The sequence below is a fragment of the Streptomyces sp. NPDC060366 genome, assembly GCF_042725135.1.
Classification (GTDB): Bacteria; Actinomycetota; Actinomycetes; order Streptomycetales; family Streptomycetaceae; genus Streptomyces.
Genome location: NZ_JBHXDC010000001.1, coordinates 57,672 through 114,261, shown reverse-complemented (window position 1 = coordinate 114,261; position 56,590 = coordinate 57,672). Strand labels below are relative to the sequence as shown.

Genomic DNA, 56,590 nt, shown 5'->3' with positions numbered 1-56,590 from the left:
AAGGCGTACGCGGCCAGGATCCGGCGCCGTACGGGAATCCCCGCCAGCCGCGCGGCGTCCGGGCTCGACCCGATCGCGTACAGCTCACGTCCACTGCGATACGTACGCAGGAAGTAGCCGGTCGCGGCGAGCACGGCGGCGGAGATCAGCGGCAGATAGGGAATGCCGAGGACGCTGCCGGAGCCGAGGGCGAGCACCCCGTCGGGGACGTTGACGGCGTTGATCTGCTCGCCGTGCGCCCACGCGTGGTCGATGCCCTGGATGATGTAGAGCATGCCGAGCGTCACGACGAGCGCGGGCACCCGGCCGAAGCTGACGAGCGCGCCGCTGACCAGTCCGCAGAGGGTGCCGAGCGCGATGCCCAGCAGGACGACCGTCGGCGCGCTGTGGTCGGTGCCGGAGACGAAATGGCCGCAGGCGAAGGCGGTGAGACCCACGACGGAGCCGACCGACAGGTCGATGTTGCGGGTGATCACGACGACGGACTGACCGACGGCGAGCAGTACCAGGATCGAGGAGTTGAGAAGCAGGTCCTTGATGCCCTGGTCGTCGAGGAAACCGGGGTTGGCGATCCAGGTACCGAGGACGAGCAGCGCGAGCGCCCCGCCGATCGCGATCTCCCGGGCGCGGAAGACGGCGTCGACGAGCGACCGGGCCGACCGGCCTTCCTCGGCCGCGGCCTCCGGGGTGGGCTCCGGGGTGGGCTTGTCGAGCGTGGTGGTCATGGGGTCGGCTCCTTTGCCGCCGTGCCTCCGGCCGCCGAACGCCCGGTGGCCGCGGCCATCACGGTCTCCTCCGTCGCCCGCTCACGGGGTATCTCGGCGGTGAGCCGTCCCTCGTGCATCACGAGGATCCGGTCGGCCATGCGCAGCACCTCGGGGAGATCGGACGAAACCATCAGGACGGCGAGTCCGTCCGCGGCCAGGGACGAGAGCAGGCGGTGGACCTCGGCCTTCGTACCGACGTCGATGCCGCGGGTGGGCTCGTCGACGATGAGTACGGCCGGGTCGGTCGCCAGCCACTTCGCGAGGACGACCTTCTGCTGGTTGCCGCCGGACAGGACGGACACCGGATCGGTCAGCTTGCTGTACTTGAGCTGGAGCTTCACCGCCCAGTCGGCGGCGCGCCCGTGTTCGAGCGCCCGGCTGACCAGTCCCCGGCGGCGCACACCGCGCAGTCCGGTCAGACCGATGTTCCGCTCGATGGACATCTCCATGACCAGTCCGCGCAGCCGCCGGTCCTCGGGGACGAGCGCGAGCCCGGCGTCCATCGCGGCGGTCGGTGAACCGGCGGGCAGGACACGGCCGTCGACCTTCACCTCGCCCGCGTCCGCGCGGTCCACACCGAAGACGGCCTGCGCCACCTCGCTGCGCCCCGCGCCGACCAGTCCGGCCAGCGCGACGATCTCACCGCGCCGTACCTCGAACGAGACGTCCCTGAAGACACCTTCGCGGGTCAGCCGGCTCACGGACAGCACCGTCGAACCGGGCTCGCCCGCCTGCTTGGGATACAGGTCGTCCAGATCCCGGCCGACCATCCGGCGTACGAGATCGTCCTCGGTGAGCCCGTCGAGCGGTTCGGAGGCGACATGGCGGCCGTCGCGCAGTGTGGTGACGTGCGAGCAGAGGCCGAAGATCTCCTCCAGCCGGTGCGAGATGAACAGCACCGCGGCGCCCTCCGCCCGCAGCGTCCGTACGACGGAGAACAGCCGGGCGGTCTCGCTGCCGGTGAGCGCGGCCGTGGGCTCGTCCATGATCAGGACGCGCGCGTCGAAGGAGAGCGCCTTGGCGATCTCCACGATCTGCTGGTCCGCGATGGACAGTCCGCGCGCGGGGCGCTGCGGATCGAGCGCGACCCCGAGCCTGCTCATCAGCTCGGCCGTCGCGCGGTGTACGGCCTTGCGGTCGATGCGCCCGGCGGAGCGCCGGGGCTGGCGGCCCATGAAGATGTTCTCGGCGATGGAGAGGTCGGGAAAGAGCGTCGGCTCCTGGTAGATGACGGCGATTCCGGCGTTCCGGGCGTCGGCGGGGCCGTGGAAGACGACGGGCGCGCCGGCGAGCAGGATGTCCCCCTCGTCGGGTCGGTGGACTCCGGCGAGGGTCTTGATGAGGGTGGACTTGCCCGCACCGTTCTCGCCGGCCAGGGCGTGGATCTCACCTGGCCGCAGATCCAGCGAGACGTCGTGCAGGGCCCGTACGGCTCCGAAGGATTTGGAGACTCCCCTCAACGCCAGGACAGGGGCCGGGCCCTTGTCGGGCTTTTCCATGGCGGGCTCCTCGGCGGGGCTGGGTGTTCGGTGGTGTCGGCGACTCACTCATGAAAGGATTCAACTTTCCCGGAAGCTAGACGGGTCGAGCGGTTCGCGTCAATGGGCGTGCACCGGAAACCCTCGCCTTTTCGGTGTGAAGAGGCGGCAGCTCCACCGTGGGTGGATCGGGGCCTTGACAGGCTGGTTGGCCCAGCTCATCATCGCCCTTGATGAATCGATTCATGGTCTGCCGAATGGAGCGTTGAGAGATGACGAGCCGATCCGACATCTCCGCCGTGCGGGCGGCCCTCGCGACTCAGGCCGTCGAGACGCCGTCCTGGGCGTACGGCAACAGCGGTACCCGGTTCAAGGTCTTCGCCCGGCCCGGTGTCCCCCGTACCCCCGAGGAGAAGCTGGACGACGCGGCCCGCGTCCACGCCCACACCGGCGTCGCGCCCACCGTCGCGCTCCACATCCCCTGGGACAAGGTCGACGACTACGGCGCACTGGGCGCGTACGCCCGCGAGCGCGGCGTGCGGCTCGGCACGGTGAACGCCAATGTGTTCCAGGACGACGACTACAAACTCGGCAGCGTCTGCCACCCGGACGCGGCGGTGCGCCGCAAGGCACTCGGGCATCTCATGGAGTGCGTCGACATCATGGACGCGACGGGGTCACGGGACCTCAAGCTCTGGTTCTCCGACGGCACCAACTACCCGGGCCAGGACGACATCCGGGCTCGCCAGGACCGTCTCTCCGAGGCGCTGGCGGCCGTGTACGAACGGCTCGGCGACGACCAGCGGATGCTGCTGGAGTACAAACTCTTCGAGCCCGCGTTCTACGCCACCGACGTCCCCGACTGGGGGACGGCCTACGCGCACTGTCTGCGCCTCGGCGAGAAGGCACAGGTCGTCGTGGACACCGGGCACCACGCTCCTGGCACGAACATCGAGTTCATCGTCGCGATCCTGCTGCGGGAAGGGAAGCTCGGCGGCTTCGACTTCAACTCCCGCTTCTACGCGGACGACGACCTGATGGCCGGCGCCGCCGACCCGTTCCAGCTGTTCCGGATCATGTACGAGGTGATCCGGGGCGGCGGCTTCACGCCGGACATCGCCTTCATGCTCGACCAGTGCCACAACATCGAGGAGAAGGTCCCCGCGGTCATCCGCTCGGTGATGAACGTCCAGGAGGCCACGGCGAAGGCGCTGTTGGTGGACGCGGAGGCCCTGGCCGCCGCCCAGCGGGACGGCGACGTCCTGGCGGCGAACGCGGCGCTGATGGACGCCTACAACACGGACGTACGCCCGCTGGTGGCCGAGGTGCGCGCCGAACTGGGCGCGGACGCGGACCCGGTGGCGGCCTACCACGCGTCGGGCTACGGGAAGAAGATCGTGGGGGAGCGGGTGGGCGGCGAACAGGCGGGGTGGGGCGCGTAGGCCCTGTCCGGCGGACAGGACCCGGGCGCCCTGGCCCGACTCCCCGGCGGGACCGCCGTCACTCACGATCGGGTGGCGGTTCCGCACTCCTCGTCGTCGGCCTCCATGCGCGCGTCCATCGACGTGCCGCGGTCGTAGGGGTCCACCGCGGGGCCCTCCCCCGAACCCTTGGCCGCCCGTTCGGCGGTGAAGTCGGGAACGAAGTAGCCCGAGAAGTTGTCGCAACCGCCGTTGGTGGCGTCCACCTTGTAGGAGAGGAGGGAGAACGTGCCCGCCTCGGTGATCACCTTCGCCGGGTCGTCCCAGCTCATCACCGTCTCGCGGCGCGCGATCGTGCGCGCGACTTCGTCGCCGCCCGTCCCGGCGCGGACCACCGGGTAGACATAGGTGACGTCGCTGGTCACCTCGACCGCGCCCCGCTTGCCCTCACGGAACGTGAGCTGTCCCCGCGTCCTGACCACATCACCCACCAGCCGCACCTTCGTCTGCGTGAAACGGCTGAACAGCAGCAGAGGGTCGTTCTCCTGACTGGGCTCGCTGAACGCGGCCGCCAGGTAGTCCTGGACATCGCGCTGATGCGGATTGATCAGCGCGATCGCCTCTTTCGGGCGCTCCCCGCGCAGCACATCGGGATCCAGGCTGGACGCGGCGAGGAAACCCAGGGTCCTGTCGAGCGCCTGCGCGACCTGTTCCTTCGTCATCCAACCGGTCGCCCGCGCCTCGGGCACGCTGATCCCGGCCGTCCCGTCGAACCAGTCCGCCGCCGGCGATCCCCTGAAAGGCTGCTCCGGCGTGGGCAGTTGGGATGCCGACTCCACGGCGGGCGACGTACTTCCGCGGTCCCCGAACCATCCGACGACCCGCCCCGGATCCAGCGCCAAGGCCAACAGACCGACCGCGAGCAGCAGTCCGACCACGTGCCACGCCTTGCGCCGTCCGCGCCTGGGTGGTTGGTGAGTCCGCCATCCCGGGGGAGGTCCTGTCTCCTCCCGCAGCCGCCGCCCGACCATCCGGGCCCGCGCCGACGGCTCCACGGGCGCGCTCCGCGTACCGGCCTCGGCATCCCGCAGGAAGCGCTCCCATTCCTCGTCCGGTATGGACGGTCCATCCTTGGACATGACGTTCTCCCACCCCTTTTGCCGCGCGACCGGTTCCTCCCCAGGACCAAGTCGCGATCCGAATATCATCCCACGGCTGATCCACGGGGGCGGCGGCGGTTTATCGCTCCGGGAAGACGTCATGACCGTCACCCGAGCCCAAGACCCCTCCGATGTCTGAGAGTTCATCGCACCCCCTACCGGCATGGAACTCCCCGCCTCCGCCATGAGCAGCGGGACCGGCTCCGCTATGTCCTGGGCCGCATGTGCGACACCGACTGGGCTGCCGTACGCGCCGGGGCCCGCGCTCCCGCACCCGTACCGCCCCCGTAGCCTCGGCCGTATGTCCGACGGCCACCACGACCTGCGCGTACTGATCCTCGGCGGCACCACCGAGGCCCGGCGCCTCGCCGACGTGCTCGCCGCCGAAGCCCCGCACGTGCGCGTCACCACCTCACTCGCCGGGCGCGTCACGAACCCGAGCACCCCCGCCGGGGACGTCCGCGTCGGTGGCTTCGGCGGGCCCGACGCGCTCGCCGCGTGGCTCCGTGGGCACCGTATCGACGTACTCGTGGACGCCACACACCCCTTCGCCGCCACCATCAGCGCCCATGCCGCCCAGGCGGCAGCAGCCTCCGGCACCGAACTGTTCGCGCTGCGCAGGCCCGGCTGGCCGGCCAACCCGCGCGACCGTCGCCACCCCGTCCGCTCCCTCGCGGACGCTGCCGCGCTGCTCCCGGCCCTCGGCGCGCGCCGCGTCTTCGTCACCACCGGCCGTCAGGGTCTCGCCGCCTTCGCGGGTCCCGAACTGGACGGGCTGCACTTCCTCGTACGCACCGTGGAACCGCCCGAGCCGCCCCTGCCCCGCAGCACCCACATCCTGCTCGACCGGGGCCCTTACACCCTCGAAGGCGAGACCGCGCTCCTGCTGGAACACCGCGTGGATGCCCTGGTCACCAAGGACAGCGGCGGACCGGCCACCGCCGCGAAACTCACCGCCGCCCGCGAACTCGGCCTGTCCGTGGTGATGGTCGAACGGCCGCCCGCGCCCGAGGGCGTACCGGAAGTCCCCGACGTACGAGCCGCACTCACCCGGCTCGGGCTCAGTCCCGGGGCGTGTCCCGCCGCAGCAGATACGTGTCCATGATCCAGCCCTTGCGGGCGCGGGCCTCCGCCCGTAGCTCCACGATCCGGTCCGCGACCTCGGACAGCCGCCCCGACACCAGGATCTCGTCCGCCGTCCCGACGTACGCGCCCCAGTGGATGACCGGGTCCTCCGCCAGGTAGTGGCGGAACGACTGGTGCCCGTCCAGCATCACCACCACGTCGTCCACCCCCTCCGGCCACGCCTCAGCCAGCCGCCGGCCCGTGGTGATCTGCACCGGGCGCGCCACCCGGTTCAGCCCCGTGCGGTGCTTGGCCAGCAGCGCCGAGACGCTGCTGATGCCGGGGATCACCTCGTGCTCGAAGCCGACCGTGCCGCGCGCCAGGATCTCGTCCAGGATGCCGAGCGTGGAGTCGTACAGCGCGGGATCGCCCCACACCAGGAACGCCCCGACCTGGTCCTCGCCCAGCTCGTCGGCGATCATCCGCTCGTAGATGTCGGCCCTGCGGCTGCGCCAGTCGCCGACGGCGGGGGAGTAGTCGGCGCCGCCCGCCGTCCGGTTCCGCTCCGGGTCACGCGCCTCGACCAGCCGGTACTCCCGGCCCTCGGCGATGTGCTCGGCGAGGATGCCGTGCCGCAGCCCGATCAGGTCCGCTTTCGCCTCGCCCTTGTCGAGGAGGAAGAACACGTCCACCCGGTTCAGCGCCTTGACCGCCTGGAGGGTCAGCTGGTCCGGGTCGCCCGCGCCGATGCCGATCACATAGATCTGTCTCACCGGGCCGAGTCTGCCTCATGACACGGGAAGCTCCACCGCCCGCGTAGATACATCGGATGACTGCGCGGGTCTTACGTTCGCCGCAGGTCACCGCATATGCTCCGGCCATGCGTGTCGCCCTCTTCGTCACCTGCGTCAACGACGCGGTGTATCCGTCCACCGGGATCGCGACCGTGCGGCTCCTCGAACGCCTCGGAGTGGAGGTCGATTTCCCCGAGGCGCAGACCTGTTGCGGGCAGCCCCAGTTCAACACCGGCTACCGCGCGCAGACCGAGCCGCTCGTGCGCCGCACGGCCGCCGCCTTCGAGGGGTACGAGTATGTCGTCACCCCCTCCGGATCCTGTGCCGCCATGGTCCGGCAGCACTATCCGAAGATCGGCGACGCCTCCGCCGCCTCCCTAGCCTCCCGCACCTACGAGCTGACCGAATTCCTCGTCGACGTCCTGCAAGTGACCGACGTCGGCGCCTACTTCCCGCACACGGTGACCTACCACCCGTCCTGCCACGGTCTGCGCCTCCTCGGCCTCGGGGACAGACCACGCCGCCTCCTGGAAGCCGTCGACGGACTGGAGCTGCGCGAACTGCCCGGCGCCGACGAATGCTGCGGATTCGGCGGCACCTTCGCCCTCAAGAACTCCGATGTATCGACCGCCATGGGCCAGGACAAGGTCAGCAACGCCGTCTCCACCGGCGCCGACGTCCTGTGCGGCGCCGACAACTCCTGCCTGATGCACATCGGGGGCGTCCTGCGCCGGGAAGAAGCTCCGCTGCGCGCCCTGCATCTCGCCGACATCCTGGCGAGCACCCGAGAGGAGCCCCTCGTATGAGCGGGACGTTCGTCGGTATGCCGTCCTTCCCGCGGGCGGCCAAGGAGGCCGTGCACAACAAGACCCTGCGCGGCAATCTGCGCCACGCCACCCACACCATCCGCGACAAGCGCGCCAAGGCGGTGGCCGAACTCGACGACTGGGCCGAGCTGCGCGAGGCCGGGAAGCAGATCAAGGACCACACGCTGCGCCATCTCGACCGCTATCTGGTCCAGTTGGAGACTCAGGTCACCGCGGCGGGCGGCACCGTCCACTGGGCCGCCGACGCCGACGAGGCCAACCGGATCGTCGCCGACCTCGTCAAGGCCACCGGTGAGCGCGAGGTCGTCAAGGTCAAGTCGATGGCCACCCAGGAGATCGGCCTCAACGAGGCCCTGGAGGCCGAAGGTATCGCGGCGTACGAGACCGATCTCGCCGAACTGATCGTCCAACTCGGCGACGACCGGCCCTCCCACATCCTCGTCCCCGCCATCCACCGCAACCGCGGCGAGATCCGCGACATCTTCCGCGAGAAGATGGCCGACTGGGGGCGCGCCGCACCCCACGGGCTCTCCGACACCCCGGCGGACCTCGCCGAGGCCGCACGGCTCCATCTCCGGGAGAAGTTCCTGCGGGCGAAGGTCGGCATCTCCGGCGCCAACTTCATGGTCGCCGAGACCGGCACGCTCGTCGTATTCGAGTCCGAGGGCAACGGCCGGATGTGTCTCACCCTGCCCGAGACGCTGATCTCCGTGGTCGGCATCGAGAAAGTGGTGCCGACCTGGCGCGATCTGGAGGTGTTCCTCCAGACGCTGCCGCGCTCGTCGACGGCCGAGCGGATGAACCCGTACACCTCGACCTGGACGGGCACCGCCGACGGTGACGGGCCGCGTACCTTCCACCTCGTCCTCCTCGACAACGGCCGCACCGACACCCTCGCCGACGAGGTCGGCCGCCAGGCGCTGCGCTGCATCCGCTGCTCGGCGTGTCTCAACGTCTGCCCGGTGTACGAGCGGGCCGGCGGGCACGCGTACGGCTCCGTCTATCCCGGGCCGATCGGCGCGATCCTCAGCCCCCAACTCCGGGGCACGCAGAGCGAGATCGACGCCTCACTGCCGTACGCCTCGTCGCTCTGCGGCGCCTGTTACGAGGTGTGTCCCGTCGCGATCGACATCCCCGAGGTACTGGTCCATCTGCGCGAGCGGGTCGCCGACCAGGGCGGCAAGGGCCACCGGCTCGAAAAGGCCGCGATGAAGGCGGCGGGTTGGGTGCTCGACCATCCCGGCGTACTGGGGACGGGGGAGCGGGTCGCGTCCAAGACCCGCAAGCTGCACCCGTCGAAGCTGCCAGGTGCGGGCGCGTGGACGCGGACCAGGGAACTGCCGGAGATGCCGGCGGAGCCGTTCCGGGACTGGTGGAAGAAGAACCGGAAGCCGAAGACGGACGGGAAGAAGCCGTAATGACCACCGATCCGGCAACCGACCCGTCAGCCGCTCCGGGAAACAGTTCGCGCGAGCGGATTCTGGCCCGGATCCGCGCCGCCGTCGCCGACGCGCCCGACGCCCCCGAGGTCACGCGCGACTACCTCGACACGCACACCCCCGACTCCGCCATGGTCGACCTGCTGGCCGAGAACCTCGCCGACTACCGCGCCGTCGTCCACCGCACCGACTCGGCCGGGCTCGCGGAGCTGCTGATGCGCCTGCTGGCCGAGCACGGTTCCCGTACGGTCCTGGTGCCGCCGGGCCTGCCACCGTCGTGGCTCGCCTCCGCCGATCCGACCCGGATCCATGACCGGGAGGCGTCCACCGCCCAGGAGTTGGACGAGGTCGACAGCGTCGTCACGGCCTGCGCCGTGGCCATCGCGGAGACCGGCACGATCGTCCTGGACGGCAGCCCCGACCAGGGCCGGCGCCGTATCTCACTCGTACCGGACCACCACATCTGCGTGGTACGGGCGCCGGAGCAGGTCGTCGCCTCCGTACCGCAGGCGATGCCGCGGCTCGACCCGACCCGCCCGCTGACCTGGATCTCGGGTCCTTCGGCCACCAGTGACATCGAACTCGACCGGGTCGAGGGTGTGCACGGCCCCCGCACGCTGGAGGTCGTCCTGGTCGAGGACTGACCGAACGGAAACGCGGTCAGCTCCTCCGCCCCGGGGTGAACGGGCCCTGGAGGAAGGGGAATCGCACACCGGCGCCCCGGCCGCCCGGGGCGCCGTGCGGCACCCCGGGCGGCGGCCTGCGCCGTGTGTGACCACTCAGCGCACTCACGGGAAGTTCACCCACCGCCCATCGGCCGCGTCAGGCGCGGCGCTTCGGTGGCCGCGTCCACCGGGGCGTCCTCGATCCGTGCCGCCAGATCGCCGGCCCACGAGGTCAGTCCCGGGACATCGATCCCGTACGGCGCCTCGTACCCCGAGATCCGCTCGGCTCCCCGCAGCAGCAGCCGCGCCCCGCCCGTCAGATTGCCCCGGGCGGCATGCGTCAGCCCCACCGCGAGCTGCGCCATCCCGCGCCACAGCGCCTCCTCCTCGGCGGGGCCCGACTTCCACGCGTCCTCGAACACCTCGTGCGCGTGGAACGGCATCCCCGAGTCGAGCAGCCGCTGAGCCTCCCGCAACGTCTCGTCGGGCCCCCGCACCACCCCCTCGGGCTGACGCTCGACCCCGGGCTCCCCGTACGGCAACGGCCGCCCCAGCCCATCCCGCGGCCGCGCGTTCCGCGCCCGCCCTTCGACGTCCCGATCCCGCCGCTTCTCCGTCATGCCCCGATTGTCTCCCCATCCCGCCTCCGGCCCGTCGTCCACCCCACGTGGGGTAAAGTTCTCGACTGTGGCCGCCGGGAGATCTTCCGGGCGGCAGAACAGCGGGACGTGGCGCAGCTTGGTAGCGCACTTGACTGGGGGTCAAGGGGTCGCAGGTTCAAATCCTGTCGTCCCGACTCGAGAGAGTCGCAGATCAGGGCCGGTTTCGGAGAAATCCGAGACCGGCCCTTGATCTTTTTTGGGGACCAGGTGGGGACCAGTCGCGATCGACGGCACCGTTGGTGATCATTCGTACCGGGAGGTGCCCGAGAGCGGGGACGACGCGCTGCCACCATCCTGAGAGGTAGGGGCCGCGCGTCGTCAGTCCGTCAGCTGTCGTGCCGCGCCCGGCGACGGCGTACGACGAGGACGGTGCCCGCGCCCGCGACGACCGCTGCGGCGGCCGCGCCCGCGATCGGGAGTGTGGCGGAGGAGCCGGTCGCCGCGAGGTTGCCGCCGGTCGTGGCCGTACCGGCACCGCCGGCCGACGACGGCCCGCCCGTCGAGCCCGTCGAGCCGGTGGACCCGCCGCTTGACCCGCCGGTCGAGCCGGAGCCACCGTTCGGGCCGCCGGTCGTACTGCCCGACGTACCGCCCGTCGCGCCTGGCTCCCCGCCGGTGACCTCCAGCGTGATGGGGGCAGTGTCGTTGGCCTTGTCGGGGTCGAACGGCAGCTTCCTGTTGCTCAACGCCACCGAGCCCTTGGCGCCCGCCACCTTTTTGTCGATCTTCAACTTGAAGGTGAAGGTCGCCGTCTCGAGGTGTTCCTGCGGGCGGGTCGTGAGGCCGCAGTCGTACACCTTGGCCTTGGCCTTGCAGTAGAAGTCGGGCTTGACGACCGACGTTCCCGCGGGAAGCGTGACCAGGACGGAGGTCCACGGAGTCCCCGGCTTCGACCAGACCCAGCCAGGGCCGGTGTTGGTGAAAGTCGCCTTCATCGTCACCGTGTCGCCGGGCTTCCCCCGCAACGCCGCGCCCGTCACCTCGTAGTCGGCGGTGTTGACCGACGTGACGGGCACCGTGATCCGGTCCGTGGACCCCGTACCCCCGGTCGGCGACTCGATCAGTTCGATCTCCGGTGCGGTGCCCGGAAACGGATCGCTGTTCTCATCCGGTGACGGCTCGTAGTCCGTGACGGTCACCCGTATCTCGTCGTCGAAGGCGTGCTTCTCCGCCTTGACGGCGAACGGCTTCTGGGGCGTGTAGGCGACGCCCGGCTTCACCGCCTCGTCGAACGCGCATATCGCGATCCACCGCTCGGGCATCTCGTCGTACGCACCGACGTACTGCTTCTGGCAGTTGGAGGGAACCTCGGGGAAGGCGAGACCCCGGGTGGCGGTGTACTTGATCCACAGCTTCTCGACGGTCGTGGCGCCGTTGTTCACCACGGTGACCGGCAGATCGACCGGGCTCCCCGGTTTCACTCCCGTGATCGGCTTGATGTCTCCGAGGGCCAGGGAGGGCGGCGCCTCGTCGCCCACGGCAGCGGGAGCGGCGCCCAGCGCGACAAGCCCGGCGGCACCGAGGGTGGCGACGGCGGAACGGGAGACGCGGCGTCGGTACGGCGGGGTCGGCATTGACGGAATCCTCTGTCGGGACATCGCTGAACGGAAGGCGTCTTTCAGCAGAACGACAACCTGTAACCCTTAGACACATACCGGCCCCGAACAGTTGCACGTGTCGTGCCGACTGCTCGACATAGCCCGCGCCCCGGCCGTGATCCTGACGCGCTGTGCCGCAACCGGGAGTCGGCGGCAGCGTTCTCCGAGGCCGTCCACCAGCAGCAGGCGCGGGCCCGCCGGGACACCACCGAGGGCCGCAGAAGCCTCGAAGCCGGCATCCATGCCGGATGTAAGGCCGGTCGGCCCGCGCGGGCCTCGCGGCTCTGGCGCTGCGGGCGGCGGAAGAAGACGCACGGCGCCACGGAGCGAACGGGTTCAGGCCCGGCGGCAGACTCTCTCGACGAGGGTCTGCCAGCTGTCCCCGAGCGGGCGGGCGCGCCGCTCGAAGGCGGCGTCGGCCTCGGCGCTCGGCTCGGGCCCGGTCCCCGGCAGCGCCAGGAAGATCATGAAAGGGCCTTCGAGGGCGCTGGTGAGCTGGACGGTCAGGCTGTCCAGGTCGGCGACGCCGGTTCCCGCCTGGCCGAGCAGCATGCGGATATGGGCCTGGGTGAAGGCGCTGCCACCCTCGGCGGGGACAGCCCGGTGGTGGTCCAGGGCGGAGCGGACGATCGTGATGTGGCCAGTGAGGAAGGCGATGCGGGCCCGGCCGTAGGCGACAAGTCGCTGCAAGGGGCTCGCGCCGGGGCCGAGCGGAGGCGGGCCGGCCAGGACCTCGCGCTGGAAGGCGTGCTCGTCGTCGTCGAGCAGGGCGTGGAAGATGCCGGCGCGGGTGCCGAAGCGGCGGTAGACGGTGCCTTTGCCCAGACCGGCGCCTTCGGCGAGGCCGTCCATGGTGACCTTGTCCGCCCCCAGCTCGGTAACCATCTCGCGGGCCACCGCCAGGAGCTGCTCCCGGTTGCGGGCGGCGTCGGCGCGCTCGGCGCGGGGCCGTCCAAGAGGCAGGGGCGTTCGATCCATGCGGCAAATCTATCCCCGCTCCGCGGTCTGTCCGGGCGACCGGAATATAACCGGGGTGAAGTCCGCTTATGCTGTCCGAGGCTTCGCCACCGGCTCCTCGCCCCGGGCTCTGCACCCTTCATCGCAGCGCTCGGTACGCGGCGGCCCGCGCCGGGCCACGTCCCCTCCCGTCGAACGAAATCGGACTCCGACATGAATGTCTTCCTCTGGATCCTGCAGGCCCTGCTCGCCGCCGCGATGCTCGCCGCCGGCGGCGGCAAGCTCGCCCAGCCCTACGAGAAGACCGCCGAGTCGATGGCCTGGGCGAGGAGCTTCAGCGCGGGCCAGGTCAAGACCATCGCCGCACTGGAGGTGGTGGCCGCGTTCGGCCTGATCCTCCCGGCCGCGACCGGCATCGCGACCGTGCTCACGCCGCTCGCGGCCGTCGGCGTCGCACTGATCATGATCGGTGCGGTGATCACCCACGCCCGCCGCGGCGAATGGCCGAGCGTCGGCATCAACATCGTCCTGCTCGCTGTCGCGATCGTGATCGCCTGGGGCCGCTTCGGCCCGTACGCCTGGTAAGCCGCCCGAAGGCCTCCCCCTGCCCAGTTCCACCCCCTACCCAGTTCCTCCTCCGAAACGGAGCCCGCCATGTCCGCCGTCACGCTCGACGTCCTCTTCGGCCTCGACACCTTCGGCGACGTCCCCCAGGACGACCAGGGCCGTCCCGTGTCCTACGCCCGCGCGATCCGGCAGGTTGTGGACGAGGCCGTGCTCGCCGACTCCATCGGGGTCGACGCGCTCGCGCTCGGCGAGCACCACCGGCCCGAGTACGCCGTCTCCACGCCCGAGACGGTGCTGGCGGGCATCGCCACCCGTACCGAACGGATCCGGCTCGCCTCCGGTGTCACCGTGCTCAGCTCGGACGATCCGGTCCGCGTCCACCAGCGGTTCTCGACCCTGGACGCGCTCTCGAACGGCCGCGCCGAGGTCATCCTGGGCCGGGGCTCGTTCACCGAGTCGTTCCCGCTGTTCGGCTACGACATGGCCGACTACGACGTGCTCTTCGAGGAGAAGCTGAACCTGTTCGTCCAGCTGCTGGAGGAGAAGCCGGTCACGTGGGAGGGCACCCAGCGTGCCGCGCTGCGGAACGCGGACGTCTTCCCCAAGACCGAGTCGGGGCGCCTGTCCACCTGGGTCGGGGTCGGCGGCTCCCCGCAGTCGGTGATCCGCACCGCGCGCTACGGGCTGCCGCTCATGCTCGCGATCATCGGTGGCGACCCGTCCCGCTTCACCCGCTACATCGACCTCTACCGGCGCGCCGCCGAGCAGTTCGGGACCACCGCGCACCCGGTCGGGATGCACTCCCCGGGGTTCATCGCCGACACCGACGAAGAGGCCCGTGCCCTGCACTGGCCGCACTACAAGATCGTCCGTGACACGATCGGGGCCCTGCGCGGCTGGCCGCCGGTCACCCGGAGCGAGTACGAGGCGGAGATCGAGCACGGCTCGATGTACGTCGGCTCCCCTCAGACCGTCGCCCGAAAGATGGCCGCCGCCATCAAGCGACTCGGCGTCGGCCGGTTCGACCTCGTCTACACCAGCGGCGCCCAGCCGGTCAGCGCCCGGCTGCGGGCGGTCGAGCTGTACGGCACCGAGGTCATCCCGATGGTCCGCGAACTGCTGGCCGACTGAACGCGGTTGACCGCGGCAAAGGAGTACGCAATGAGCACTCGCCCCCTTGAGACGATCGGCATCCTGGGCGCGGGCAAGGTCGGCACGGTGCTGGCCCGCCTCGCCGTCGCGACCGGCTACCAGGTCAGGATCGCGGGCTCGGGCGTACCGGAGCGCATCGCCCTCACCGTGGAGGTTCTCGCCCCGGGCGCCGAGCCCGTCACCGCCGAACGGGCCGCCGCCGAGGCGGACCTCGTCATCCTCGCCCTGCCCCTCGGCAAATACCGCAGCGTCCCGGTGGAGGCACTGTGCGGCAAGGTCGTCGTCGACGCGATGAACTACTGGTGGGAGGTGGACGGATTCCGCGACGACCTCACCGACCCGAGCACCTCCTCCAGCGAGCTCGTCCAAGCCCACCTGCCCGGCTCCCGCGTCGTGAAAGCCTTCAACCACATGGGCTACCACGACCTGGAGGACGGCGCCCGCCCCGATCTCGCCACGGGGGCGCCCGGCCGCCGCGCCATCGCCGTCGCGGGAGACGCCCCCCGGGCCGTGGCCACCGTCACCGCGCTGGTGGATGCCCTCGGCTTCGACCCGGTCGAGGCCGGAGCGCTCGCCGAAGGTGTACGCATGGAGCCCGGCACCCCGGTCTTCGGCGCGAACACCCCGGCACCGCAACTGCGCGAACTGCTAGGGCAGTTCCCGGACTCCAAGCGCGGCCGGGCGCTGGCGACCTCTCGTACCACCGCTGCCTGACCGAGTTGGAGGGCGCTGAGCCCTTGACCGATCCGGGCCAAGGACCCAGCGCCCTTCGCGCGTTGCCGCGAGGCCCGCCCCCACAGACCCAGGACGATCGAGCAGACCGCCCGCGCGGATCGAGGCGTCGGAAGCGTTTGGGTAGGCGGAAGTGGCAAGGTCGGTCACCATTGCGGCTATGACAGGTGAGGATCAACGGGCGGGTGACTGCTTCGTCTGCCGGAAGCACGGGGATTCCACACTGATGCCTGGAGGGCCGGTCCACGAGGACGATCTCGTGGTGGTCTCGCACGTGTCTCCGCGGGCTCCTGGACAGTCGGGCGAGGTCTACCTGGGACACCTGCTGGTGGAACCACGTCGGCACGCAGCCGGGCTTGCCGATCTCACTGATGAGGAAGCCGGGCACGTGGGGCGTTGGAATTCAGCGGCCGCCCGGGCCCTACGAGACGTCGCGGGTGCTGAGCACGTCTACGCAGCTGTGATCGGGGATCAGGTGCCTCATCTGCATGTTCACCTCCTGCCGCGCTACCCCGGCACTCCCCGGCAATATTGGTGGACACGTGTTGACGAGTGGCCAGAGGCTCCGCGGGGCGGTGAGGAAGCTGCCGGCCAACTCGTTGAGCGTCTGAGAGCCGGCCTGTAGCCGACCACCACGGACGCCAGCGCCCGGTACGGAGGAGCTGGGGCGGGTCCCTGGGCGTCCTGGGCGACGCGTTCGTCATCGCCCAGCCGCTTCCCGACCCGCCGGGCGCCCGTGTGCTGGGCTGCATCCTGCGGCTGTTTTCAGCCCCGCCTGAGAGACGGTTCAGCTCTCCTTGGGGGGAAGGACCATGACGAGCCCAAGGGCCGTCGACCGGAGCAAGAGGCGGAGCCTCGGGGCGAAGTCCAGGGCTACGTGCCCCCACTCCGGTACCTCCTCATAGAGGGCGGCGAGCGTGGGTGTCGGGTGGGAGACCTGCCAGAAGCTGCCGGCGAAGGAGAGTGCCGCGGCGACGAGAGCGCGAAGCTGCTCGGCCGTCAGGCTGCTTGCGACCTCCAAGGCGGCGACGAGTGTGTCGTGAGCCGCGAAGGAACGGGTCTTGTACTGGCGCGCGCGTTCCTTGGGGACGTCCCCTTCGAGGCTCAGCGTCACATGCGTCAAAAGGTCACAGAAGACGGGCTGCTCGGCAAGGGTGTCGGCGAGCAGGGCACCCGTTTCCTCCGGCGCCAGGCCGGTGCGGCCCATGGTCCGCGACCGGACTGTCTCGCTCCAGCGGCGCCAGCCGTCCTCGGCCAGGGCGAGGAGGAGCTCCTCCTTGCTCGCGTAGTAACGCCGTACGCCCGTGCGGTGCAGTCCCGCCCGCTCAGTAACAGCCGCCAACGTGACAAAGCGCACGCCGCCGCGCTCGCGCGCCACGGCCTCCGCAGATGCCAGGAGCTCCTCCGAGCGGCGCGCCTTGTCCTCGACCGACCGGGCTCTTTGCTGCATGGGACAAGCCTAACGCACCCCATGATGCGCTATTCGGCAAGGCGTGTTAGCGTCGAGTTAACGCATCGTGGGGTGCGTTAAATATTGATCTTCGAAGGAGTGAAGTGATGAAGGCCGTACAAGCCACCGGCTTCGGTGCCCCGTCCGTGCTCACCGTCACCGAGATGCCCGACCCCGCGCCGGGGCCAGATCAGCTGACGATCGACGTGACGCACGCGGCGGTCGGGCTCATCGACGTCTTCCTGCGGCAAGGGCTCTACAAGGATCAGCCCGGGATGCCGCAGGCACCCTTCGTGCCGGGCCTGGAGGTCGTCGGCACCATCCGCGAACTCGGCCAAGGGGTGACCGGCTTCGCGGCGGGGGAGCGGGTCGTTTCGATGTCCGCCTCCGGCGGCACCGGCGGATACGCGGGGGTGTACCTCACGGACCCGACCTCCGTCGTCTCGCTCGAGGGCTACGACATCGACTCCGCGCTCGCCGTCTCGGTGCTCCCCAACGCGGCGATGGCCCACGTCGCCCTCACCCGCGTCGCCCACCTCGCGAAAGGAGAGAGCGTCCTCGTCCACGGTGCACTCGGCGGCTTCTCCGCGGCCTTCCCGGGCATCGCCAAGCAACTCGGCGCCGCACGCGTCGTCGGCTCGGTGCGCGCGGGCAAACTGGAGGCGGCAGGGCGCAGCCGGCTGCCGTACGACCGTGTAGTCGATTCCGCCGAGCTGGGCGACGCGCTCTCCGGGGAGAGCTTCGACATCGTCATCGACCCGGTGGGCGGAAACGTGCGTACGGAGAGCCTGAACCTGATGGCACCGGGCGGGCGCCTGCTCGTCTGCGGGAATGCCGGCGGCGACTGGGCCCATTCGATCGGCAGCAACGACCTGTGGCTGCGCAGCGTTACCGTGTCCGGTTTCAACGCCGGCGCGTACCTGCCCACCCACTCCGATGCGATCCGCCCCGGCCTCGAGGCGGCCCGGACGGCGCTCGCCGCGGGTCTCGGTGAAACGGAGGTCGAGGTCCTGCCCTTCTCCGAGGCGGTCACCGCTCACGAACGAATGGAAAGCCGCGCAGTGAACGGCCGCCTCGCCCTCGCTCCGGATGCGCGGCCATGACAGTACGGCCGGTCGTTCGGCACCCCGTCACCGTCGGGAAGGCACCGCATCTGGCATCGCCAGGGGGGGGCACTGGGGCCGGCGCACCTGCTCGGTGCCGATGAGCCCGGCGAGTTCCTGGAAGATCCTTGCGAGAGCTGCTTATCGACCCTGGATGGCGTCGAGTGCTTGGGTGAAGTAGACGGCGAGGGGCCGGTCGGCGCCGGCTCGGGACCAGGCTTCGCCGGCGGTGTCCAGGCACGTGATCATGCATGCCACGATGGCTGCGGCACGCAGGTCGGCCGTATCCTCCGGCCCACCGAGCCGTCGGCGCACCTCAGGGACGAGGTCTGCCTGCCACCGGAGATGCTTTTCGATGCTGCGGGCCCGTAGGGACGGGCTGCCGTACATCATCCGTGCGACCGCGAGCGTGCGCTCCTCGTCCGCTTCCGAGTCTCCGACGGCCAGGATCGCGGAGCGCAGCGCTGTCCAGAGGTCCTCTTCGTCGGGGTGCTTGGCGAGTTCGACGCTCACCCGCGCGCCCTCGTCGGCGAGACCACCGAGGACGATGTCCTCTTTCGTTCCGAAGTAGCGGAAGAAGGAACGCCGGGACACGCCCGCGGCCGCGACGATCTCGTCAATCGTGGTCTGTTCGAACCCCTTGCGGAGGAACAGGTCCATGGCAACTTGAGTGATCTCGGCATAGACCGAACGCCGGGACCGGTCCCACAGCCGCTCCACAGAACCTGCCCTCTCCGTCATGGGGTCAGCATAGTCACGCGTCACCGGTGCCTCGGATGGTCATTAACTCCCTGACATGGCGCGGGTCATCACGCGTCCGATGGTTCGTGTCATCCGACGGCGTCCCAGGAGGCGCGAGACGCCGGCCGTGACCCGGTTACCGCCCCCGACGATGACACTCGGCTGCGAATCGCGGCGGTCGAGCGCGGCCAGCGCGGTGCGGACGACCTCCGACGCGGGCATCCGCCGCGTGCCGCCGCTCGCGCTCTCACCTGCCACGTCAAAGAACTCCGTCTGCGTAGCACCTGGCGAGACAGCGAAGACTTTGACTCCTGAACCTCGTTCCTCGTACCAGAGCGCTTCGGTGAAGCTGAGCACGAACGCTTTGGACGCGCCGTAGACAGCCATCGTGGGACTCGCGTTGTACGCGGCCATGCTCGCGATGTTGATCAGGAACCCCTCTCCCCGCTCACGAAGGCACGGGAGGAAGGCATGACTGATCTCCACGACCCCGATGACATCGAGCGCGATCTCGGCCTTGAGCCGATCGAGCTGTTCGCTGCGGAAGAGCCCGTGGTTGGCGAAACCCGCGTTGTTCACCACTCCGGCGACATCGATCCCGAGCCGGTCGGTCTCGGCGCGCAGCGCTTGCCCCGCCCCCGGTTCGGTCAGATCCATCGGCAGGGCCACGGCCCGAGTGCCGTGGAGAGCGGACAGCTCCGAAGCCAGCGCCTCGAGACGTTCGGCGCGGCGCGCGACGAGCACGGTGTCGTAGCCGCGCCCGGCGAGCCGGCGCGCGAACTCCGCGCCGATGCCCGAACTCGCCCCGGTCACGAGTACCGCTTCAGATGTGTTCATGGTCGTCCCTGCCTTTGGGGGGTGGTCTGGAGGCGCGTCCAACAGGCCGTCAAGTGCCCTGCCGGAGCGGTAGGTGTGGGCTGTCGGTCCGCCCGAGCCGGACGAGAACGGCTGCCGCCAGCATCGTATGCCAGTCTGGCACCAAGTGCCAGGTTGGCATACGATGCACTCGTGGTCGGAGTGATACTCCGTCAGCCCCAAGGAGGAAACGGCAATGAGAAGAGCGACTTCCGCGTTCGGTTCGCTGTGGAGAAGCAGGGGTCGTCAAGTCCTGCTGCCAGTGGCGTCGTTGGCGGCCGTGTGGACTCTGGCGATGTCCACGCTCGCTCCAGCGGCCGGTACCCATGTGCCCGACGCTGCGCCAATGGGCAAGATGCCGGTTCGTTCGTGCCAGGGCCTGATCGACTTCAGCCTGCCCGGTCAGACGGTCAAGAGCGCCACGTCGGTCAGTGCGACGAAAGAGCGTCCGGCGTACTGCGACGTGCAGCTCACGGTCGCCGACCCTTCATCGGATGAGTCGTTCCGGGTCGGGGTGTTCCTTCCGTCGGCGACATGGAACGGGCGGTTCGTGGGCACCGGCGGCGGTGGTTTCGCGGGCGGGGGGCCGGACGAGCCGTGCGGCCGGTACGACCCGTGCGCACTGGCGGCCGGATACGCCACGGCGAACACCGACGCCGGTGTGCCGACGACGGGCAACAACGGGGCGTTCGCACTGAAGCCCGACAACACCCTCAACAAGTCCGTGATCGACATCTGGAGCCATCTGTCGATCCATCAGACAGCTGTCAGCGCCAAGAAGTTGATCGCCGCCTACTACGGAAAGGGTCCCATCTACTCCTACTTCCAGGGCGGTTCGGCCGGCGGTCGTCAGGCGATGATGGAGGCGCAGCGCTACCCGAACGACTACGACGGTCTCGCGGTGTTCTGGCCGGCGGTGAACTTGCCGCGGTTGCTCCCCTCTGTGGTCTGGCCGCAGGTCGTGATGAATGCCGCTGACCACTTCATCCCGCAATCGACCTTCGAGGCGGTGAACGACAGGGTGATCGCCAAGTGTGATGGGCTGGATGGCGTCAATGACCACATCGTCTCCGACCGGCGCGCCTGCGACGTGGATGCCCGGACGTTGATCGGCGATGAGCTCACCGCTCAAGAAGCCGAAATCATCAACAAGATCTGGAAGGGTCCGCGCGGCGCCGACGGCAAGTTCCTCTGGTACGGCCCGCTCCCCGGCACTCCGCTCGATCGCATCGCCGGCACCGTGACCAATGGCGACGGGACCATTTCACCGCGGCCGAGCCCGGATGCCCTGACATGGGTGACGCACTGGGTGCTTCAGGATCCTGCCTTCGACTGGCGCACCCTCACCTACGAGCAGTTCGCCGACCTCTTCGAACGGTCGGTCGCGAAGTGGGACAGAACTGTGGGTGCCGCAGACCCCGATCTCTCCGCCTTTCGCGCAGCCGGCGGCAAGATGGTCATCACCCACGGCACCTTCGACTCCTCCATACCTGTGCAAGGGACCATCGATTACTACAGCGAGCTGGCGGAAAAGATGGGCGGTGTCCGTGAGGTCCGCGATTTCGCACGGCTCTTCCTTGCTCCCGGAGGCGGACACGAAACTCTCGTACGGTCACATCCCCATCCGGGTCTGATGCCCGCCGGGTACTATGGCGCGCTTCCGAGTCCCGGCAGTGCCCTGGAAGCGGTGGTGAACTGGGTCGAGCACAACAGGAAACCCACGACCCTTCTCGGCGTCGGCGAGGGACCGAACGGAGAGACCGGCGTGACACGGCCGCTGTGCGTGTATCCACTTACCGCGCGGTACAGAGGCCACGGCAACACGGACGACGCCGAGAATTTCAGCTGCACCGGCAGCTGATCCGGAGATCGAAACGACCGGGACGCTCGTGGACAGCACGGCACGCTGATCTCCCCGATCTATAACCGTCTCTCCCCAGCCATGGCGCCGGAACGACACCCGACACCGGCGTTTTGACCTCATCTGCGCGTGGCGTCCCGTTCCCTGACGGCACGCGGGTGAGTATGTGCGGACCCAGCCCCTCTTCCCGCACCGAGGCGATGCGATGCCCGAGCGCGCCGACCATGTCCGCCGAAGGGGCGTCGCGCCAAGGTCGGCCTTGCCGCACCGGCCGCCGGAGCAGGCGCTGTTCAGTGGCATCTACGGCCTGGTGCTGGCCAGCGCGCTGGTGGCCGCGCTGGACGTGCCGGGCGAGAAGGCCGATCCCGGTTCGGACGTGCTGTGGGTACTGCTCACCGCGCTGGCGTCGGCCGCCGCCCATGGGTACGCGCACGTCATCGCCCAGCGTGCGTCGGCCGACGAGGCGGCCACCGTGAGCAGACTGCGGTTGGTGCTCGCCGAGTGGCCACTGGTCGCCGCCGTGCTGCCCGCGGTGGCGATACTGCTCGGCGCGGTGGCCGGGTGGTGGGCAGAAGCCGCGGCTGTGGACGCGGCCCTGCTGTTCAACACCGTCGCCCTGTTCGGCTGGGGCGCCTGGGCCGCCCGCACCGCCGGGCACGGATGGCCGTCCTCGTGCCGGGCGGGGTGCCTGGACATGCTGATCGGCCTGGTGATCATCATCGCGAATGCCCTGATCAAGTAGCGGGACGGGCGGGTGAAACGTCGGCGACGTCCCGTTGTGCGCGGGGGCCGGGCACAGCGCTGCCGGGCCCGGCCCCCGTCGCGCCCCCTACTGACCGAACACGCCGCGCAGCGCCGAGAGCTTGCGCGGCAGGTCGTACTCCGCGCCCCCCTCGTGGCCGTTGTAGGGGAACACCTCGATCTCGGCCGGACCGGCGTAGGCGTGGTAGGCCGCGTACACCGTCGATGACGGGCAGATCCGGTCCATCAGGCCCACCGAGAACCACGCGGGCGCGGTGGCCCGCGCCGCGAAGTTGACCCCGTCGAAGTACGACAGGGTGTTCATCGCCTCCTCGACCCGGAAGCGGTGCCCGGACAGCCAGCGGGCGATCTCCGCGTAGGGTCCCGCGTCCGTGATCTGCGACGCGCGCCGGTAGTGGCACAGGAACGGCACATCGGCGACCGCCGCCGCCACGTCCTCGCGCAGCCCGGCCACGGCCAGGGCGAGACCGCCGCCCTGGCTGCCGCCCAGGACCGCGACCCGGGAGGAGTCCACGGCTTCGTGGGCCTTCACCGCGTCGAAGGCCCGCACCGCGTCGGTGATGAGCCGCCGGTAGTAGTGCCGGCCGGGATCCTCGATGCCCCGGGTCAGGAACCCGGGGGAGGACGAGCCGTGCCCGTCCGGGCCGAAGTCCGGGGTGTCCGAGGTGTTCTTGCCGCCGCCGCCCTGGCCGCGGTTGTCCATGACGAGATGGGCGTAACCGAGCGCGCTCCAGGTCAGCCAGGAGTACGGGATGCCACGGCCACCGTTGTAGCCGATGTACTGCACCACGGCCGGCAGCGGTCCCGAGCGGACGCGCGGCAGCATGAGCCAGGCCTTCACCGGCTGCCCGCCCCAGCCGCGGAACGTCACGTCGAACACGTCCACGGTCGCGAATCCGGCATCGTACGGCACGAACGCGGCGTCCAGGTCGTGACGGGCCGTCTCGGTGAGCGTCTTCTCCCAGAAGGCGTCGAAGTCGGCCGGCTCCTCCGGCTGCGGCCGGTACTCGCGCAACCGCTCCAGGGGCATGTCGAACAGCAAGGGTCTAGCTCCTCTTCAGGGTGAGATTGAGCGTCGCACCGTGCAGGTTCGCCGTGTCGGCGGTGATCCGGATACCCCGTCCGGTGGCGGTGGTGCGTACGCCGGGGTCGGCCGCGACGACCGTCAGGCCGCGCCGGGCGAGGTCCACGACCACCGAGGACCGCAGCTGCGTCGGATCCGAGAGAGCCACGGTGACGGTCCGGCCCTCCGGCCGCACCAGCACCGAGACGGGGCCGTCCGCGGCGAGCTCCTGCGACGGCGCCGCACCCGCGGTCCAGAAGTTCGCGGCGAGCAGACCGTCCACGCGGCGGCGTACGGCATGTACGGCCGTCGAGTCGGAGACGAGCTCCACCGGGGGCGCGGCCGCCCACTGCCTGGTGCGCGCGGCGGACGCGGCCGGTGCCTGGAGCCAGAAGTAGCTCGCGCCGGCCGGCGCCGCCCCGTGGTCCTGCCACAGCGTCAGATAGGGGCGGGTCACGGGAGTGTCCGTGCCGTACTTGAGGTTGATCTCCCGCCAGGTCGCGGTGCGTTCCTCACGCAGAGCGCGCAGCGTGGCGGGCTTCGGGAAGACGTAGCCGCCGGTCCCTTCGGCATGCAGCCACCGCGCCCCGTCGAGCCGGGCCGACCAGCCGGCGTCGGTCGGGGCGGCCTTCCCGTCGACGAGGAGCGTGGCGTGCGGGTCGCGCAGCTTGCGGTTCTCCACGACGGTCTCCACCGGCCCCGCGTCCGCCGTGATGCCGGAGCCGACGCATGCGATCACATCGTCCAGACAGAACCAGCTCTTGAGGCCGTGCAGCGAACTTCCGTAAGACCGCAGCTCCATGCCGTAGGCGCCGAGGGTCGTCCCGGGCAGTACGGTGCCGCCGGCCCAGTCGGCCGTGCTCGTCGTGCGCTGTCCTGCCGCGTTCGCCGGCCTGCCCGCGACGACCGTGGTGCCGGGCAGCCTGGCGGGGTCGACGGTGGGCCAGTAGTCCTCGCTGTAGTGCCCGAGGTCGTCGGTGTACAGCAGCACCATGCCGTCGGAGAGATGCCAGCCGTGCAGATTCTCGTTCTGGATCGACTCGTAGTTGTAGATCCGGCTCGAGTACGCGGAGATGCCGAGCGCGAAAGACGGCCTGTGGTGCGCGGCCTTGTCCATCCGCGGGTGCTGCTTGTGGGCGACCAGCGGACCGCGCGCGGGGACGGGGGAGTCGAGGACGCGGCGGGCGGCGACGAGCGAGGCGAGGTCGGTGACGGCCAGGAAGTCCCGGTAGGTGTCCTCGGCGATCCACTGCTTGACCAGCGCCGTGAACCGGTCGGCCGTGTCGCCCGGGAAGCTCGGGATCAGCCGCACCACCGCCTCGATGACCGTCTGCGCCGAGGCGTGCCCCTGCTTGCTGGGACGCGCGATCTCACGGCCGCACACCGAGGCCATCACATCGCCCCGTGCCAGCAGTGGGTCGAAACCCTCGTCGACCCAGGCGCGGACGTTGTCGAGCTCGGGGTCGGTGACCGTCCACTCGGTGCCCGCGAGCAGGTTCAGCAGCCGGGAGAGGTTGTTGAGCAACTCCTTGCCGTAACCGCCGTTGTACGGGTGCTTGTAGTGCTGGAGGAACGAACCGTCGGAGTAGAACCCCTCGCCGGTGCCCGCCGAGCCGTCCGCGCGGTCGTTGAAGGCCAGGACACTGTTGGCACCTGAACCCTCGACGTCCGAAAGAGCGTCGCGCACCCGGATGAGGGCGTCCCCGTCGGCCCGCAGAACGGCGTTGACCGCGACCACCGTGGAGATCCACACCCGGTTCGCCCCGGTCGCGATCTGCCGGTCCGCCCGCCACAGGTTCGGATCGGGTGTGTAGTGCCGTACGGCCGTGGTGATCCGGGCGAGCCGCTCCGCGCCGAGCACGTCGTACAGCAGTACGGACGCGTCGTTGAGCGCGAGCGCCGATCCGATCTCCCAGTCCCAGTCGTTGTCGAAACGGGTGTGTTCGGGGCCGTATCGGTGTGTCAGCATCCAGTCGACACCCGCGAGCAGCCGATCCGCGAGGGCCGCGTCCCCGTACTGCGGGGTACCGGGCACCGCCCACGCGGTGGCGATCGTGGCGAGCCGCTTGAACGACGTGGTGACGTGGTTGGAGAGCGTGGTGCTCGTCAGGTCGGCGAACAGGCCGTCGGTACGGGACGGGTCCAGGCCCGTCGCGGCCGTGGTCGCGGCCCGGCCGGTCCGGGCGACGGCCGCCGCGATCCGCTCGTCCGTCAGATCGAGACCGGCGCCCCCGGTGAGCAGGGTGTGCCAGCGTGCGCGAAGCGCGGCCGCGTCCGCGACCGCCGCGTGCGCGGTGCCGGAGGCGAGGGTCAGGGGCAGGGTGACGGCCGCGCCGAGCGCCGCTGTTCCAGCCAGGATGGTGCGACGGGTGGTGCCTCTGCCGGTGCCTGGGTTCATGTGTCGGGCCCTCACAGGAGATGTCGGCGGTCGACGGCCGCGGCGAGCGCGGCGTGACCGGAAGGGTTGGGGTGCAGGCCGTCGCCGCTGTCGAACGCGGGCAGCAGGCGTGACGGCTGTGCGGGATCGTGCAGTGCCTTGTCGAAGTCGGCGACCGCGTCGAACAGCCGGCCGGTGCGCACAGCGCGGTTGATCCGCTGCCGGACCGCGTCGAGCTCCGGTGTCCAGCGGGTCCACCCCTCGAACGGGGTGATGGTCGAACCGACGGTCCGCAGCCCCGCGTTCCTGGCGCGCAGCACCAGTTGGCGGTAGCCGGCCAGTACGCGAGCGGGGTCCGTCTGGGCGGGCGGCTGCTGGAGGTCGTTGATACCGAGATGGACGAGTACGGTGCGCAGCCCGGGCAGCGAGAGGACGTCGCGGTCGAACCGGGCCTGTCCGCCGGGCCCGAACCGGGCGTCGTCCAGCAGGAGCCGGTTGCCGCTGATACCGAGGTTGGCGACGGCCGATCCGGGGATCCGCCGGGCCAGTTGGTCCGGCCAGCGCAGGTCCGCGTCGTCGGGTGTGCCGACGCCCTCCGCGATGGAGTCGCCGAGCACGGCGACGACCGGGCCGTGGGCGCCGGTCACCTCGACGCCGGTCAGCAGGAACACCGAGGTGGTGCGCACCCCGTCGACGGTGTGCGAGGCATGCGTGTTGCGGTGGAACGACAAGGGCCCGGTGGGACCGGGCAGCCGGGTCTCCACCGTCAGCCGCGACGCCGCCGGAACACTCAGACCGTCGACCGGATCACTGGTCAGGCAGGCGCCCGCGGCCAGCCACTCCTGCCGCTTCCCGCCGAACGTCACCGGACGCCCGCCCGCCGTCACCGGACCGATCAGGACCGGTACGGCTCCGAAGGCGCTCCCGTACCGCAGACGCACCTGTCCACCGGCCGACAGCCGCAGGACGGCGGTGAACACGCCGTCGGTGAGGCCGCGGGCCGCCACGGCGTCGGTCTCGGTCGGCTCGGTCTGTGCCGTCGCCCAGGACGTGGCCCAGCGCGACCTGCCGGCCCCGCCGCTGCCGCTGTCACCGCTCCGGGGCGTCGCCGCGGCCCGGGTTCCGGGCGCGGCGATCGCGACCGCCGCCACCCCCGCCGCCGTCAGTACCCCGCGTCTCGCGGGCCTCCGGCCGGTCACTGCGGGCACGCGCCGGTCGGCGCGTACTCGCTCGCGTAGGTGCCGACCGCGTCGCCGCCGGTGTTGCCGCTCATGGTGTTGGTGCACACCGGGCCCTGCGGGGTGCGCATGAACTTGATGCCGCCGCCCGCGTTGTTGGTGATCGTGTTGCCGTACACACTCGTGTCGATGCCGTCGGTCGCGGTGTCACCACCGAGCCGGACACCGGCGCCGACGTTTCCGTGCACGGTGTTGTAGCGGAAGATGTTGCCGCTGCCGCGTGCGTCGAGACCGCCGGATGAGGCGTCCTTCTGGCCGGTGCAGTCGTTGTACTCGACGTAGTTGTTGGTCGAGTTCTCCTTCACGTCGACGCACTCGTTGCCCTGGGTGGCGATGGTGTTGTGGTGGATGCGGTTGTTCCTGCTGATGTCCGCCGCGGCGTCCGGGGCGCCGTTCGCGCCCTGCTGCTCGGGTGCTGTGCCGAGGTAGATGCCTTCGCCGTTCTTGCCGCCGCCGCCGAACTTGAAGTCGGCGACCCCGCAGTTGGTGATCGTGTTGTCGTCCACCTCCGCGCCGGTGACCAGATAGCGCAGCCGCACGCATTCGTCGGCGGCGTTCTTGAGTGTCATTCCGGTGACGCGCAGGCCGCCCACCCCGTTTCCGGGAGTCGTGCTCATGACATATATAAGCTTCAGGCGGTAGCCCGCCACGTCGTCGGACGAGCCGTGCAGCCCGTCCACGGTGAAGCCGCTCAGCGTCGTGGAGTCGTGCCGCACCTGGATGATCCGGCTGTCACCCGCCCCCTTCACCACGGCGTTCGACGGGCCCGTGAGCGTGACGCCGGGGCGCTTGGTCACCACGTCCTGCCGATAGGTGCCGGCCCCGAGGTTGACCACGGCGCCCGTGGGGGCGAGGTCGAGGGCCTTCTGGATCGTGGCGAGCGGCGCCCCCGCCGACGTACCCGCGTTGGCGTCGCTGCCGGACGGCGCGACGTAGTACGCCGTCGCCGCCTCGGCGGCGACGGACGGCGACGGCAGGAGAAGCGAGGTGCCCGCGGCGAGTGCGGCGGCCAGGGCGGTGCGCAGTGCGTGGCTCATGAGGTGTGCCTCCTGGGATCGGCGAAGGACAGAGCGAGCAGTACGGGGATGCTGGGGCCCAGCAGAAGTGGCCCCAGCGGTACGACGAGGGAGAGCAGCACGGCGGAGATCACCGCGCCGAGCAGTGCGGTGCCCCGGGCCGGAGACCCGAAGCCGAGCGCCAGCGCCCCGGCCGACCAGGCGCGGACCGAGCCCCGCGGTGTCCGGCCGGCCTCGGCGGCGAGTGCGATGTGATGGATGACGAGCGCGGCGGCGATGCCCACCTGCGCGGCGAGCACGACGAAGGTCCATGGCTCCGAACGGGACAGCAGGTACACGATGTTCGCGCCGAGGACGACCGCGGCCGCCGTCGACACCAGCCCGTGCCGCCACAGCGCGCGCCAGTAACGGGGGAACGCGGCGAACGCGTTGACGAACACACGGTTGTCCCCTTCCGTACGCCACCGCTGCAACGCGTGCGCCATCGCCGCGAGCGCGGGCAGCCAGGTCACGACACCCAGCGACAGCACGGCGCACGCGGCCCCGGCGGCGGCCGGGAACGCGATGAACTCCAGACGCCGAAGCAGCGTCGGCCAGCCGGACGAGAGGGTTGCCTGCATGATTCAGCCGACCTTTCCTGTGTACGGCTCCGCCACATCGAGGAGCACGTGCCCGTCCAGCTCCAGCCGCGTGCACCGCACGACGTACGGCGCGGCGTCGGCGGAGGTCAGCAGGGCGGCGGCGTCGGCGCTCACCCCGGACGTACGGATCCGCCGGGCGACGGGTGACAGCAGGACACTCTCCCCGGCCTCCGCGAACGTGACGCCGTGCCCCTCCAGGCACGCGATCCGCTCGCCGGCCGGCGCCTCCCCGGGCGTGATGGCGGTGAGGAAGAGACCGTCCGACGACCGCGGGGCGGTCGAACGCAGTGTGTGGAGCGTCCGCGTGAGACGCAGCTCCGGCGTACTGGCGGTCGGATTGGCCTCGACCTCGGTGACCTCGCACGTGACCGAGGCGTCGTGAGGTGCGAACCGCTGTACGAGGGCGGTTGCCGCTCCCGACCTGATCAGTCGGGCGCCGTCCGGCCGCGGCTCCGTCGGGCGGTCGGTCTGGAGCAGGAACGTCCACTCCCGCTCGGCCTCCGCCTCGGCCAGGTCGAGCAGCACGAGCCGCCCCGACGGCGTGAACACCAGGGTCCGGTCCAGACGCCGGACGCCCAGCGCGGGGTCGTACATCGCGGCGATCTCCGCCGTGGCGTGCGCCCAGCCGGTCTCGGTGTCCACCAGCACATCGCGCTGCCTGGCCTGCCGCTCGTACGGAATGTCCTGGTAGACGTGGTAGCGGTCCTCGTCCGCGTACCCCTGTCCGTCCACCAGCAGCAGATTGTGGTGCGCCGCCCGCTTCCGGTTGCTGTAACCCTCGTCGACGGCGAGGAACGCCCCCTGCGAGATCAGCACGAAGGACCCCGAATCCGGGTGGTGGTGCCCCTGGTTCAGGGTCTCCCAGCCCAGCTCGGCCCGGTGCCGGGCCGAGGTCTCCCACGCGGTGTGACCGCCACCCGGACTCGCCTTGAACGACACCAGCGTGGCGTCGTCGTCCCACCCCGTGCGGGCCGCGAGCAGCCCGAGATCGGGGAAGTAGGCACGGGTCTCGGTGGGCCGGGCAGCCGGTACGGACGGGTCGTACCAGAGATACTCCAGATAGGCCTCCGGCAGGATTCCCGGCCGCACCCCGCTCTCCGCCGCCTCCTGCCACAGCAGTTCGCCCGAGGCCAGATCGCCCATCCACTGGGCCTCCGCGATGCCGTACCGGTCGGCGAGCCGGTAGTACAGCCCCGCGCTGTGGCCGCTGCGCCGGTCGTGGCAGTCCCCGTGGTCGACGTTGAACGCGAAACCGGGCGCCGTCTGGTGGAGCCGGTAGCGGAAGGTGTTGGCGAGGAAACCGCCGCGCTCCCACCAGTCGACACCCTCCGCCTCCTTCAGGAGATCCAGGTGGATCGCCAGGAACGGCACCCCGTAGCGCCAGTACACGACGCCTTCGGCATGGGAACCGTCGGCCGGCATCAGGTCCAGTACCGTGCCGAGGTTGTCCCTGGCGCGCTCGGTCCACTCCTCCTTGCCCAGGACGTACCCGGCGGTCGCCAGGCCCGCGTAGCAGATCCAGTTGTGGTTCTGCCAGTACGACGACGACCACCAGCGGCCCTCGCTCGCCACCGCGAACTCATGCATCCGGCGGCCCTGTAGCAGCAGCTTGTGCCGCAGCAGCGCGCGTTCCCCGTCCGGCAGTTCGTCGCCGACCCACCGGAGGGCGAGCGACAGATGATGCAGCAGCCAGCCCGCGTCCAGGTCGTGGTCCGGCATATGGGCCCGGCCCCAGTGCGGCAGCCGCACCGCCGCTTCGATCCAGCGCCGGCTCTCGTCAAGATGCGCGCGGTCGCCGGTGACGCGGTACGCCAGAGCCGGGTTGGAGGCGGCGGGGCCCAGCCAGGTGATGCTGGCCGACGGGTGTGTGCGGGGCGGGGTGAGGTCACGGTGGCGCGCGGCCTCCTCCCGCAGCCGGGCCTCCTTCGCGGGACGCGGGCCCGGCGGCGGCGTGGCGGAGAGCAGCAAGGCTCAGCCCTCCGTCCGGAAGCGCGCGGTGGAGCCGTCCGTCAGATCCACCGTCAGCTCCTCACCGTCGAGTCGTACATCGGTCACCGCGGGGCCCGCGGAGGCCGCCTGGTACACCGAGGCGAAGGTGACCCGCTCCGCCTCGCAGGTGAAGTCGACCCGGGTGCGCACGCGCTGCGGATCGTCGGCGGGACCGGGGCCCGGCAGGGTCACCGGCCGCACCGGTACCCCGGGGGTGTGGGCGTGCCAGCCGTGCAGGGTCTCCTCGCCGTACCAGGTGGTGCGTACGGGGCCGTTGGCCTGTAGCTGGATGTCCAGTGCCGTTCCCGGGCGCAGCTGGGCCGTGACCCGGCGCGCCTCCGGGCCCGTCACCGTCAGCAGATCCACCAGGTAGCAGTCGCCGACCGCCACCCGCCGTACCGCGCGCACCCCTTCGTACGCGGTGGTGACCTCGGCGGTGACGGAGGCGGCGTCCGAGTCCAGCAGCGTGCCCGTGCACTCCGCCTGCTCGCGGCCGTCCACCCGGAACGCCGGATGTGCCTCGGTCGATGTGTACAGATCACGGAACTCGGCGTGCGCGTAGGGCACTTGACCTGGATCCGGCTGCCACGGGGTGGTGGCCCCGTACAGATACAGCGACAGCTTGTCGCGGTGCCCGTGCGACCCGCCGTGCGGGCCGAAGTCCAGCAGCGCGTGGATGCCCTCCGCGCGCACCACTCCGTAACCCGCCGACGGGAAGACGGTGACCGGGCCGGGCGCCGCCCGGCGGGGGAGCGGCGGCCCCGCGAACCAGCCGCCCAACTCCCGGTCCAGCCCGTCGTCGTGCTCGCCGAGCTCGGCCCGGGCCCGTACCGCCACCGCTTCCAGTGCCTCGGAGGGCACCAACTGCTGGGCGAGCGCGATCAGTTCGAGCCACTCCAGGGCCAGCGGGCGGCGCAGATACGGTCCGTCGTGCAGCGCGGGAAGAATGCCGCCGTCCGTCGCGATCGCCGCCAGGACGTCCGTCATCCCGGCCAGCACGCCGACCACGTCGGACGGGATCGCCGCCGGGTCGGTGGAACGCAGCGCCAGCAGGGCCGCCCGCAGCACGAACCCGTGGTAGTAGGTGCTGCCCTCCCACTCCCAGCCGTCCTCGGCGACCGCCACCCGCAGATGGGCGTACAGGCCGTGGTCGCCCTCCAGCCACCGCTTCGTACCGTCCCACTCCCGGCCGCGCACCGCGGCGGCCGCCCGGCTCGTGGCGACGCCTGCCGCGTTCAGCCACGCGGTGTAGTTGGACGCGAGGTGTCCCTGGCCGGTCAGCACGGAACGGGCGTCGAGAGCGGCCAGCTCCAGGTCGTCGAGCAGCGGCAGGACCGCCACCAGGTCCTCGGTGTCGGTCCCGGCGAGCGTGCTCACCGTGTGCCCGATGTTGACGGCCCAGATGGCGTCGGTCAGCGCCTGGTGGAACAGCCGGCCGCGCAGCATCCATGTCTGCGCCTCGCCGTGCCGCTCGGTGGCGAGGCCGGCGTACACGGCCGAGTACTCGACGAGCCGTGCCACCACCTCCGTACGCTCGCCGCGATGCGCGAGCACCCGCAGATGCCGCGCCCACGCCTGGTGCGACAGCACCAGCCAGGCGCCGCGCACCGCCTCCGTGTCCACCCGGCAGCCCAGCGCGCAGCGCGCACCGCCCTCGGGGAAGATTCCGCCGAGGAGATCACCGTGGTCGAGTTCCACCCCGTGCGCCGGGCAGACGTACGCGTGCCACCAGCCGCCCCGCTGCCGGGCGATCCGCCTCAACGCGGCCACGCGCCACCGTCGATGTCCACGGTGGTGGCGGTCAGGAAGCCCGACGCGGGCGAGGCCAGATGGACGACCGCGTGGGCGACGTCCTGCGGTGTGCCGGCCCGGCCCACCGGGATGCCCGCCTCCATCGCCTGCTGGGCCTGGGGAGCGGTGAACGTGTCGTGGAAGGCGGTGCCCTTGATGAAGCCGGGCGCCACCGTGTTGACCGTGACTCCCGTACCCGCGAGTTCCTTCGCCAGGCCCTTGGTGAAGCCGCGGACGCCGGCCTTGGCGGCCGCGTAGGCGACCGATCCGGGACCGCCGCCGTTGTGCGCGGCGAGCGACGACATGGTGATGACGCGCCCGGCCGATGACCGCGTCAGATGCGGCAGGGCGGCTCGCACCGTGCGGAACGTCGATGTCAGATTGACGGAGATGACCTGGTCGAAGTGGTCGTCCGACATGGCCGCGATCTTCTCGCGGCCGATCAGATGACCCGCGTTGCAGACGAGGACGTCCAGACCGCCGAGGAATCCGGTGGCCTCCTCGACCAGCGCGTCCACCTGCTCGCTCACGGTCACGTCGGCCCTGAACGCTTTGGCCCTGCGGCCCAGGGCCTCGATTTCGGAGACCGTCCTCGCGGCCTCGTCGGCGGACGAGTGGTAGTGGACGGCGACATCGGCGCCGGCCTCCGCCAGGGCGACGGCGATGGCGCGGCCGATGCCGTGGCCCGCTCCCGTCACCAGTGCGCGGGAGCCGTTGAGATCAGCAGACATGGGTGAAGCCCTTTCGGTGACCGGCCCATGAGGAGCCGGAACCGGTCACTTGAGACCGGCGGTTGCGAAGCCCTGTACGAAGTAGCGCTGGCCGATGAGGAAGAGGACGACCATGGGAAGGGTGGCGAGTGTGGTGCCCGCCATCAGGAAGTGCCACTGGGGGCCGTTCTCCGTCTTGAAGACGGAGAGCCCGACCTGGATCACCCGCATGCTGTCCGTACGGGTCACCAGGAGTGGCCAGAGGAAGTTGTTCCAGGAGGTCTCGAAGGTCAGCAGCGCGACGGTGATGAACGCGGGCTTGACCTGTGGGCTCATGATCCGGGTGTAGATACGGAACTCGCCGAGCCCGTCGAGCCGGGCCGCCTCTTCCAGCTCCACCGGCAGGTCCAGGTAGAACTGCCGGAAGAGGAAGACCGCGAACGGGGTGACCGCGCCCGGGATGATGAGCGCCCACCAGCTGTCCAGCCAGCCGCTGCCGCCCTGGCCGAAGATGTCGTTCCCGCCGGCCAGCGGCATGAAGCGGACGATCAGGAACTCGGGCAGCACCTTGGTGTACGTGGGGATCATGAGGGCCGCGATGAAGAGAAGGAAGATCATCTCGCTGCCGCGGAACCTGATGCGCGCGAGCGCGTACCCCGCCATCGACGCGACCAGCACATTGAGCACGGTGTGGCTGACCGCGATGACGAGACTGTTCTTGGCGTACGTGGCGAAGGGCGCTGCCTTCAGCGCGTCGGCGTAGTTGCCGAACTGCCAGTGCTCCGGCAGCAGTCCGGCTTCCTGCGACGCGATCTCCACGGGCGTCTTGAGCGAGGTGAGCACCATCCAGACGAACGGCACCACCATGAGCAGCGAGACCACGCTCAGCGTCACGTAGAGCGCGATCCGGCCGGCGGAGACCCGCTTGCCCTTGGTCACGGCCTTCGGCGCCGGAGCCGGGGCCGGCTTTCGCAGTTCAGCTGTGGCCACGGCTGCCTCCCATGATCCGCTTGTTGACCAGGGTGAAGCCCATGAGCAGCACGAAGAGCACGAGTGACTGTGCGCTGGCGTAGCCGACCCGGAACTCCCGGAAGGCGGATTTGTAGATCTCGTACGTCATCATCGTGGTGCTGTTGGCGGGGCCGCCGTCGGTCAGGATGTAGATCTGGTCGAAGGACTGGAAGGCGCTGATCATCGAGGTGATGAGCACGAAGAACGTCGCGGGCTTCAGCAGCGGCAGTGTGATCGAGAAGAACTGCCGGACCTTGGACGCGCCGTCCACGGACGCCGCCTCGTACAGCTCCTTCGGCAGGGACTGGAGCGCGGCGAGATAGATGAGCATCTTCATGCCGATGCCCTGCCAGATGCCCACCAGGATCACCGAGGGCATCGCCCATGTCGTCGAGGAGAGCCAGGCGGGTCCCTCGATGCCCAGGAACGACAGGAGGGTGTTGAGCAGTCCGTTGCCGGGGTTGTAGATCCACAGCCAGACCAGGGCGATCGCGACGGTCGCGGTGACCTGGGGCAGGAACACCGCGGTACGGAAGATGCCGCGTGCCTTGAGTCCGGTGTGCAGGGCCAGTGCCACCAGCAGGCCGAGGGCCATACCGAAGGGCACCGTGAAGAAGGTGTAGACGAGCGTGTTGCCGATGGACTTGACGAAGACCGCGTCGTCCAGCATGTCCCGGAAGTTGCCCAGACCCACGAACTCCGGTGCCGTCAGCACGTCGTACTTCGTGAAGGCCAGGGCTACCGAGACCACGACCGGAAGACCGATCCACAGCGAGGCGTGCAGCAGGGCGGGCGCCACCAAGAGCATGCCCGCACGGCGACGACGGCGTCCCGGGCCTGTGGGGACCCGGCCCTTACGCTTCGGCTTCGGTGCCTCTGGAGGGGAAGGCGGCCGCGCGGGCCGTGCCTTCACTACGGATGTCGCTGGCACAGTGTCGGGTCCTTACATCCGTCCGATGGCGGCCTCGGCGAGACGGCCGAGTTCCGCGATGGCGTCCTTCGCGGACTGACCGCCCACGATCGCGGGCTCCAGCGTCGGCTTGATCTTTTCCCGGATCTCCATCCAGGCCGCGGTCCCGCCCTCCGAGACGGCGTGCTCCAGGTTCTGGAGGGAGAGATCGACGAACTGGTTCTCCTTGACGTATCCGGACTCGTTGAGATCCCGGAGACCGGGTACCGAGCCGCGCTGCTTGGCCGCGCCGAGGATCGAGTCGGGTGTCGCCAGGTACTCGACGAGCGCACGGGCCGCGGCCGGGTGCTTGGAGCGCGCGGACTGGGTGACGAGCGTGCCGCCCTGGAGCATCGCCGGCCTGCGGTTGGCCAGGACGAACGCACCGAGTTTGTCGCCCTCGATCAGCTCCGGGTTCTGCTCCTTGGCCTGCACCCACAGGGCGCTCGTCGACATCATCATCGACGCTCTGCCCGTCTGTACGTTGGACGGGGCGCCGGCGTCCGTCTTCTTCGCGTAGTCGGCCGAGCCGTCCTTGATCAGGTCCTTGAAGAACTGAAGCGCCTCGACGCCACCGGCTTCGGTGAACAGCACCTTCTTGCCGTCCTCGCTGAACAGCCGGCCGCCGTTGGCGAAGAGGAAGGTCTCCCAGCACTGGCGCAGATCGATGGAGAACGGGTCGAAGCCGAGACGGCCGTCCTTCGTCAGCTGCTTCGCCACGGCGCGCAACTCCGCCCAGTTGGCCGGGGTCTTCTTGATCCCGGCCTCCGCGAAGTGGTCCTTGCGGTACACGACGATGCGGGTGTCCAGGACGACGGGCAGCGCGTAGAGCTTGCCGTCGTAGCGCGACGGCTCCAGGACCCGCTTCTCGTAGTCGTGTTTGGTGGCCAGCGACTCCGGCAGCTCGGCGATGGCCTTCTTCGCGGCGAACGGAGGGATCCAGCCGACGCCCATCATGAGCACGTCGGGCAGCAGCCCGCCGGCGAGACCGGTGGTGATCTTCTCGTTGAGCTGCGCGTACGTGGTGTAGTCCACGTTCACCTTGACGTCCGGGTGCTTCTTCCGGAATCCGCCCAATATCTCCTGCTCGAGGAGGGTCTTGCCGTTCGCGCCTTCGTAGATCGGGGTGAGCAGCGTGATCTCGCCCTCGGCGGGGCCGTCGGCCGAATCGGCAGCCGTGGAGCCGCCGCCGCAGCCGGAGAGAGCGGCAGCGGCGGTACCCGCGCCGATGGCTGCGAGCACAGATCGTCTGTTGAGTTCCATGGGACACCCCTTTTGAGGTGGAGTCAGTGGATCGATCCAGCGATGACTTCTCAGACATGGCTGGGAAGTGCTAGTAAATCGATGCACTGATGCTAGGAACGTCTCGAGAGTGACGTCAACAGCTGATGCACAACAATTTTCAGGGACGTTAACGGGTGTACCGGTGGAGCTCGTTCAGTAAATCGGTACACTAAGCTCGGCAGTGCGTTCCGAACCGGAGGTGGCATGAGCGGGGTAACGATCCATCAGGTCGCGGAGGCAGCAGGTGTCTCCGCGAGCACGGTCTCCAACGTCCTCAACGGACGTACCGACCGTATGCAGGCGGCCACCCTGGCTCGTGTGGAGCAGGTGATAGAGCAGCTCAGCTACCGGCCCAACCGGGCGGCACGCATGCTGCGCACCGGCCGCATCAAGGTCATCGGCCTGATCGTGCCCTCCGTCGCCAACCCCTTCTGGGGGGCGCTCGCGAGAGAGCTGGAGGCCATCGCACTGGCCGAGGGCTACCACGTACTGCTGTGCAACAGCGAGCGCGATCCCGCCCGTGAGCTCAAGTACGGGGAGGAACTGCTCGCCGACGGGGTCAGCGGGGTGGTCCTGTGCTCCTCCCTGCCCTCGCTCGACCATGTCGCCCCGCTGCTCAGCCGGGGTCTGAAGATGGTCGCCTTCGACCGCACCGCGCAGGCGGGCGATCCGGCGTCGCTGTCCAGCATCAGTGTGGACAACGCGATGGGCGCCGAACTCGCCACGAGCCATCTGATTGAACTGGGCCATCGAAGACTGGCGTTCGTCTCCGGTTCGGTGAGCAGCGTCAACCGCCGCGAGCGGCTGCGCGGCTTCCGGTCCGCGCTCGAATCAGCGGGCCTCGACCCGGCCGACGCGATCGTGTGGCCCGGCGCGGACACCAGCGAATTCGGCGACAAGAACGCGGCCGAGCTGGGCCGGAACGCGTCGCGCGAGCTGCTGTCGCGCCCGCGTCCGCCCACCGGCTTCGTCGCGATCAACGACATGTGTGCGATCGGCATCTGCCGTGGTGCCAAGGACGTCGGACTCCGTGCCGGGCGGGACGTCGCGGTGGTCGGGTTCGATGACATCCTGCTCGCCGATCTCTTCGAACCACCGCTGACCACGGTGCGCCAGCCGCTTCCGGAGATGGCGGCCGAGACCTTCCAGCAGCTGCGGGCCCGGATCGAATCGGCCCCGGCCGCCGGACGGTCCCTGCTGATCAGGCCCCGGCTGGTGATAAGGGAATCGACGGCACCGGCGCCGTCCACCGTTCCGGCTCAGTCCACCGCTCCCGCACTCGCCGGGGCGGGGGCCGAAGATTCGCCGGACAGGATCTAGCGACGGTCGGTTGGCCGATTCGGCGGACCCCGCCGGGATCCTGCCCGGCGGGCCGTGGCAGTCACGTCCGCGTCATCCGCGGCCGAGTATGAGCCTTCCGCAACGGTCGCCGATCATCATGGACGGGGCGTTGGTGTTGCCCGAGGTGATGCTGGGCATTATCGCGGCGCCGGCCAGGCGCAGACCACTGACTCCACGCACGCGCAACTGGGGATCCACGACGGCGAGCGCGTCGGTGCCCATGCGGCAGGTGCCCACCGTGTGGAAGTCGGCCTGGGCGAAAGCGCGCAGCGCGGCGATCCTCTCCTTCCTGGTCCTGACGGGTGTGTCGGGCACCACGTTCTCGCCCTTCACCCATTTACGGAGCCGACTTGCGTTGATCAGCTCCAGGGAGAGCTCGAAGCCCTCGAGGGAGTTCTCGAGGTCCTCCCGCGTCTGCAGGAAGTTCGGCTGGAGGATGGGCGGAGTGTGCGGGTCGGCTGAGCGCAACTTGACGTGGCCGCGGCTGGTCGGGTGCAGGTTCACCACCCCGATCGAGGTGGACTCGTCCGGAGCGGGCGGATAGCCGAGGCGCGAGTAGTAGGCCTGGAACTGGAACCGGGGCGTCCCGGGCACCCGGCCTCTGCCGGTGAAGACATTGACGTCCATCGCGGTGATGTGGGACTCCGGCTCGGGAGCCCTGAGCGCTCTCGACACGACGGAGACCAGGTGATCGTGCAGGTTCGCACCGACACCGGGCAGGTCGATCACGACGTTGATGCCGTGCGGCTCCAAGTCGCCCGCGGCGCCGACGCCGGACAGTTGAAGCAGGCGAGCGGTGTTCACCGCACCCGTGCTCACGACGACCTCCCGCTCCGCCTTGACTGTGTACTCGCGTTCGCCCGACTCGATGACGACGCGGTCGATCGCGTTTCGGCGGTCGAACGTCAGCCGCGTGACGTGCGCGTCTGTTACGACCGTCAGCCGGGGATCGGTGAGATGCGGAGCGAGGAAGGTGGTGAACGCGTCCTGCCGGATGCCGTTCAGCACGTTGAGCTGTGTGTAGGCGGCGCCGAACTGGCCGGCGCCGTTGTAGTCGGGGTTGTACCGGTATCCGAGGTCGACAGCGGCCTCCAGGGTGGCGCGTGACAGGGAGTTACGCCGCGTCAGCTCGTCCGACGGGCGGATGGGCCCCGTCATCGCGTCCAGCGACGGGCGCACACTCCCGAAGTCCCAGCCCTTGGCGCCCTGCGCGGCCCAGTTGTCGTAGTCGCCCGGATTGCCACGGACCCAGACCATTCCGTTGACGGAACTGCTGCCGCCCGCGAGCTTGCCGCACACGAACGACTGGGGCCTGTTCATCAGGGCGGGCTGCGGCTCCGACTGGAAGGGCCAGATGAGGGGAGAGCCGGGGGCCGTCAGCGTGCCCGACTTCGTGAAATCAGCCACCTCCGGCAGGTCGTTGGACCCGCCCGACTCGATCAGAAGCACACTCGCACGTGAATCGGCCAGTAATCGGGCGGCCAGCGTGCAGCCCGCCGAGCCGGCTCCCACGATGACGTAGTCGTAGCGCCGGCCGTGCGCGGAGGAGGGCGACTGCCCTGCCGCCACGAGCCCGGCCGAAGCCGCGGACACGCCGAACATCTTGAGCAGTTTCCGCCGACTGAGCGTGCCTGCCTGTACCTGACGAACAATTTCCTGCGGATCGAGCGACGTTGACCTGGTTATGTCGGACATACACACCCTTCATGCGAGTTGACCCTCATCGAGAGCCTGTGTGAGAACAGGGCAGAAGGAACGCGAGACGCGGAACGTGAACACGGCGGTACTCGTCGCCGGAGGGCGTCTGGTTCAGGCTGGATCGCCCTGTATGACCTGGCCTCGATCCTCGTGACGGCACGTCGGTTTGTCCAGTGGCGTTTCGGCTGTTCGGGCCGGGTGATCCTCGCTGATCAAGAAAGCGACGAGTGGGCCCGACTGTGGTGCGGCAGCCTCGGTGATGCACAGCGTGATACACCACAGAAGCTGCCAAAGTGGGCCTTAGCGGAGTTGAAGGGTTCTGCTGGGCTCATCGGAGTCCATGAAGAGAGGGGCGCCCCCATGCCGTTCGTCGAGATCTCACTGGCCCGCGGCAAATCGGCCGGGTACCTCGAAGCCGTCTCCCGGGCCGTGCACGACGCGTTGGTCGCCGAGCTGAACATGAAGCCGGACGACGGCTTCCAGCTCATCCGCCAGTGTGATCCGAACGAGATGGTGTTCAGCCGGAGTTTTCGGGGCGGCCCCCGGACCGGCGAATGGATCGTCTTCACGATCACCGACGGCGTCGACCGTGGTGACCGGGCCAAGCGGCGGTTCTACAAGACTCTTGTCCGCCTGCTGCATGAGGGGCCGGGCGTCGATCCGGCGGACGTGTTCGTGATGATCACCCTGACTCCGCCGGAGAACTTCTCCTTCGCGGACGGCGTGATCGGCTCGGACGTCCTGGCTGCCGAAGCCCTCGAAGAGGCGCGCGATGAATCCGCCGCCCGCTCCACGTACACGAAGGCGGAGATGGCCTACGCGCTCACCGAGCTCTTCGCGCATCACGACCGGGATCTGATTCTGCCGATGCTCCGCGACGACTTCGTGCTCGATGTGCCCACATCCCTGCCCTACGGCGGCGAGTTCGTCGGCCCGGAGGCCTTCGGCGGTTTCTTCGCGGGGGTACCGGGCGGCTCCGAAGTCTGGGAGTCCTTCGAGAGCAGCGTCGATCAGGTCCTTGGAGGCGATGATCACTTCACCGTTCAGCTGACCAACACGGCGGTACCGAAGGCGACCGGCGAGACGCGGGTCTTCCACAACCTCTGGCTGTTCGAGATCACCGGCGGCCGCCTCGCCGGTGCCCGGCTCTACGCCGACACCGCGGCCGCCACCACCGGCTGAGCGGTCCGGGGCGGCCGGCTTCTGCCGGTTTCCGCTTCGAAACAGCCGGTCAGTCGCCGATCAGTCCGTTCAGCGTGGGCACGCTCGCACCGAGGCCGACGAGTCCTGCGAGGATCGCGCCGGCCGTGTCGCCGGTGCTGAGGTAGGTGAGGGTCCCGGCGATCGCCCCCACGAAGGCGGCCGTCTGGAGGACGATGGCCGTACGTACGGGCAGAAACGGCTTCGGGTCCCCGGATCCCGGAACGGGTGGCGGGGTCGGGGCGGTGGTCACGAGAACCCCCTTGCGCAGAGCGGGTGTCGACAGCGCTCCTACGTCACGCGAGAAGGTCACGTGGCCCCTCGGACACGGGCCGGAACCGGCGAGACTTATGGCTTTCGACACCTCAATCCTAGCCGCCGGTGCCCTGTTTGCCCTTGATCGACACCTTAGGTCGAATGCGGCATTTCTTGGCGACTGTGACGACGAAGTCGACAAGGAGTCTGCCGCCGACAGGGCGTGGGTGCTGTCATGCCGTCTCGCGGGCGTCGGCGACCATGCGGACCAGCGTGTCGATGAGCTCGTCGGCGGTGGTGTGCAACATGCCTGTGCCGAGGTGGCCGCTGAGTTCCATCTCCGCGATGCCGTGTGTGCCGGCGAGCAGCAGAGTGCCGTAGTGCTGTGCGTTCCGCTCCCCGACGAGGGCGGTGACGATTGCCAGGAACTCGTCCTGGAAGCGTCCGGCCGCGCGGACGCGGTCCGCGGCCGGGTCGTCCCCAGGTCCGCACAGCTGACGCCGTACGCGATCGAGTCCTTCACCCAGCTCTTCGGGGCGGTGTCCGCGGCGCCTGAACAGCATCTGGTACAGGTGCGGCTGCGCCCGGCCGACGGCGAGAAGGGTGTGGAGTGCGCCGCGCAGCTTGTCGGAGGCCGACAGGGCCGGGTCGGTCCGCAAGGCGTGGACCGAGTCGCCGATCCGTTGCCAGCTCTCGGTCGTGACGGCGGTCAGCAGGCTGTCCTTGCCCGTGAAGTGGCGGTACGGCGCTCCCCGGCTCACGCCCGCCCGCGCGCCCACCTCGCGCAGGGTGACGGCTTCGGGGCCGCCGAGGTCGAGGAGTTCGGCGGCCGCGTCGAGCAGGGAGCGGCGGGTGAGGGCGGCGGACTCCGCGCGGGTGACCATGGCGTCGATCATACAGTTGACAGTGTCATCCGTACTGGTAGCGTAACCAAGGTGACAACGTCATCTGAAACTCAGAGGTCGGCCCAGAAGCTGGTCGTCGTGACCGGAGCCTCCACGGGCATGGGCGCGTCGGCCGCTCGCGAACTGGCTCGCCAGGGATTCCACGTCCTGGCCGGCGTACGGCGCGACCGTGACGCCGACGCCATCCGATCGACCGGCGTCGAGCCGGTCATCCTCGACATCACCAAGGCCGAGCAGGTGGAGGCACTCGCCGCGCGGGTCGCCGACGACCCGCGCGCGCTGCACGCGCTCGTCAACAACGCGGGCGTCCAGGTGAACGCCCCGGTCGAAGCCCTGCCGATGGACGAGTGGCGGCGGGTGTTCGAGGTCAACCTCTTCGGCCACATCGCCGTCACTCAGGCGCTCCTGCCCGCGCTGCTGCGCAGCGGGGGGCGTGTGATCAACATCAGCTCGGTCGGCGGCAAGGTCGCCATGGCGACATACGGCGCGTACGCGGGCGCGAAGTTCGCCCTGGAGGCGGTCAGCGACTCTCTCCGCCGGGAGGTCGCGCCGCTGGGCGTACAGGTGGTCGTGGTCGAGCCCGGCGGCGTCCGCACGGAGATGGCCACCCGCGGGATCGCGACGGCGAACGACCTGGCCGCCCGGATGACGCCTGAGCACGACGAGCGGTACGGCGGCCTGGTCCGGGCGAACAACACGTTCATGGCCTCGGGCACCGCGTCGGGCCTGACCGCCGACGCCGCCGCCCGGGTCATCGCGAAGGCCGTGACGACCCGCAGGCCGCGGACCCGCTACACCATCGGCCGGGATGCCGCCGTGGTCACCCGACTGGTCAGGATGCTGTCCGACCGCACGCTCGACCGCGTTCTCGCCGCCAACCTGCGCCGCCACTACCCGAAGCCGGCCGCGGCCTGACCGACCGCTGCTTCCACCTCGGCCGCCGCTGACCCGGGCGTCTTCCAGCGGCTTCGCGGCTCAGGAGTTCCGGCCGCCGCCCTGTGGTCCCGTGCGGGTCAGCCGGACAACAGCTGCTGGCCGCCGTCGATGTCGTACGTCGCGCCCGTCAGCGCTTCGTTGCGCATGATGTGTACAGCGAGAGCGGCGACGTCCTGCGGGCCGACGACCCGGCGGATGGGGAGCGCGGCGCGGAGTTCCTCACGCCGTGCTTCGAGCTGATCGCCCAGGAGCGAGGCCGACAGCGGTGTGTCGACGAATCCGGCGGCGATGAGGTTCACCCGAATCGGCGCCAGTTCGAGTGCCAGGCTGGCGGTGATGGCCGGGAGCGCCGCTGTCAGCGCCGAGGTGACGGTCATGCCCTTGCCGGGGCGCCGGGCGCCGGTGCCACCGATGAACAACAACGTTCCCGCGTCCCGGACCCTGCCTCGGCTGTACTTGGCCGTCCCGATCGTCATCGCGAGGCGGTCGCCGAAGTGCCGACTGGTCTGCGCCAGGTCCATGTCGGCCAGTGGCGCGTACGACGGACCGCCGGCGGTGGATATGACGTGGTCGACCGTGTTGGGCAGTTCACTGAAGAACTGTTCGAGACGGTCGGTGTCGGTCGCGTCGAACGCCATGGTGCTCAGCGGCTGGACTTCAGCCGCCGCCCGCTCCAGTCGCTCCGGATTTCGCCCGACCATGACGACCTGGCCGCCGGCCGCGCGGACTTGACGAGCGGTTTCGAGTCCGATTCCCGAGCTCGCGCCTATCACCACGACGGTCTGGTCGGCCAACTCCTGGTGTTGGTGCGGCTTGCTGCCCGTCATCAGCGCCTCCCATGATCTGGTCGGGGCAACGAGCTGACGGCGCGGGAGAGTTGTGCCGTCCCGCTCGGCGCGTCAGCCCGGCGGCTGCCGGACCGGCTACGTTCGCGGCCGACAGCTCGGAGGCGGCGAACCGCCCGGTCGTGACGGCCCGCCCCGGCGTGTCCGGCCTTCCGAAAGTACCTCGCACTGCTTCCCACCACCACCTGGAACCGCGTTCACGGCAGGTCACACCGGCCGGGGGACAGCCACGCCGCCATCGGACAGTTCACGATCCACCGGCCGGCTCGCGGGGCCCGGAGTGCGGTCAGTTCTCCTCGCGCAGGCCCCAGGGGGAGCCGTACGCGGTGAGGAGGTCGAGGAACGGACGGGGCGGCAGGGCCTCGGGGCCGAGGACTCCGCTGCCGGCCCATTCGCCGCCCGCGATCAGTTCGAGGGCGATGACCGGATTGATCGCGGTCTGCCAGACCACGGCCTGGGAGCCGTACTCCCGCATCGACCACTGATTGTCGACCACGTGGTAGAGGTACACCTCACGCGCGGCACCGTCCTTGACGCCCTTGACCCAGGTGCCCGCGCAGGTCTTGCCGGTCATGCGGTCGCCGAGCGTGGCCGGGTCGGGGAGGCAGGCGGCGACCACGTCGCGGGGCGAGACCTGGACCGGCCCGTTCCGCCCGGGGACCGTGACCTCGGCGGTGGAGTCCAGGCCCAGCTCGTGGAGGACCTTGAGCTTGGCGATGAAGTCGTCGCCGAGGCCGTACTTGAACGTCACCCGCCGCGCGTCGACCCAGCGGGGGATCAGCAGCACCTCCTCGTGCTCCACGTTGACGCACTCCACCGGGCCGATCCCCTCGGGGAAGTCGAAGACCTCCGGCTCGCTGAACGGCGCGGTGGTGAACCAACCGCGCTCCTTCTCGTAGACCACCGGCGGATTGAGGCACTCCTCGATGGTGGTCCAGATGCTGAAGGACGGGGCGAAGTCGTACCCCTCGACGGTCAGGTCGGCGCCGTCCCGGATGCCGATCTCCTCGATCTCGTCGAAGAGTTCGTCGGCCGCGTACCGTGCGAAGACGTCCGACAGGCCCGGCTCCACGCCGATGCCGACCAGAGCCAGGCGGTCAGACCGTTCCCACTCGGCGGCCAGCTCGAACTGCCCGTCGCCGAGCTTCACACCGCAGCGCTCGTAGGGGTGGGTGCTGTGCGGCGAAGACAGGGACATCGCCATGTCCAGATAGTGCGTGCCCGCCGCCAGGGCGGCCCGGAACAGCGGCATGACGAACCGCGGATCGGTGGCGTTGAGCAGGACGTCGCATCTGTTCTCGACGAGCGCCCGGCGAACCGAGTCCTCGTCGGAGGCGTCCAGGCGCAGAGCGCTGAAGCGGTCCCCGCGCTCCTCCAACGCGGCGACGGCCTTCTCGGCGCGGGAGAGGTCGTAGTCGGCGACGGTCATATGGGTCAGGAAGTCCCGGCGGGCCGCGATCCGGGTGACGGCGGTTCCGACGCCCCCAGCGCCCACGAGCAGTACACGCATGTCGCACACCTTTCGTTCCCGCAGGCGGGCGCCTGCCGGGGTGACCCGATGCAACGGGATGGCACCGGCTACGGTCAACTGTGTTGGCATAAGACCGGCCGACGGGACGGTGGGCGGCCGGCGGGGAACGGAAGGAGGAACGCGATGCCGAAACAGGTGGTGCCGGAGGGGGCGCGACGCAGGCGCCGTCCGACCCGGCAAGGCTCCGTACTGTCCGAGACGCTGATCGTGCACACCGCGCTGCGGGTGCTGAAGGAGCACGGCAGCACCGGGCTGACCGCCCGCCGGCTGGGCGCCGCCCTCGGCGCCGACCCGAGCACCCTCTACCGCTACTTCGCGGGCATGGACGATCTGACGCGGGCCATCGGCGAGGAACTCATGGGCCGGGCGCTGGACGACTGGACGGCCACCGGCCACTGGCAGGCCGACCTGCGCGCCCTCGGCCTCGCCATCCACGCCTCCTACCTCGCACATCCGCAGGCCGCCGTACTGACCGCCAGCCGGGTCACCGGCCGACCCCGGGAGATCGCGGTGGACGAAGCGATCCTCGGCGTCCTGCGCGTCGCGGGCTTCCCCGACGCCACGGCCGTCGGCGTCTACCACGCCTTCATCGACTCAAGTCTGGCCTTCGCCGCCCTGGACGCGGGATCGCTGGCCCTCACCGACGAGGCCCGCGAGGCGGACGACGAGATGTGGAGCTCCACGTACGCCCGGCTTCCCGCCGACACCCACCCCCACATCGCCGCCACCGCACGACTGCTGGCCGGCCGCATGACACAGAGCGCCTACCCGGTCGTCCTGGACACCCTGCTGAACGCCGCGGCGGCGCGACTCCCGACCGCCCGTCGCCGCCGCCGGCCCGCCCGGACCCAGCAGGCCCCGGCCTCCGACCCGGGCGGCCGGCCGTAGCCGTCGGCTGGTCGAGCGCCTGCGGTGAGCTTCGATTCCACTCGTGTGATGGGTTTGTCAAGGGAAGTCGCGAATGGGCCGATGCGGGCCCTTACGTTTCTTGGTGGCCGGGCTCGTTGAAGCCGGCGGACGTCCCCGGAGAGGACCCATTCCGCATGTTCAGGAACAGCAGCAAGGGAACCCGCACGGCAGTCTGGGTGACGGCCGCCCTCGGTCTCGTCACCGGAGGAGTGTGGGCCGGAGTGGCGGGAGCGTCGGCCGCTCCCGCGGCCAGGGCCGCGGCCCCCGGGACCAAGGTGGCGGCCCCGTACGCGCAGGCCGCCGCGGTGGTCAACGCCGACGGAAGCATCAACCGGTCCAAGGGGATCAGCAACGTCACCAAGCCCGCCGTCGGAAAGTACTGCGTGGAGTTGGAGGACAAGGATCTGGACCTCACCAAGCTCGTTCCGGTGGCGACGCTCCAGTACACGTCCTTCGAGTACGGGATCCGCATCTCCTACTGGCCGCACCCCGACTGCGGCACCCGCGCGGACACCATCCACGTCATCACGGGTCTGCCCAACAAGTGGGAGGACCGTGCCTTCGGGATCGTCGTCCCGTAGCCACGCACCTGTTCCGGGCGAAGCCGGAGGGCGATCCGCCGAGGACGTCAGGCGGACTCCTCGGCAATCACCGCGACTTCGCCCGCCGGAAGGGTGAGCGTGCCGGACGAGTGGATGCCCGACAGGAGATCGACCCCTGTCGCGGCCACCCGCACCGGGTGCCGGGTGTGGTTGACGGCGAAGAGCCAGGTCCCGCCCCCGGGAGCGCTCCGTCGGACGACCTCCACACCCTGGCCGGCTCCCTGAACGGCAGTGGCACAGCCGGCCTGCGCGGCCCACAGGGGGAGAAGGCGGAGGAGGGACGAGGCGTCGGGGCGTGTGGCGAGGTAGCGGACGTTTCCGTGACGGACCACGGCCGGGCCGTCCGTGGCCGGTCCGTCGGTGAATCGGGCCTCCACCTCGGTGTCCGGGTCGGGTACGACACGCTCGGCCCATATGCGGCCGGTCGTGCCGTTGTCCAGGCGGACGGATTCCCCGGCGGCGAGCGGCAGATACTCGTCCACGCGCACGCCGAGCAGGTCACGCAGCGCCCCGGGGTACGGGCCGGGGTGGACGCGGTCGTCCGGGTCGGTCAGACCGCTGAAGGGGCCGACGACCAGGTGGCCACCGCCCGCGGCGTACTCCTCCAGCGCGCGGGCCGTGCCGGTGGACAGCGCGTACAGCGAGGGGACGAGCAGCAGGCGCTGCGCGCCGGGGGTGGGGACCAGGTCGCAGGACAGGCCGAGGGTCCACAGGGCGCGGTGCCAGTCACGGAGCACGCCGGAGTACGTCAGGTCGGTGCTGGGGCGATGCGGCATTTCCAGGGCCCACATGGCCTCGTAGTCGAGCAGCAGAGCGATCTCGGCAGGCGGGCAGGTGCTGCCGGCGACGTCGGCGAGAGCGGCCACCGAGTTGCCGAGAGCTCTGGCCTCCCGCCAGATCCGGGTCTCCTCGCCGCCGTGGGGGACCATCGCCGAGTGCCACTTCTCCGGGCCGTGGACGGACTGGCGCCACTGGAAGAACAGAGCACCGTCGGCACCGCGGGCGAGGTGGGTCAGGGTGTTGCGGGCCATCTCCCCAGGAACCTTGGCTACGTTGCGCGGCTGCCACTGCACCGCGGAGGTGGAGTGCTCCATGACCATCCAGGGCCGGCCGTCCGCCAGACCACGGGTCAGATCGGCGGCGAGGGCGAGATCGGCGGCGCGGTCCGGGTCCTCGGACATGAGGTAGTGGTCGTTCGAGACGATGTCGACCTCGCGTGCCCAGCGCCAGTAGTCGGTCCAACCGAGTTTGCCGGTCATGAAGTTGGTGGTGACAGGACGGCCGGGGGAGTGGGCGCGGACGATGTCGCGTTCGGCGCGGAAGCAGGCCAGGTGTTCGGCGTCGCTGAAGCGGTAGAAGTCCATCCACAGACCGGGGGAGAGGCTGCTGGTGCTGGTACGCGGCACAGTCACCTGCTCCCAGTCGCTGTGGCGCATGCCCCAAACACTCGTGCCCCAGCGGTCGTTGAGGGCGTCCAGATCATCGCCGTACACGGTGCGCAGCCAGCCGCGGAACGCGGTGGCGGAGGCTTCGCACCAGCAATGGGCGTTGCCGTTCGCGTACTCGTTGTTGATGTGCCACATCACCACGGCCGGGTGGTCGCCGTAGCGTTCGGCGAGGCGACGGGTGACGAGCGCGGCACGGTCCCGATAGGCCGGCGAGGACGGGCAGTACGCCTGACGGGACCCGGGCGCGAGCCTCCGTCCGTCGGCGGTCACCGGCAGTGACTCGGGGTGGGCGTGGGAGAACCACAGCGGCGGCGCGGCGGTGGGCGTGGCCAGGTCGACGGCGACGCCCGCTCCGTGCAGCAGGGTGATGGCCTCGTCGAGCCCGGTGAAGTCGAAGACGTCCGGGCTCGGTTCGACCCAGGACCAGGCGAAGATGCCGAGCGAGACCAGGTTGACCCCGGCCTCGCGCATCAGACGGACATCGTCCTTCCATGTCGCCCTGTCCCACTGCTCGGGGTTGTAGTCGGCGCCGAAGGCGGGGCGCGGGACACGGCCCCAGGTGAGGCGTGGCTCGTCGGGGCGCGGCATGGGCGTGGGCATGCTACTGAGTCCTGACTTCGGGCGGGCCGTGGACGTCGAAGGGTGCCGCGTCGCCCGGTTCGGCGGCGGTACACGCTGGGGAGGGCCGCTCGACGGGGTGACGCGCGTCGGCGGACGCGCTCAACGTAGGCATGCCGCGTCGGAGTGTCAACGACCCCTCGGGCGAAGGCAGTTGGGCAGCTCCGGCTCAAGTCGAAGCGCGAAAAGCGGTGTTCGTCGAGGGGAATCACAAGTCGCCGCAGGCCGAAGCCCTGTTGGGCACATCGCTGGGCGGCGATGGCCGGAAAACCTTCCCGTCACACTCTTGACGCACCCTCGCAACGTCCGTACGTTTCCCGGTCATACGTAGAAGCAACGATCCGTTCACTTCTCACGCAGTTGCTCATACGTATGAGCACCGCGATAGCGTCCCGCACCGCCATCACGAGGAGCCAGGAGTCAGCCATGCCCACCAGAAGAGCCTTCATAGTGCGCGCCGCCGCGGCGGCCGTCGCCGTCCCGCTCGGAGCGAGCGCGTGCACCGCGGGTACGGGCGCCGGTGGAGGAGGGGCGGGCGGCGGGGGCGGGGACACGCTCGTGTTCGGCAAGACCGATGGCGGGACGACCTTCGTCCGCAACTACAACATGTTCGGACCGGCCACCCAGAAGTCGCCCAACGGTGAGCTGATCTACGAGCCGCTGGTGCGGATCGACTACAGCGACGGCGGAAAGGTCAAGCCCTGGCTGGCCGAGAGCATGGAGTTCGACGAGTCCGGGACCACCCTCACCATGAAGCTGCGCGGTGACGTGAAGTTCTCGGACGGCAAGCCCATGACCGCCGACGACGTGGTCTTCTCGCTGGGCATCCCGCTCAAGGACCCCACCTTCAACACCGGCGGAACCACCTACGACAGCGTCGCCAAGAAGGACGCCTCCACCGTCACCGTGCACTGGCCGAGCCCCGCCTTCAGCGAACTCGGGCAGCTGGCCTCCCCTCAACTCCCCATCGTGCCGAGGCACATCTGGGAGGGGAAGAACCTCAAGCGGTGGACCAACCCCGACCCGGTGGGCACCGGCCCCTTCACCCTGACCCGGTTCGCACCCCAGCAGGTCACCCTCGGCGCCCGGACCGACTACTGGGGCGGCCGGTTCGCCCTGAAGACCTTCAAGATCATCCCGACGAGCGGTGACTCGGTGAAGGCCCAACTGCTGCGTGACGACGTGGAGTGGGCCCTCGTGGCCTGGAACGGCGCGGAGCAGGAGTACGTCGCGAAGAACCCGAAGCACCACCTGTACCAGAAGTACGCCACCGGCGGCGCGTACTCCCTCTTCTTCAACGCCGCGCGAGCACCCTTCGACAACGTCCATCTGCGGCGGGCGCTGGCGATGACCCTTCCGCGCGAGGACATCGTCACCACGCTCCAGCGTCCCGGTACGGAAGCCGGCCCCACGGGCCTGGTCGACGAGATCTACGCGGATGTGATCCTTCCCGAGTACCGGGGCAAGGTGCAGAAGGTCGACGCCGAGGGAGCGCGGAGGGAACTGGCGCTCAGCGGCTTCGAGGTCAGAGGCGGCAAGCTGGTGAAGGAGGGCAAGTCCCATGCCCCCACGCTGTCGTTCAACCAGGACTTCGGCTGGGACCCGTACGCCAACATCATGGTCCGCAGCTGGGAGAAGCATCTCGGGATCAAGGTGAGGTCGGCCGGCGCCCCCGGTGCCAACCTGTTCGACCAGCAGCAGACCGGTGACTTCGACCTCACCATCAGCACCACGGGTGGCGCCGGCGTCGCCGGTATCTACAGCGCCCTGAGCAGTCGGGCCTACCGCCCGCCGGGTGAGAAGGCCGCCGCCAACATCGGCCGCTGGAAGGACGACGCCACCGACGCCGCGATCGGCAGACTGCTGGGAACCCAGGACCCCGCCGTGACGACGAGTGCCGGGCACGAGCTCCAGAAGATCGTCGCCGAGCAGGTGCCGTACAGCCCGATCTACAACAGCTACTGGTTCATGGCGATCAACGCCGCGAACTGGTCCGGCTGGCCGACGCCCGAGAACTTCTCGTACGTGCCGTTCCCCGGTCTCGGCCCCGACACGACGCTCACCCTGCTGAAGCTGAAGCAGGCCGGCAAGTGACCGCAGTGGCCCCGCCCGCCCCTCCCGCCCCGCCCACGGAGCCCGCCCCGCCCACCGAGCGCCGTGCCCGGGTTCCCCGCCGCTGGGGTTTCCTGGGCCGCCGACTGGGCTTCTACCTGGCCGCCGCCTGGTCCGCGATTACCCTGAACTTCTTTCTGCCCCGGCTGATGCCGGGCGACCCGTCCGCCGCGATCGTCGACAAGCTCCAGCGCGTCAGCGGTCAGCAACTGCCGCCGAGCGCCCTGGAGTCGATCCAGAAGGTCTTCGGCAATCCGGACGCCAATCTCGGCCGCCAATACCTCGACTACCTGGTCCAGTTGGCACACTTCGATCTCGGTACCTCGATCAGCAACTACCCCACCCCCGTGAGCGACCTGCTCCGGCAGGGCCTGCCCTGGACCCTGCTGCTGGTCGGCACGACCACGGTGGTCGCGTTCGTACTGGGCACCGGTATCGGCGCGATGGCCGGCTGGAAGGCGGGAGGCCGCTTCGACACCGTGATCAGCCCGCTCACCACCTTCGTCTCGGCGATCCCGTACTTCTGGATGGCGCTGGTGGGGCTGTGGCTCTTCGGTTTCGTGCTGGGCTGGTTCCCGCTGTCCGGCGGATACGACGCCGACCTGCCGATCGGCCTGTCCCCGTCGTTCCTCCTGAGCGTGCTGCACTACGGGGTGCTGCCCGCCGCCACCATCGTCTTCTCGGCCTTCGGCGGCTGGCTGCTCGGCATGCGCAACATGACGGTGACCACCGTCCGCGAGGACTATGTGCTGCTCGCCCAGGCCAAGGGTCTGTCCGGCCGCCGGGTGATGCTCCGTTACGCGGCCCGCAACGCCGTCCTGCCGAACTTCACGGGCTTCGCGCTCGCCCTCGGCCACGTCGTCGGCGGCGCGCTGCTCACCGAGGTGGTCTTCAACTACCCGGGCGTCGGCTATCTGCTCTTCACCTCGCTCCAGCAGCGCGACTACCCGGTGATGCAAGGGGTCTTCTTCCTCATCATGCTGACCGTCCTGCTGGCGAATCTGCTGGCCGACTCGGTGTACGCCCTGCTCGACCCGCGCATCAGAGAAGGCGGGTGACGGGCGTTGAGCACCGCATTCCTCTCCAGTTGGAAGGTCCGGATCGGACTCGGCATTCTCGCCCTGTTCTGTCTGCTGGCCCTGTTCGGCCCCTGGCTGGCACAGAGCCTGCTGGGGCTCGACCCGCGCGCCAACGACACCAGCCTCATCGCCCAGCCACCCGGCGGTGAACACCTGCTGGGGACCAACCAGTTCGGACAGGACGTCCTCGCCCAGGTCATCGCCGGTGCCCGTGGCTCGATGTACGTCGGGCTGCTCGGCGCGGTGGTCGGCACGGCCATGGCGATCCTGATCGGAGTACCGGCCGGATACTACGGCGGCCGCGTGGACGCCGCCCTGAACTTCCTGACCAATCTCTTCCTCGTGCTGCCCGCGCTGCCGCTCATCCTCATCGTGACCGGCTACCTCCAGGGCACCGGGCTCACCACCATCGCCCTGATCATCGGCTTCTTCGGATGGTCCGGCGGGGCACGTACGCTCCGCGCCCAGGCGCTCAGCATCGCGAACCGCGATTTCGTCCGCGCCATGCGGATGCTGGGTGAACGTGGCCGGCGGCTGGTCTTCGCCGAAGTGCTGCCCCATCTCACCGGCCTCATCGCCTCGATGTTCCTGCACGCGATGATCGGTGCGGTGATGGCCGAGGCGGGACTCGCGTTCCTCGGTATCTCCGACTCCTCGGCGATCAGCTGGGGAACGATGATCCAGTCGGCGCAGCAGCAGAGCGCCGTACTGCGAGGCCTGTGGTGGTGGTTCGTACCGCCCGGCCTGTGTATCGCCCTGATCGGTACGGCGGCGGCACTGGTCAACTTCGGTGTCGACGAACTGGCCAACCCCAAGCTGAGGGCCGCCCGCCCCGCGTCGGTGCGCAAGGCCAAGCGCCTGGCGCGAGCGGGAGGCGGGGTCCGATGAACATGTATCCCACGCCGCTGATGCCTCCGACTTCAGTGACCGTCCAGCCCGGAGGTGAATCCTGATGACCGTACAGGCCGAGCAGCGGAGGCCGTCCATGGCGCCGGCGGGGCAGGCCGTCCTGCAAGTCCGTGACCTGACCGTCGAGTACGTCACCGGCAGCGCACCCGTACGCGCCTGCGTCGACGTCTCCTTCACCCTGCACCGAGGCGAAATCCTGGGCGTCGCGGGGGAGTCGGGCTCCGGGAAGTCCACCCTGATCACCGCGCTGACCCGGCTCCAGCGACCGCCCGCCGTCACCACCGCGGGGGAGATCCTCTTCCACGGACGGGACGGCGCCGAGCCCGTCGACCTCGTCACGCTCGACAGCAGGCGACTGCGCCGCTACCGGTGGACGGCACTGTCCATCGTGCTGCAGTCCGCGATGGACGCGCTGAACCCGGTGATGCGGATCGGCGCCCAGTTCGCCGACGTCCTGCGTGCCCGCGACCGCTCGATGAGCAAGCGGGACGCCTGGACACGGGCGGCGGGGCTGCTCGCCCTGGTCGGCATCTCCGCGGACCGGGTCCGCGACTACCCGCACCAGCTCTCCGGCGGGATGCGCCAGCGCGCCGCCATCGCCCTGGCTCTGGCCTGCGGTCCCGAACTGGTGGTCATGGACGAGCCGACAACGGCCGTCGACGTGGTGATGCAGCGGCAGATCCTGGCCCAAGTCCTGCGACTGCGCCAGGAGTTGGGGTTCGCGGTCATCTTCGTCACCCATGACCTGTCGTTGCTGCTCGAACTGGCCGACCGTATCGCCATCATGTACGCCGGCCGCGTCGTCGAGGTGGGTGAGTCTGCGGCTCTCTACAGCGACCCGAAACACCCGTACACCAAGGGGCTGAGGGACTCCTTCCCTCCGTTGCGCTCCCCGCTGCGCACGCTGAACGGCATCCCCGGAACCCCGCCCGACCTGCGCCGTCCACCGCCCGGCTGCCCCTTCCACCCGCGTTGCGCACGCCGGACGGTGGGCTGCGACGAGCGGCTGCCGGCGCTCCTGCCGGTGGGGCCCCGGCCGGGCCACGAGGCGGCGTGCCTGCTCAACGAGACCGGCGGCGAGAGCGACCACGAGACCGGCCATGAGAACGGCCACGACACCGACCACGAGACCCACGACGAGACGGGAGGCGGGATCCGATGAACGAGTCCCCGCACGCGGAGGAGCCCGCCGCACGGCGGCAGGCGGCCCCGGCGTCCGAGGCGGTGGCGGTCGCGGAACCGGAGTACGTCCTGGAAGCGCGTAACGTCTCCAAGCACTTCACCGTCCGCGGTCCGCTCGGCCGTACCTCCGTCGTCCGCGCAGTCGAGGACGCGACCGTATCCCTGCGGCCCGGTCAGATTCTGGCGCTGGTCGGGGAGAGCGGCAGCGGCAAGACCACCCTCGCCCGGATGCTGGCCCGCTTCCACGAACCGACGCGAGGAGAGATCCTGTTGCGCGGTCGGCCCATCGGCACCAGCCGGCGGGCACAGCGCGCCTACCACTCCGAGGTCCAGCTGATCTTCCAGGACCCCTTCGGATCCCTGAACCCGCTGCACCGTGTCCGCTACAACCTCGACCGCGCGCTGCGCCTGCACCAGCCGCGACTCACCGCCGCGGGACGGGAGCAGCGGATGACGGAGCTGCTGGAGCGGGTCAGCCTCACCCCGGCCGCGGAGATCGCGGCGAAGTTCCCGCACGAGCTCTCCGGCGGCCAGCGCCAGCGCGTCGTGATCGCCCGTGCGCTCGCCGTGGAACCCAAGGTCCTGCTCGGCGACGAGCCGATCTCCATGCTGGACGTGTCGATCCGGCTGGAGATGCTCAACCTGCTCCAGCGGCTGCGCACCGAGGACGGGCTGGCCCTGCTGTACATCACGCACGACATCGCCGGCGCCCGGTATCTCTGTGACGAGATCGCCGTGATGTACGCGGGTCAGATGGTGGAGTCCGGGCCGAAGGAGGAGGTGATATCGGCGCCGCAGCATCCGTACACCAAACTGCTCATAGAGTCCTCGCCGGACCCCGAGCGCGGCGTGGGGGACCGCGACGAACTCTTCGCGGGGGCCGACGAACTGGGTGAGCCGCCCAGTCTGATCGACCCGCCGACGGGCTGCCGGTTCCATCCCCGTTGTCCGTTCGCGATGCGGGAGTGCGCCGTCGAGGCCCCGCCGCGCACGGAGTTGGGCGACGGGCACTGGGCGAAGTGCTGGCTGCACGCCAAGGGCCGGGCCGGGGAACTCGCCGAGACGACACATGCCGCGGCGACCGCCGCCCGGCGGGAGACGCTCCAGGGGGCATCATGACAGCGCGACGGCGCGGCAAGGCACCCAGCCAGGCGGACGTGGCACGGCTGGCCGGGGTGTCCCAGTCGGCGGTGTCCCGTGTGATCAGCGGGAACGCGGCGACCGCGCGGATCCCCGAGGAGACCAGGCAGCGGGTCTTCGAGGCGGTGCGCGAGCTGGGGTACGTCGCCAACCCGGCCGCGCGGGCCATGCGCAACCAGCGCAACGACCTGCTGGGCGTGCACACCTTCGAGCGCGTCTTCCCGCGTGCCTCCGAGGACTTCTACTTCGAGTTCCTGCTCGGGATCGAGGAACGGGCCGAGGAGACCGGCTTCGACCTGGTGCTGTTCACCTCGACCGGGTCCGGAGGCGGCGGCGAACGCAAGATCTACCGGAACGGCACCAATCGGCTCAACCTGGCCGACGGCAGCATCCTGCTCGGTGTCTCCACCGACCGCGGCGAGCTGGCCCGGCTCTGGTACGAGGGATATCCCTTCGTCCACATCGGCCGCCGCGAGGTGCCCGGCGCGGAGATCCCGCAGATCATCCCCGACTACCGGTCGGCGAGCGAACAGATCGTGGAACGGCTCGCGGAGCACGGTCACCGGCGGCTCGGCTATGTGCGCGAGTGGATGGAGATGGAGCCGTACGAAGACCGCCGCGTCGGCTACGCGGAGACCGTCGTACGGCTCGGGCTGACCGACACGTCTCCGGGTGTCCTCGGCCGCGAGGGCGTCGAGGAGCCGTGGCTGGACGAGGTGGCGCGCGGCGCGGTGACCGCGATCGTGGTGGAGAGCGTGAGACTCGCGGAGCAGCTGCGTGAGCGACTGGCCGCCCGTGGACGGAAGATCCCCGACGATGTGTCCGTCGCCGTGCTGGAGGCGGCGCCGGCCGATCTCTCCGGACAGTGGGACTCCCTTGTGATTCCCCGCGTCGAGATCGGCCGCATGGCCGTCGACCGGCTCCAGGACATGCTCGCCGACCCCGAGCAGCGGACCGGGAGCCTGCTGGTGCCGTGTCCGCTGGTTCCCGGCACAACCATCGCGACGGTGAGCGAGTAGGGCGCGTCCCGCCGGACAGCCACGGCGGGCCCGATCACCCGGCGATCCGGGACGCGTCGCGCGACGCGCGGCGCCGTCCGCCGGTCCCGGCTGCCCCGAAACGGACGACCGACGGGCCGCGGACGCACGTACGCCCTTCCGTGCGCGTCCCGAACACCGCTCGAACGCAGGCCAGTTGAGCAGAACGTGCCCCTGTACCGACCACTCCAGCCGGTGGAACCGGCAGAAGGAGCCCCCGGGCCATGACAGAGATACGAACCGAGATCCTCGTCGTCGGCGGTGGACTGGGTGGCGTCGCCGCAGCGCTCACCGCCGCCCGGCTCGGCCGGACGGTGGTGCTCACCGAGGCCACCGACTGGCTCGGCGGACAGCTCACCGCCCAGGCGGTGCCGCCCGACGAGCATCCCTGGATCGAAGGCTCGGCCTGCCCGCCCGGCTACGCCGAACTGCGCCGGCGGGTGCGCGACTACTACCGCCGCAACTATCCCCTCGGACCGGAAGCCGCGCTCGATCCGCTGCTCGATCCCGGGCTCGGCGTCGTGAGCCGGATGTGCCACGAGCCGCGCGTGGCCGTCGCCGTCATCGAGGAGATGCTCGCCCCGTGGCGCTCCGCCGGTGCGATCACCGTCCTCACGGGCTACGAACCCGTCGCCGCGCACACCGACGGCGACCGTATCGAGGCGGTCACGCTGGCCGACAGACACGACGGACGCGAAGTCACCGTCCACGCCTCGTA

51 protein-coding genes and 1 tRNA gene (2 of these 52 only partly in view) are annotated in these 56,590 nt (G+C 70.0%); 25 read left to right on the top strand and 27 right to left on the bottom strand.

The genetic code is table 11. From position 1 onward, the window contains the following. Both ACFWHU_RS00385 and ACFWHU_RS00380 read right to left on the bottom strand, forming a co-directional pair. On the bottom strand, positions 1-725 hold the 5' portion of the coding sequence (locus ACFWHU_RS00385; RefSeq protein WP_385793289.1) for an ABC transporter permease. Its footprint begins 328 nt before the window's first position; the window shows 725 of its 1,053 coding nt (coding positions 1-725); it begins with the start codon at positions 723-725; its stop codon lies beyond the left edge, outside the window. After that, positions 722-2,266, bottom strand: a complete 1,545-nt coding sequence (locus tag ACFWHU_RS00380) for a sugar ABC transporter ATP-binding protein (protein WP_385793291.1) — start codon at positions 2,264-2,266, stop codon at positions 722-724. The genes ACFWHU_RS00385 and ACFWHU_RS00380 overlap by 4 nt, the downstream gene beginning before the upstream one ends. Before the next feature lie 251 nt (positions 2,267-2,517). On the opposite strand from ACFWHU_RS00380, the gene rhaI reads away from it, so the two are divergent. Next, the gene (rhaI, locus tag ACFWHU_RS00375; RefSeq protein WP_385793292.1) at positions 2,518-3,687 is read left to right on the top strand and encodes an L-rhamnose isomerase; all 1,170 of its coding nucleotides are present in this window, start codon (positions 2,518-2,520) and stop codon (positions 3,685-3,687) included. Between the two features lie 62 nt (positions 3,688-3,749). Here rhaI and ACFWHU_RS00370 read toward each other — a convergent pair whose 3' ends face one another. Next, entirely contained in the window at positions 3,750-4,805 is a 1,056-nt protein-coding gene (locus ACFWHU_RS00370; RefSeq protein WP_387222766.1) for a hypothetical protein, read from the bottom strand. Positions 4,806-5,127: 322 nt separating this feature from the next. Here ACFWHU_RS00370 and ACFWHU_RS00365 point away from each other — a divergent pair, with 322 nt between their 5' ends. After that, positions 5,128-5,931 (top strand): cobalt-precorrin-6A reductase, encoded by an 804-nt coding sequence (locus ACFWHU_RS00365; protein WP_387222764.1) that lies wholly within the window; start codon positions 5,128-5,130, stop codon positions 5,929-5,931. Here the strand turns inward: ACFWHU_RS00365 and cobF are convergent. After that, the gene (gene cobF / locus ACFWHU_RS00360) at positions 5,888-6,664 is read right to left on the bottom strand and encodes a precorrin-6A synthase (deacetylating) (RefSeq protein ID WP_385793297.1); all 777 of its coding nucleotides are present in this window, start codon (positions 6,662-6,664) and stop codon (positions 5,888-5,890) included. The genes ACFWHU_RS00365 and cobF overlap by 44 nt on opposite strands. Before the next feature lie 107 nt (positions 6,665-6,771). On the opposite strand from cobF, the gene ACFWHU_RS00355 reads away from it, so the two are divergent. The 3 genes from ACFWHU_RS00355 to ACFWHU_RS00345 are packed head-to-tail and all read left to right on the top strand — an operon-like array spanning position 6,772 to position 9,595. Beyond that, on the top strand, positions 6,772-7,491 hold the full coding sequence (locus ACFWHU_RS00355; protein ID WP_385793298.1) for a (Fe-S)-binding protein: 720 nt from the start codon (positions 6,772-6,774) through the stop codon (positions 7,489-7,491). After that, positions 7,488-8,930: a LutB/LldF family L-lactate oxidation iron-sulfur protein gene (locus ACFWHU_RS00350; protein WP_387222761.1), complete on the top strand. Its 1,443-nt coding sequence runs from the start codon at positions 7,488-7,490 to the stop codon at positions 8,928-8,930. Before ACFWHU_RS00355 ends, ACFWHU_RS00350 begins: the two co-directional genes overlap by 4 nt. Continuing rightward, positions 8,930-9,595, top strand: a complete 666-nt coding sequence (locus ACFWHU_RS00345; protein ID WP_387222759.1) for a lactate utilization protein C — start codon at positions 8,930-8,932, stop codon at positions 9,593-9,595. Before ACFWHU_RS00350 ends, ACFWHU_RS00345 begins: the two co-directional genes overlap by 1 nt. Before the next feature lie 155 nt (positions 9,596-9,750). On the opposite strand, the gene ACFWHU_RS00340 is transcribed toward ACFWHU_RS00345, so the two are convergent. Next, a complete protein-coding gene (locus tag ACFWHU_RS00340) occupies positions 9,751-10,236 on the bottom strand; it encodes a DUF309 domain-containing protein (RefSeq protein ID WP_385793301.1) in 486 nt (161 codons plus the stop codon). Positions 10,237-10,338: 102 nt separating this feature from the next. On the opposite strand from ACFWHU_RS00340, the gene ACFWHU_RS00335 reads away from it, so the two are divergent. Next, positions 10,339-10,412 (top strand) — tRNA-Pro (locus tag ACFWHU_RS00335). A 192-nt stretch (positions 10,413-10,604) separates the two neighbouring features. Here the strand turns inward: ACFWHU_RS00335 and ACFWHU_RS00330 are convergent. Together ACFWHU_RS00330 and ACFWHU_RS00325 are read right to left on the bottom strand one after the other, a co-directional pair. Beyond that, positions 10,605-11,852, bottom strand: a complete 1,248-nt coding sequence (locus ACFWHU_RS00330; protein WP_387222757.1) for a hypothetical protein — start codon at positions 11,850-11,852, stop codon at positions 10,605-10,607. Between the two features lie 360 nt (positions 11,853-12,212). Next, a complete protein-coding gene (locus ACFWHU_RS00325) occupies positions 12,213-12,854 on the bottom strand; it encodes a TetR/AcrR family transcriptional regulator (RefSeq protein ID WP_387222755.1) in 642 nt (213 codons plus the stop codon). Positions 12,855-13,046: 192 nt separating this feature from the next. On the opposite strand from ACFWHU_RS00325, the gene ACFWHU_RS00320 reads away from it, so the two are divergent. The 4 genes from ACFWHU_RS00320 (at position 13,047) to ACFWHU_RS00305 (ending at position 15,909) form a co-directional block, all read left to right on the top strand. Next, the gene (locus ACFWHU_RS00320; RefSeq protein ID WP_387222752.1) at positions 13,047-13,418 is read left to right on the top strand and encodes a DoxX family protein; all 372 of its coding nucleotides are present in this window, start codon (positions 13,047-13,049) and stop codon (positions 13,416-13,418) included. 69 nt (positions 13,419-13,487) lie between these two features. Continuing rightward, complete coding sequence (locus ACFWHU_RS00315) at positions 13,488-14,531, top strand: LLM class flavin-dependent oxidoreductase (RefSeq protein ID WP_385793307.1); 1,044 nt, start codon at positions 13,488-13,490, stop codon at positions 14,529-14,531. Between the two features lie 30 nt (positions 14,532-14,561). Continuing rightward, on the top strand, positions 14,562-15,266 hold the full coding sequence (locus ACFWHU_RS00310) for an NADPH-dependent F420 reductase (RefSeq protein ID WP_387222748.1): 705 nt from the start codon (positions 14,562-14,564) through the stop codon (positions 15,264-15,266). Between the two features lie 178 nt (positions 15,267-15,444). Beyond that, positions 15,445-15,909: an HIT family protein gene (locus ACFWHU_RS00305; protein WP_387222746.1), complete on the top strand. Its 465-nt coding sequence runs from the start codon at positions 15,445-15,447 to the stop codon at positions 15,907-15,909. A gap of 162 nt (positions 15,910-16,071) precedes the next feature. On the opposite strand, the gene ACFWHU_RS00300 is transcribed toward ACFWHU_RS00305, so the two are convergent. Continuing rightward, positions 16,072-16,734 (bottom strand): TetR family transcriptional regulator, encoded by a 663-nt coding sequence (locus ACFWHU_RS00300; protein WP_385793309.1) that lies wholly within the window; start codon positions 16,732-16,734, stop codon positions 16,072-16,074. A 164-nt stretch (positions 16,735-16,898) separates the two neighbouring features. Here ACFWHU_RS00300 and ACFWHU_RS00295 point away from each other — a divergent pair, with 164 nt between their 5' ends. Beyond that, positions 16,899-17,837: a zinc-binding alcohol dehydrogenase family protein gene (locus ACFWHU_RS00295; protein WP_387222743.1), complete on the top strand. Its 939-nt coding sequence runs from the start codon at positions 16,899-16,901 to the stop codon at positions 17,835-17,837. 141 nt (positions 17,838-17,978) lie between these two features. Here ACFWHU_RS00295 and ACFWHU_RS00290 read toward each other — a convergent pair whose 3' ends face one another. Then, complete coding sequence (locus tag ACFWHU_RS00290) at positions 17,979-18,578, bottom strand: TetR/AcrR family transcriptional regulator (RefSeq protein ID WP_387222741.1); 600 nt, start codon at positions 18,576-18,578, stop codon at positions 17,979-17,981. 42 nt (positions 18,579-18,620) lie between these two features. Beyond that, positions 18,621-19,415 carry an SDR family NAD(P)-dependent oxidoreductase gene (locus ACFWHU_RS00285; RefSeq protein WP_387222738.1) on the bottom strand — a complete coding sequence of 265 codons (795 nt, stop codon included), beginning with the start codon at positions 19,413-19,415 and terminating at the stop codon, positions 18,621-18,623. A gap of 364 nt (positions 19,416-19,779) precedes the next feature. On the opposite strand from ACFWHU_RS00285, the gene ACFWHU_RS00280 reads away from it, so the two are divergent. Beyond that, positions 19,780-21,294: a tannase/feruloyl esterase family alpha/beta hydrolase gene (locus ACFWHU_RS00280; RefSeq protein ID WP_387222735.1), complete on the top strand. Its 1,515-nt coding sequence runs from the start codon at positions 19,780-19,782 to the stop codon at positions 21,292-21,294. 205 nt (positions 21,295-21,499) lie between these two features. After that, entirely contained in the window at positions 21,500-22,036 is a 537-nt protein-coding gene (locus ACFWHU_RS00275; protein WP_385793316.1) for a hypothetical protein, read from the top strand. Between the two features lie 87 nt (positions 22,037-22,123). Here ACFWHU_RS00275 and ACFWHU_RS00270 read toward each other — a convergent pair whose 3' ends face one another. From ACFWHU_RS00270 to ACFWHU_RS00220, 11 genes are all read right to left on the bottom strand, one after another. Next, positions 22,124-23,098 (bottom strand): acetylxylan esterase, encoded by a 975-nt coding sequence (locus tag ACFWHU_RS00270; RefSeq protein WP_385793317.1) that lies wholly within the window; start codon positions 23,096-23,098, stop codon positions 22,124-22,126. A gap of 4 nt (positions 23,099-23,102) precedes the next feature. Next, the gene (locus tag ACFWHU_RS00265) at positions 23,103-25,517 is read right to left on the bottom strand and encodes a polysaccharide lyase 8 family protein (protein WP_387222732.1); all 2,415 of its coding nucleotides are present in this window, start codon (positions 25,515-25,517) and stop codon (positions 23,103-23,105) included. A gap of 11 nt (positions 25,518-25,528) precedes the next feature. Continuing rightward, positions 25,529-26,704, bottom strand: coding sequence for an SGNH/GDSL hydrolase family protein (locus ACFWHU_RS00260; RefSeq protein ID WP_387222729.1), 1,176 nt, complete (start codon positions 26,702-26,704; stop codon positions 25,529-25,531). Then, positions 26,692-27,771, bottom strand: a complete 1,080-nt coding sequence (locus tag ACFWHU_RS00255; RefSeq protein ID WP_387222726.1) for a DUF1565 domain-containing protein — start codon at positions 27,769-27,771, stop codon at positions 26,692-26,694. Before ACFWHU_RS00255 ends, ACFWHU_RS00260 begins: the two co-directional genes overlap by 13 nt. Continuing rightward, positions 27,768-28,370 carry a DUF624 domain-containing protein gene (locus tag ACFWHU_RS00250; protein ID WP_387222724.1) on the bottom strand — a complete coding sequence of 201 codons (603 nt, stop codon included), beginning with the start codon at positions 28,368-28,370 and terminating at the stop codon, positions 27,768-27,770. Before ACFWHU_RS00250 ends, ACFWHU_RS00255 begins: the two co-directional genes overlap by 4 nt. Before the next feature lie 3 nt (positions 28,371-28,373). After that, positions 28,374-30,359 (bottom strand): hypothetical protein, encoded by a 1,986-nt coding sequence (locus ACFWHU_RS00245; protein ID WP_387222722.1) that lies wholly within the window; start codon positions 30,357-30,359, stop codon positions 28,374-28,376. A gap of 3 nt (positions 30,360-30,362) precedes the next feature. Continuing rightward, positions 30,363-32,150, bottom strand: a complete 1,788-nt coding sequence (locus tag ACFWHU_RS00240) for a heparinase II/III family protein (RefSeq protein ID WP_387222719.1) — start codon at positions 32,148-32,150, stop codon at positions 30,363-30,365. After that, a complete protein-coding gene (locus tag ACFWHU_RS00235; RefSeq protein WP_387222716.1) occupies positions 32,138-32,902 on the bottom strand; it encodes an SDR family NAD(P)-dependent oxidoreductase in 765 nt (254 codons plus the stop codon). Before ACFWHU_RS00235 ends, ACFWHU_RS00240 begins: the two co-directional genes overlap by 13 nt. Before the next feature lie 45 nt (positions 32,903-32,947). After that, a complete protein-coding gene (locus tag ACFWHU_RS00230) occupies positions 32,948-33,871 on the bottom strand; it encodes a carbohydrate ABC transporter permease (RefSeq protein WP_385793328.1) in 924 nt (307 codons plus the stop codon). Beyond that, positions 33,858-34,700 carry a carbohydrate ABC transporter permease gene (locus ACFWHU_RS00225; RefSeq protein WP_385793330.1) on the bottom strand — a complete coding sequence of 281 codons (843 nt, stop codon included), beginning with the start codon at positions 34,698-34,700 and terminating at the stop codon, positions 33,858-33,860. The genes ACFWHU_RS00230 and ACFWHU_RS00225 overlap by 14 nt, the downstream gene beginning before the upstream one ends. Positions 34,701-34,835: 135 nt before the next feature. Beyond that, positions 34,836-36,104, bottom strand: a complete 1,269-nt coding sequence (locus ACFWHU_RS00220; protein WP_385793332.1) for an ABC transporter substrate-binding protein — start codon at positions 36,102-36,104, stop codon at positions 34,836-34,838. A 225-nt stretch (positions 36,105-36,329) separates the two neighbouring features. Here ACFWHU_RS00220 and ACFWHU_RS00215 point away from each other — a divergent pair, with 225 nt between their 5' ends. Continuing rightward, positions 36,330-37,445: a LacI family DNA-binding transcriptional regulator gene (locus tag ACFWHU_RS00215; protein ID WP_387222713.1), complete on the top strand. Its 1,116-nt coding sequence runs from the start codon at positions 36,330-36,332 to the stop codon at positions 37,443-37,445. Positions 37,446-37,517: 72 nt separating this feature from the next. Here the strand turns inward: ACFWHU_RS00215 and ACFWHU_RS00210 are convergent, their stop codons facing one another. Next, the gene (locus ACFWHU_RS00210) at positions 37,518-39,059 is read right to left on the bottom strand and encodes a GMC family oxidoreductase (RefSeq protein ID WP_387222710.1); all 1,542 of its coding nucleotides are present in this window, start codon (positions 39,057-39,059) and stop codon (positions 37,518-37,520) included. A 120-nt stretch (positions 39,060-39,179) separates the two neighbouring features. Here ACFWHU_RS00210 and ACFWHU_RS00205 point away from each other — a divergent pair, with 120 nt between their 5' ends. After that, positions 39,180-40,346 (top strand): tautomerase family protein, encoded by a 1,167-nt coding sequence (locus tag ACFWHU_RS00205; protein ID WP_387222707.1) that lies wholly within the window; start codon positions 39,180-39,182, stop codon positions 40,344-40,346. Between the two features lie 49 nt (positions 40,347-40,395). On the opposite strand, the gene ACFWHU_RS00200 is transcribed toward ACFWHU_RS00205, so the two are convergent. Together ACFWHU_RS00200 and ACFWHU_RS00195 are read right to left on the bottom strand one after the other, a co-directional pair. After that, positions 40,396-40,617, bottom strand: coding sequence for a hypothetical protein (locus ACFWHU_RS00200; protein WP_387222706.1), 222 nt, complete (start codon positions 40,615-40,617; stop codon positions 40,396-40,398). A gap of 235 nt (positions 40,618-40,852) precedes the next feature. Continuing rightward, positions 40,853-41,515 (bottom strand): TetR/AcrR family transcriptional regulator, encoded by a 663-nt coding sequence (locus tag ACFWHU_RS00195; protein ID WP_385793338.1) that lies wholly within the window; start codon positions 41,513-41,515, stop codon positions 40,853-40,855. Positions 41,516-41,602: 87 nt separating this feature from the next. Here ACFWHU_RS00195 and ACFWHU_RS00190 point away from each other — a divergent pair, with 87 nt between their 5' ends. After that, the gene (locus ACFWHU_RS00190; RefSeq protein WP_387222703.1) at positions 41,603-42,439 is read left to right on the top strand and encodes an SDR family NAD(P)-dependent oxidoreductase; all 837 of its coding nucleotides are present in this window, start codon (positions 41,603-41,605) and stop codon (positions 42,437-42,439) included. 98 nt (positions 42,440-42,537) lie between these two features. On the opposite strand, the gene ACFWHU_RS00185 is transcribed toward ACFWHU_RS00190, so the two are convergent. After that, the gene (locus tag ACFWHU_RS00185; RefSeq protein WP_385793341.1) at positions 42,538-43,287 is read right to left on the bottom strand and encodes an SDR family oxidoreductase; all 750 of its coding nucleotides are present in this window, start codon (positions 43,285-43,287) and stop codon (positions 42,538-42,540) included. A gap of 304 nt (positions 43,288-43,591) precedes the next feature. After that, positions 43,592-44,815: a saccharopine dehydrogenase family protein gene (locus ACFWHU_RS00180; RefSeq protein ID WP_387222701.1), complete on the bottom strand. Its 1,224-nt coding sequence runs from the start codon at positions 44,813-44,815 to the stop codon at positions 43,592-43,594. A gap of 144 nt (positions 44,816-44,959) precedes the next feature. Between ACFWHU_RS00180 and ACFWHU_RS00175 the strand changes: the two genes are divergently transcribed. After that, positions 44,960-45,724 carry a TetR/AcrR family transcriptional regulator gene (locus ACFWHU_RS00175; RefSeq protein WP_387222698.1) on the top strand — a complete coding sequence of 255 codons (765 nt, stop codon included), beginning with the start codon at positions 44,960-44,962 and terminating at the stop codon, positions 45,722-45,724. 155 nt (positions 45,725-45,879) lie between these two features. Beyond that, positions 45,880-46,326, top strand: a complete 447-nt coding sequence (locus ACFWHU_RS00170) for a hypothetical protein (RefSeq protein WP_385793345.1) — start codon at positions 45,880-45,882, stop codon at positions 46,324-46,326. 47 nt (positions 46,327-46,373) lie between these two features. On the opposite strand, the gene ACFWHU_RS00165 is transcribed toward ACFWHU_RS00170, so the two are convergent. Next, complete coding sequence (locus ACFWHU_RS00165; protein WP_387222695.1) at positions 46,374-48,395, bottom strand: beta-galactosidase; 2,022 nt, start codon at positions 48,393-48,395, stop codon at positions 46,374-46,376. Positions 48,396-48,839: 444 nt separating this feature from the next. Here ACFWHU_RS00165 and ACFWHU_RS00160 point away from each other — a divergent pair, with 444 nt between their 5' ends. The 7 genes from ACFWHU_RS00160 to ACFWHU_RS00130 all read left to right on the top strand — a co-directional run. After that, the gene (locus ACFWHU_RS00160; RefSeq protein ID WP_387222694.1) at positions 48,840-50,507 is read left to right on the top strand and encodes an ABC transporter substrate-binding protein; all 1,668 of its coding nucleotides are present in this window, start codon (positions 48,840-48,842) and stop codon (positions 50,505-50,507) included. 92 nt (positions 50,508-50,599) lie between these two features. Beyond that, positions 50,600-51,583 carry an ABC transporter permease gene (locus ACFWHU_RS00155; protein ID WP_387223915.1) on the top strand — a complete coding sequence of 328 codons (984 nt, stop codon included), beginning with the start codon at positions 50,600-50,602 and terminating at the stop codon, positions 51,581-51,583. A 6-nt stretch (positions 51,584-51,589) separates the two neighbouring features. Next, complete coding sequence (locus ACFWHU_RS00150) at positions 51,590-52,492, top strand: ABC transporter permease (protein WP_387222692.1); 903 nt, start codon at positions 51,590-51,592, stop codon at positions 52,490-52,492. Positions 52,493-52,556: 64 nt separating this feature from the next. Continuing rightward, positions 52,557-53,675 (top strand): ABC transporter ATP-binding protein, encoded by a 1,119-nt coding sequence (locus ACFWHU_RS00145; RefSeq protein WP_387222690.1) that lies wholly within the window; start codon positions 52,557-52,559, stop codon positions 53,673-53,675. Beyond that, the gene (locus tag ACFWHU_RS00140; RefSeq protein ID WP_385793354.1) at positions 53,672-54,814 is read left to right on the top strand and encodes an ABC transporter ATP-binding protein; all 1,143 of its coding nucleotides are present in this window, start codon (positions 53,672-53,674) and stop codon (positions 54,812-54,814) included. Before ACFWHU_RS00145 ends, ACFWHU_RS00140 begins: the two co-directional genes overlap by 4 nt. Beyond that, the gene (locus tag ACFWHU_RS00135) at positions 54,811-55,854 is read left to right on the top strand and encodes a LacI family DNA-binding transcriptional regulator (RefSeq protein WP_385793355.1); all 1,044 of its coding nucleotides are present in this window, start codon (positions 54,811-54,813) and stop codon (positions 55,852-55,854) included. The genes ACFWHU_RS00140 and ACFWHU_RS00135 overlap by 4 nt, the downstream gene beginning before the upstream one ends. A gap of 242 nt (positions 55,855-56,096) precedes the next feature. Further along, positions 56,097-56,590, top strand: the 5' end (the start) of a protein-coding gene (locus ACFWHU_RS00130; RefSeq protein WP_385793356.1) for an FAD-dependent oxidoreductase. 1,108 nt of this gene lie beyond the right edge of the window; only the first 494 of its 1,602 coding nucleotides appear in the window; it begins with the start codon at positions 56,097-56,099; its stop codon lies beyond the right edge, outside the window.

Coding starts and splice junctions, on each gene's coding strand:
- ACFWHU_RS00160 (WP_387222694.1), top strand. CDS start 48,840: ATGCCCACCAGAAGAGCCTTCATAGTGCGCGCCGCCGCGGCGGCCGTC.
- ACFWHU_RS00315 (WP_385793307.1), top strand. CDS start 13,488: ATGTCCGCCGTCACGCTCGACGTCCTCTTCGGCCTCGACACCTTCGGC.
- ACFWHU_RS00300 (WP_385793309.1), bottom strand. CDS start 16,734: ATGCAGCAAAGAGCCCGGTCGGTCGAGGACAAGGCGCGCCGCTCGGAG.
- ACFWHU_RS00145 (WP_387222690.1), top strand. CDS start 52,557: ATGACCGTACAGGCCGAGCAGCGGAGGCCGTCCATGGCGCCGGCGGGG.
- ACFWHU_RS00350 (WP_387222761.1), top strand. CDS start 7,488: ATGAGCGGGACGTTCGTCGGTATGCCGTCCTTCCCGCGGGCGGCCAAG.
- ACFWHU_RS00140 (WP_385793354.1), top strand. CDS start 53,672: ATGAACGAGTCCCCGCACGCGGAGGAGCCCGCCGCACGGCGGCAGGCG.
- ACFWHU_RS00325 (WP_387222755.1), bottom strand. CDS start 12,854: ATGGATCGAACGCCCCTGCCTCTTGGACGGCCCCGCGCCGAGCGCGCC.
- ACFWHU_RS00175 (WP_387222698.1), top strand. CDS start 44,960: ATGCCGAAACAGGTGGTGCCGGAGGGGGCGCGACGCAGGCGCCGTCCG.
- ACFWHU_RS00275 (WP_385793316.1), top strand. CDS start 21,500: ATGCCCGAGCGCGCCGACCATGTCCGCCGAAGGGGCGTCGCGCCAAGG.
- ACFWHU_RS00310 (WP_387222748.1), top strand. CDS start 14,562: ATGAGCACTCGCCCCCTTGAGACGATCGGCATCCTGGGCGCGGGCAAG.
- ACFWHU_RS00295 (WP_387222743.1), top strand. CDS start 16,899: ATGCCCGACCCCGCGCCGGGGCCAGATCAGCTGACGATCGACGTGACG.
- ACFWHU_RS00165 (WP_387222695.1), bottom strand. CDS start 48,395: ATGCCCACGCCCATGCCGCGCCCCGACGAGCCACGCCTCACCTGGGGC.
- ACFWHU_RS00220 (WP_385793332.1), bottom strand. CDS start 36,104: ATGGAACTCAACAGACGATCTGTGCTCGCAGCCATCGGCGCGGGTACC.
- ACFWHU_RS00195 (WP_385793338.1), bottom strand. CDS start 41,515: ATGATCGACGCCATGGTCACCCGCGCGGAGTCCGCCGCCCTCACCCGC.
- ACFWHU_RS00370 (WP_387222766.1), bottom strand. CDS start 4,805: ATGTCCAAGGATGGACCGTCCATACCGGACGAGGAATGGGAGCGCTTC.
- ACFWHU_RS00135 (WP_385793355.1), top strand. CDS start 54,811: ATGACAGCGCGACGGCGCGGCAAGGCACCCAGCCAGGCGGACGTGGCA.
- ACFWHU_RS00330 (WP_387222757.1), bottom strand. CDS start 11,852: ATGCCGACCCCGCCGTACCGACGCCGCGTCTCCCGTTCCGCCGTCGCC.
- ACFWHU_RS00290 (WP_387222741.1), bottom strand. CDS start 18,578: ATGACGGAGAGGGCAGGTTCTGTGGAGCGGCTGTGGGACCGGTCCCGG.
- ACFWHU_RS00380 (WP_385793291.1), bottom strand. CDS start 2,266: ATGGAAAAGCCCGACAAGGGCCCGGCCCCTGTCCTGGCGTTGAGGGGA.
- ACFWHU_RS00225 (WP_385793330.1), bottom strand. CDS start 34,700: ATGCTCTTGGTGGCGCCCGCCCTGCTGCACGCCTCGCTGTGGATCGGT.
- ACFWHU_RS00180 (WP_387222701.1), bottom strand. CDS start 44,815: ATGCGTGTACTGCTCGTGGGCGCTGGGGGCGTCGGAACCGCCGTCACC.
- rhaI (WP_385793292.1), top strand. CDS start 2,518: ATGACGAGCCGATCCGACATCTCCGCCGTGCGGGCGGCCCTCGCGACT.
- ACFWHU_RS00345 (WP_387222759.1), top strand. CDS start 8,930: ATGACCACCGATCCGGCAACCGACCCGTCAGCCGCTCCGGGAAACAGT.
- ACFWHU_RS00170 (WP_385793345.1), top strand. CDS start 45,880: ATGTTCAGGAACAGCAGCAAGGGAACCCGCACGGCAGTCTGGGTGACG.
- ACFWHU_RS00250 (WP_387222724.1), bottom strand. CDS start 28,370: ATGCAGGCAACCCTCTCGTCCGGCTGGCCGACGCTGCTTCGGCGTCTG.
- ACFWHU_RS00255 (WP_387222726.1), bottom strand. CDS start 27,771: ATGAGCCACGCACTGCGCACCGCCCTGGCCGCCGCACTCGCCGCGGGC.
- ACFWHU_RS00215 (WP_387222713.1), top strand. CDS start 36,330: ATGAGCGGGGTAACGATCCATCAGGTCGCGGAGGCAGCAGGTGTCTCC.
- ACFWHU_RS00185 (WP_385793341.1), bottom strand. CDS start 43,287: ATGACGGGCAGCAAGCCGCACCAACACCAGGAGTTGGCCGACCAGACC.
- ACFWHU_RS00265 (WP_387222732.1), bottom strand. CDS start 25,517: ATGAACCCAGGCACCGGCAGAGGCACCACCCGTCGCACCATCCTGGCT.
- ACFWHU_RS00280 (WP_387222735.1), top strand. CDS start 19,780: ATGGGCAAGATGCCGGTTCGTTCGTGCCAGGGCCTGATCGACTTCAGC.
- ACFWHU_RS00365 (WP_387222764.1), top strand. CDS start 5,128: ATGTCCGACGGCCACCACGACCTGCGCGTACTGATCCTCGGCGGCACC.
- ACFWHU_RS00235 (WP_387222716.1), bottom strand. CDS start 32,902: ATGTCTGCTGATCTCAACGGCTCCCGCGCACTGGTGACGGGAGCGGGC.
- ACFWHU_RS00285 (WP_387222738.1), bottom strand. CDS start 19,415: ATGAACACATCTGAAGCGGTACTCGTGACCGGGGCGAGTTCGGGCATC.
- ACFWHU_RS00320 (WP_387222752.1), top strand. CDS start 13,047: ATGAATGTCTTCCTCTGGATCCTGCAGGCCCTGCTCGCCGCCGCGATG.
- ACFWHU_RS00305 (WP_387222746.1), top strand. CDS start 15,445: ATGACAGGTGAGGATCAACGGGCGGGTGACTGCTTCGTCTGCCGGAAG.
- ACFWHU_RS00355 (WP_385793298.1), top strand. CDS start 6,772: ATGCGTGTCGCCCTCTTCGTCACCTGCGTCAACGACGCGGTGTATCCG.
- ACFWHU_RS00340 (WP_385793301.1), bottom strand. CDS start 10,236: ATGACGGAGAAGCGGCGGGATCGGGACGTCGAAGGGCGGGCGCGGAAC.